The sequence below is a fragment of the Actinomadura keratinilytica genome, assembly GCF_039539665.1.
Classification (GTDB): domain Bacteria; phylum Actinomycetota; class Actinomycetes; order Streptosporangiales; family Streptosporangiaceae; genus Spirillospora; species Spirillospora keratinilytica.
In genome coordinates this window covers 57,438-107,596 of record NZ_BAABDO010000011.1, presented here as the reverse complement: position 1 = coordinate 107,596, position 50,159 = coordinate 57,438, and the positions used below count along the sequence as shown (strand labels likewise).

The window sequence follows — 50,159 nt, the reverse complement described above, 5'->3', positions numbered from 1 at the left end:
GACGGCCGCGCCGCCCGCCGCGCCCGAGCCGTCGCGTCCGCGCCGCGGCCGGTCCGCCCCGGCGGACCCGGCGCCCGAACGGTCCGGCCCGCCGTGGTCGGCGGACGACGCGCCCAAGGGGCCGATGCCGCCGCTTCCCCAGAACGGCCGCGGCGAGCTGAACGGCTCGCGCAACGGACGGCCGGTCGGCGGACGCGGCGGCGGCCGCCGCCCGGCGCGGCCCGGTCGGCACGGCACCCAAGGTTCGGACACCGGCCGCCCGCCGCCGCGTGACGCGTCCCCGGCCGGCGGCCGCATGTCGCGCAACGGGGCGTCCGCGCCGTCGGCGTCGTCCTCGCGGAGAAAGCCCGGCGACGGCGACCCGAGCCGCACCGCCGAGGACAAGTTCTCCCTGGACGACCTGGCCAAGGACGCCAGGCCGCGCAAGAACGAGTCCACCCTCATGCGCTACGACCTCGACAGGTGAGCGGGGGCCCCGAAGGCCGGATCGCGCGCAAGCTCGGGCGGCTGCTGTCGTCCGCGGGCGGCGCGGTCACGGTCCAGTTCGTCACCGCGGGCGGCAGCCTGGTCGTGCAGGCGCTGGCCGCCCGCGGCCTGGGCGCCGACGGCTACGGCGCGTACGCGCTGTTCGTCGCCGTCCTCGTCATGATCACCGCGGTGCAGACGGCGTGGGTGGGCGACACCCTGACCGTCTTCGACCGGTTCGACCCGCGGGTGCGCGGCGCGCTGCTGCTGTCGGTCGCGGGCACCGTGACCGCGGGCGCGCTCGTCGGCGCGGTGATCTCGCTGGTGATGGACCTGGCGGGCGCGGCGGGCACGGCGCTGTTCGCGCTGCTGGTCGCGCTGTGGCTGCTGAACGAGACCGGCCGGCGGATCTTCACCGCGCGGATGGAGTTCTGGCGCCTGGCGCTGAACGACTGCAGCTACCTGCTGGTCACGCTGGGCGTGCTGGGCGGCTGGCAGACGCTGGCGGGCGAGGCGACGCTGGAGCTGCTGCTCGGCGCGATGTGCGTGGGCTGCGCCGCCTCGATCCTGCTGGCCTGGCTGCGGCTGCCGCGCGAGGAGTACGCCCGGGCGCCGCTGCGCGGCACCGCGTTCGGCGAGATCGCCGCGTTCGCGTGGTGGCGGTCGATCCAGGCGGGCATCCGGCCGAGCGCGCTGCTGGCCGCCCGGCTGATGATCGCCGGGTTCGCGTCCACGGCCGCGCTGGCGTCGGTGGAGGCGGCCCGGCTGCTGCTGGCCCCGGCGCTGACGTTCGTCAACGGCGCGGGCTGGTTCCTGCTGGGCGACTTCGCCAAGGCCGAACGCGAGGGACGCCCCATGCGGGCCCGGCAGGCGGTACGGGCGTGCACGCTGATGGCGGGCATCGCGCTGGTGATGAGCCTGGCCGGGATCGCGCTGGCGGGCTGGCTGGGGCCGGTGGTGACCGGCGGCTCGTTCGACGTCGACGGCCGGGCCGCGGTCGGCTGGGGCGTGTACGCGGTGTGCTTCGCCTGCACGCTGCCGCTGGCGAGCCTGGCCACCGCCCGCAAGCGGTCCCGGACGGTGTTCGCCATCCGCAGCGTGGAGAGCACGGTCGGGCTGCTGGTCCTTGCGGTCCTGCTGGCCGTGGACGAGCGGGCGGCGTCGATCGCCCCGTTCTGCCTCGGCGCCGGGGGACTGGTGTCGGCCGCGCTGCTGTGGCGGATGCTGCGCCGGGGCGACCCGCCGGCCGGCGCCGCACCGGCCGGGCCGCCCGCGTCCGGCGAGCCCGCCGCGGACCTCAGCAGAACCTGATGGACACCGGATGAACGCCATGAAACCAATAGGCAGAACTGCGACAACGGTCGGGCGAAGGGCTGCTAGCGTACGGCTGTTCTCCCAGGACGGACGTACACGTAGGCCCGCATACAGGGGCAAGGGGGCTGCATGCGCGAGGTGATCGGCTTCACGCCGGGGGTCTTCGACCTCTTCCACGTCGGTCACCTGGACGTCCTGCGACGTTCGGCCCGGCTGTGCGACCGGCTCGTCGTCGGCGTGTGGTCCGACGAGCTGGCCGAACGGGTGCACGGCACGCGGCCGGTGGTGCCGCAGCTGGAGCGCATGGAGATCGTCGGCAACGTGCGCGGCGTCCACGACGTCGTGCCGCTGGAGCGGGCGGCGCTGCGGCCCGCCCTCGACGCGGTCGGCTTCGGCGTGGTGTTCGCCGGCGCGGACGCGTCCCCGGACGACGCCGGCGGCGCCGCCGCGGCGGCCGAACGCGAGCTGGCGGGCACGGGCGTGCGCGTGGTGTCGTTCCCCGACGTGGCCGAGACCCGCAGCCCGGTCCTGCGCGAACGCATCCGCATGTCCCGCGCCGGCGGTGCCGGCGCCGCACCGAGGACGTCGGTCGCGTGAGCGCGCCGACCGCTTCGGACGCCGCCGCGCCCGCCGGTTTCCGCGCGGCGCTGACCCGGCTGGGGTCCGCGCAGAAGAGCGCCAAGGGCGCCCCCGCCTACTCCCGGTTCGTCAACCGCAAGCTGGGCCGCGTGCTGGCCGCCGCCTCGTACGTGGCCGGCCTGACGCCCAACCAGGTCACCGCGATCAGCGCCTGCTTCACCTTCACCGGCATCGCGCTGATCGCGCTGGTCGATCCGGCGCCGTGGCTGGGCGCGGCGGTGTGCCTGGCGCTGGTGGTCGGCTACGCCTTCGACTCCGCCGACGGCCAGCTGGCCCGGCTGCGCGGCGGCGGCTCGGCGTCCGGCGAGTACCTGGACCACATGGTGGACGCGGCGAAGATCTCCGCGCTGCACTCGGCGGTGCTGGTGTCCTGGTACCGGTTCTACGACCTGGACCGCGACGCCTACCTGCTGGTCCCGCTCGGGTTCACCATCGTGGCCGCGGTGATGTTCTTCGGGATGATCCTCAAGGACCTGCTGGCGCGGGCCCGCCGCACCGGCCCGGCGCCCGCCCCGGCGGCGCCGTCGACGCTGCGGTCGCTGCTGGTGATCCCCACCGACTACGGGGTGCTGTGCGTGGCGTTCCTGCTGCTCGGCTTCACCGACGTGTTCCTGCCCGTCTACACCCTGCTGTTCGCCGGGAACGCGCTGTTCCTGCTGGCCGCCTCCGTCAAGTGGTTCCGCGAGGTCGGCGGCCTGGACGCCCCGGCGGCCGGCGCGCGGCCGGCCGAGACGGGGGTGCGCCGGTGAGCCGCCGCACGGGCGTGGTCGGGTACGTGCCGGGCGCCTACGACATGTTCCACATCGGGCACCTCAACATCCTCAAGCGGGCCCGGGCCGAGTGCGACCACCTCATCGCGGGCGTGGTCACCGACGAGGTGCTGGAGCAGGTCAAGGGGCGGGCGCCGATCGTCCCGCACGCCGAGCGGATGGAGATCGTCGGCTCGATGGGCTGCGTCGACGAGGTCGTCACCGACGTCTCCGCCGACAAGGTGGTGATGTGGGAGCGCCTGGGGTTCGACGTGCTGTTCAAGGGCGACGACTGGAAGGGCACCCCCAAGGGCGACCGCCTCGAAGCCGACCTCGGCGCGCGCGGGGTGCGGGTGGTCTACTTCCCGTACACGGTGCACACCTCCAGCACCGCGCTGCGGGCCCTCATCACCGGCTCCCGCTGAGCGGCGCCGGGCCGGGCGCCCGGCGCCGGGCGGCGGCTAGCTCCTGCCCGCAGGGGTCCGCGAGACCTCCGGCTCGTCCTGCCGGGGCGCCCGCGCGAGTCTGCCGGTGATCTCCAGGGCGGGCAGGCCGTGGCGGCGGCGCAGCAGCGCCCAGGCCGCGGTGCCCGCCACGGCCAGCCCGACGAGCGTCCAGGCGAGCACCTCGGTGCCCATGCCGAACATCTTCAGCGCGGACGCGACGAGCACGAACGCCAGCGCGCGGCGGATCAGGCCGCCCGGGGCGCGCGAGGAGATCCGCGACCCCAGGTAGACGCCGGGGACGGAGCCGACCAGCAGCGCCGCGGTGACCTCCATGTGGAAGTCGCCGAACAGCAGGTGGCCGAGGGCGGCGGCGAACACCAGCGGCACCGCCTGCAGCAGGTCGGTGCCGACGAGCTGGTTGGCCTTGAGCGTCGGGTACAGCGCCAGCAGCGCCACGATGATCAGCGAGCCGGAGCCGACCGAGGTGATGCCGACCACCAGTCCGCCGACCGCGCCGACCAGCAGGGTCGGCACCGGCCGGATCCTGATGGCGGGCGCGTCGGCGGCGGCGGGCGAGCCGGGGGCGGCGGTGCGGCGCTCGCCGGGCCCGCGCCGCGCGGCCCGGTCGGCCAGCGCCAGGTAGCCGCGCGCGATCAATCCGGCGGCCGCCAGCAGCAGCGCCGCGCCCATGGCCTTCTGGATGACGTCCTGCACGGCGGCGCCGTCGCCGAGGGCCCGGGCCACCAGCACGCCGCAGAACGCGCAGGGCACCGAGCCAGCGCACAGCCACGCCACCAGGCGCAGGTTGATGGTGCCCTGGCGGTAGTGGACGGCGCTGCCGACCGGCTTCATCACCGCCGCGGCGACCAGGTCGCTGGACACCGCCGCCAGCGGGCTCACGCCGAAGAACGTCACGAGCATCGGCGTCATGAGCGCGCCGCCGCCCATGCCGGTCAGCCCGACGACGATGGCGACCAGGAAGGAGCCGAACGCCATCGTCCAATCGAAGTCCATGAGCATGACCTACCGGGTATATCGGGAAAACCGAAAAACAAGACTAAACGCCCGGCAGGCATGATCGGCAGCCAGGGGTCCCGTACCGGACAGGACATGAAAAAGTGGCCGCTGCGTCGGGTGGGCTAGGCGGGGCGCACCCAGCCGCCCTTCTCCAGCAGGTCCAGCACGCGGGCGACGGCCTCGTCGGGCTCCAGCCCGGTGGTGTCGAGCCGCAGGTCGGCGCCGCCGTCGACGGCCGGGTCCGGCTCCTCGTACGGGTCGGAGACGCCGGTGAACTCGGGGATGAGCCCGGCCCGCGCCTTGGCGTACAGGCCCTTGCGGTCGCGCCGCTCGCACTCCTCCAGCGGCGTGGCCACGTGCACCAGCACGAAGTCGCCGACCGCCGACACCATGCGGCGCACCTCGGCGCGGGTGGCGGCGTACGGGGCGATCGGCGCGCAGATCGCCACCCCGCCGTGCCGGGTGATCTCGGCCGCCACGAACCCGATGCGGCGGATGTTGAGGTCCCGGTCGGCGCGGGAGAACGTCAGCCCGGCCGACAGCAGCCGCCGCACCACGTCGCCGTCCAGCAGGCTGACGGTGCGGCCGCCGCGTTCGACCAGCGCGTCGGCCAGCCCGCGCGCCACCGTCGACTTGCCCGACCCCGACAGCCCGGTGAAGAACACCGTCAGGCCGCGCTCGTGCTTGGGCGGCCGCGCCACGGCCAGCTCCGCGGCGACCGCGGGCGGGGTGAACCAGTCGGGGATCGGCTCGCCCCGGTCGAGCAGCTCGCCGAGCCGCTCGCGGGTCAGCTCCGCCTGGACGTGGTCGGGCTCGATGCGGGCGACGGGACGCCACACCTCCACGTCGGCGTCGTAGGCCCACGGCTCGGGCACCACCACCGGGATCGGGGCGCCGTCGGCGGTCTTCTCGGCGGTGTCGGCCTGCTGCTCGTCGGCCAGCAGGTGGGTGGCGCCGTAGGCGGCGGCGACGTGCGCGCGCAGCAGCAGGTCGCGTTCGCCGCCGGGGTCGTCGATGTCGCGCGGCGGCAGCGGCACCGGGACGACCTGCGCGCCGTCCGGCAGGTCGCGGCGCACCGCCAGCAGGGCCCGCACCAGCGCCTCGTCGTGTTCGCCGCCCAGCAGCGGCAGCACCAGCACCCGCGCGCCGAGCCGCTCGGCCACCTGCCGCACCTGGCCCAGCTGCTTGCGGTGCAGCGGCTCGCGGGTGGCGACGGCCAGCAGCGGGCCGTCCGGGCGCTCCAGCTCGTCGGGACGGCGGCGCAGGCGGTGGAACGGTCCGTGCGCGGGGGCGCGCAGCGGTTCCAGGCCGCCGGCCAGCCGCCAGCCGCCGCTGGTGGGGTCCCGCCAGGACTCGGCGACGCTCAGCACGGCCAGCGGCACGCCCTCGGGGTCCTGCAGGACGACCTTCTCGTGACCGGTCAGCTCCTCGGGCACCGCGAGGGTGACCGGCACGGGCCACGGCGTGCCGTCGGCCAGCCGGCCGCCGGCGATCACCATGGCGGTGTCGAACGAGCCGAGGAACCCCTTGAGCGGGGGGTAGGCCCCGGCCAGCAGCAGTTCCAGATCGGCCAGCTCGACCGTGCCCGGCGTGTGTGCGGGCAGGTCGCGCAGCGTGTCGGGAAGGCCCGTCTCGGCGGTCACCGCGGTCTCCGATCCTGCCCGGGCGGGGAACCGGGCCGACGCAGGTCAGTAGGGGGATTCCGCAGAAAATTTACCTACCGTCCACCGGTGTGCGCATCTCGGCCCGCCGCGGCGGGGCGGGGCGGCCGCCGGACGGGGCGCGCGCTCAGATGACCCGTGCGAAACGGTTCTCGGGCTTGCGGATGACCAGCGTCACCTCGCTGTGCTCGGCGGTCAGCCGCCCGCGCGACAACGACGCCACCAGCTGGCACAGCCCGCCGACGAGGCCGGAACCGGCCCCCAGCGCGTCCAGCGAGGCGCGCGAGGTGTACTCCTCGGCGATCACCAGCCCGCGCATGACGCAGTACCAGCGCATGCCCTGCCGGGAAGCGACCTTCTCGTACACGGCGGGCGGCGGCACGCCGATGCGGGCGGCGCGCTCGCCGCCGGGCCGCCGGCGGGCGCGGCGCCCTTCGCGCCCCTCCGCGGTGCCGTCCGCGCCGTCCCGGGAGGCGGCGGCCGCCGGGAAGACCGCCTCCCGGGGGCCCCCGGCCTGCGGCGCGGAGCGCATCGCGCCCGGCGACGCCTCCGGCCGCAGCAGCAGCTCGACCCGGCCGCGCCGGGCCAGGTGGCGCCACAGCGGGTCGCGCAGCCAGCGGGGCAGCCTGCGGTCCAGGAAGCCGAACGCGGTGTTGCGGTCGCGCAGCCGCACCAGCAGCAGCCCGCCGGGCTTGAGCGCGGCGACGAACCGGTCGAGCACCAGCTCGGCGTGCGGCACCCGCTCGATGAGGAACGAGGCGTGCACCACGTCGTAGGCGCGCGGCGGCATGGGCACGGTGCGCAGGTCGCCCAGGTGCCATTCGTCCAGGTCGGTGCGGTCGGCGGTGTGCGCCCGCAGCGCCGGGGCGTCCATGTCGACACCGGTGACCCGACGCTCGCAGTCGCCCAGGTCCAGGCCCCGCCCCCAGCCGCATCCGGCCTCCAGGATGTGGACGGGCCGCAGCGGCCGGTCATGGGCGTACTGCCGGACGCGTTCTGAGAACAGATCACCGTCGTTGAGCGGCGGCGTACGCAGATCGGTCACAATCTCGCAGCGTAATCGCACGACTGCGCACTGTCCGCTATTTGCGGCTTCTTGGCATGCCGCATGCGGCCAGGCGACCAACCCCGCGGGCGATCCGCGCGTCAAAACGCGGGGCGCGCCGCCGTCAGTGCTCATGGCCGTCGGCCAGGTCCAGGTCGCGCGGGGTGAGCAGCCACGCCAGCGCGGCGCCGAGGAGCAGCAGGGCGCCGCCCGCCACGCCGGCCCACTCCAGCGACGAGGTGAACGCCTCCCGCGCCCGTTCGGCCAGCCGCGCCCCGGCCTCGCCGAAGGACGCGAAGACCTCCAGCGCGCCGCCCAGCGACTCGCGCGCGGTGGCGGCGGCCGATCCGGTCAGCCCGGCGTCGGCGAGCCGCTCCGGGGGCAGGCCGGCCCGATAGACGGCGGCGGCCACGCTGCCCAGCACGGCCACGCCGAGCGCGCCGCCCAGCTCGTAGGTGGTCTCCTCCATGGCGGCGGCGCTGCCGGAGCGCTCCGGCGGGGCGCCCGCCATGATCACGGCGGATGCCACGGCCAGCGAGCCCAGTCCCGCGCCGACCAGCGTCAGCGCGGCGGCGACGGTGCCGTACCCGAGCGGCTCGGGGGCGGCGGGCAGCACCAGGAACCCCAGCCCGGTGACGGCCAGGCCGCCGGCCAGCACGGTGCGCGCGCCGATCCGGGCGGCCAGCGCGGGGGCCAGCGGCGACAGCACGGCCGTGGCGATCGCGCTGGGCAGCAGCCGCACCCCCGTCTCCAGCGGCGGGTAGCCCCGCACCAGCTGCATCCACTGCGCCAGCAGCAGCATCGCCGCGGACACCGCGATGCTCGCGCTCAGCGCGGCCACCAGCCCGGCGCAGAAGGCCGGCCGCCGCAGCAGCCGCACGTCCAGCATCGGGTCGGGGCGGCGCAGGCAGCGCACCGCGAACCAGCCGAGCGCGGCGGCGGCGAGCGCGGCGGCGGCGAGCGCGCCGGGGTCGGCCGGGCCGTCCCTGCCGAAGTGCTTGATCGCGTAGACGAGGGCGACCATGCCGACGATCGACAGCAGCGTGCCCGGAAGGTCCCAGCTCCCCGCGCCGGCGGCCCCGCCGGAGGCGGCCGGGCGCCGGTTGCGCGACTCGGGCAGCAGCCAGCGGCCCAGCACCAGCGCCGCCGCCATGATCGGGACGTTCACCAGGAACGCCGACCGCCAGCTGAAGTGCTCCAGCAGCACGCCGCCCAGGATCGGGCCGAGCGCCGAGCCCAGGCCCGCCATCGTGGCCCAGATGCCCAGGGCGGTGGCGCGCTCGCGCGGGTCGGTGAACAGGTGCCGGATCATCGACAGGGTGGCCGGCATGATCATCGCGCCGCCCACGCCCAGCACGGCCCGCACGGCGATGACCGCGCCGGGGGTCGCGGCGGCCGGCACCGCCAGCGAGGCCAGCCCGAAGGTGGCGAATCCCGCCAGCAGCACCCGCCGGCGGCCCCACCGGTCGCCGAGCGCGGCGGCGGTGACCAGCAGTCCGGCCACCACCAGCGAATAGACGTCGACGATCCACAGCAGGCTGACCGCGTCCGGCCGCAAATCGGCCGACAGCGCGGGCAGCGCCACGTTGAGGACCGTCATGTCCATCACGACGATCAGCAGGCTGGCCGACAGCACCGCCAAGCCCGCCCAGCGGCGCGGGTGCGGACGCGTGCGGGCCGGGTCGGCCGGCTTCGCGGTGTGGGTCATGCCCGCCCCCGCGCGTCCGCGGCGGCGCGCCGGTCGAGCGCGTGCAGCGCGAGATCCCGGCCGGTGCGGTGGCGGCGCACGGGGGCGAAGGTGACGCCGATCACCCCGGTGAGCTGGGCCGACGAGGCGGCCGGGCGGCCATTGCGATGGCGGATCCCCGCAGTGGGAATTTCCTCGGTGTCCATGTAGTGAATTACGCTCGTCTCTACTGTGACAATTTCGTTGCAGCCTATACAGATTTCTTGGACTGCGCGAATTTCGTCGCGACCTATGCGAATTCCGTGGCCTGGAGAAAATTCGTCGCGGCCTATCCGAGTGCGGCGCGGCCGGATGATCGCGCGGGGGCCCGTACGGGACGGTATGCGGGCGCGTAGGCTGGTACCGCACACCGGGGTCCGGCGGATTCCGGGGCTTCGGGCTGCCCCGCGACGGGGCGTCCGCCGGCGGCGCGGCCGGGCGGGCGCCGGGCACGGCGGGCGGAGGTCTTTCGAACGGCGGGGCGGGGGCCGCCCTCGCAAGGAGCACCGACGAGCGGGCGAACATGACGCTTTCTGGACTTGTTGACCTGGCCTGCGGCGACCCTCGGCTGGCCGCCGCGCTGAAGAACGCGCGCGCCGACCGGGACGTGGTCGCGCCCCCGGCCACGTGGCCGATCCTTGCCGCCGCCCTGGCGCGCCGCGGCGGCGGGGGCGTGGTGCTGGCCGTCACCGCCACCGGACGCGAGGCCGAGGACCTGGCGTCCGCGCTGACCAGCCTGCTCGACCCCGACCGGGTCGCGCACTTCCCGGCGTGGGAGACGCTGCCGCACGAGAAGCTGTCGCCGCGCTCGGACACCGTCGGCAGGCGCCTGGCCGTCCTGCGCCGCCTGACCCACCCGGATGCCGGCGACGGGGCCGGCGGGCCGCTGGACGTCGTCGTGACGCCGGTGCGGGCGGTGCTGCAGCCGATCGTGTCCGGCCTCGGCGACCTGGAGCCGGTGCGGCTGCGCGCCGGCGACGACGCCGAGCCGAACGACGTCGTCCGCCGCCTGGCCGACGCCGGATACCACCGCGTCGACCTGGTGGAAAAGCGCGGCGAGATGGCCGTGCGCGGCGGCATCCTCGACGTGTTCCCGCCCACCGAGGAGCACCCGCTGCGCGTGGAGTTCTGGGGCGACACCGTCGAGGAGATCCGCTACTTCAAGGCCGCCGACCAGCGGTCCCTCGAAGCGGCCCAGGACGGCCTGTGGGCGCCGCCGTGCCGCGAGCTGCCGCTGACCGAGCGGGTCCGGGAACGGGCCAAACGGCTGGCCGAGGAGCACCCGGCGCTGGAGGACATCCTCACCCGCATCGCCGACGGCGACACCGTGGAGGGCATGGAGGCGTTCTCGCCCGTCCTCGCCGACCGGATGGAGCTGCTCACCGACCTGCTCCCCGAGGGCTCGCGCCTGCTGGTGTGCGAGCCGGAGCGCATCCGCGGCCGCGCCGCCGAACTGGTGCGCACCAGCCAGGAGTTCCTGGAGGCGAGCTGGGTCACGGCCGCCGCCGGGGGAGAGGCCCCCATCGACCTGGGCGCCGCCGCGTTCCGCTCCCTGGAGGAGGTGCAGCGGCACACCACCGAGCTGGGGCTGGCCCGCTGGACGGTCACCGCCCTCAACCCCGAGGGCGACGCGCTCCACCTGGGGGTGCACGCCGCCGAGGCGTACCGGGGCGACACCGCCCGCGTCATGGGCGACCTCAAGCGCTGGACGGGCGACAGCTGGCGCGTCGTCGTCGTCACCCCCGGCCACGGCCCGGCCGAACGCCTCGTCCAGCTCATCGGCGAGGAGGGCCTGGGCGCCACCCTCACCGACCTGGCCGAACCCCCGGCCCCCGCGGTGGTCAGCGTCTCCACCGGCCTGCTGGAGCACGGCTTCACCTGGGACGAGATCAAGCTGGCGGTCGTCACCGAGGCCGACCTGTCGGGGCAGAAGTCGTCCACCAAGGACATGCGGCGCATGCCGTCGCGGCGGCGCGGCGGCATCGACCCGCTGCAGCTGCGCGCGGGCGACTACGTCGTCCACGAGCAGCACGGCGTCGGCCGCTACGTGGAGATGGTCAGCCGCACCGTGCAGGGCGCCACCCGCGAGTACCTGATCCTGGAGTACGCCAAGGGCGACAAGCTGTTCGTCCCCACCGACCAGCTCGACGAGCTGACCCGGTACGTGGGCGGCGAGTCGCCGTCGCTGCACCGGCTGGGCGGCGCCGACTGGCAGAAGGCCAAGTCGCGGGCGCGCAAGGCGGTCCGGCAGATCGCCGGCGAGCTGATCCGGCTGTACTCGGCGCGCATGGCCAGCCCCGGGCACGCCTTCGGGCCCGACACCCCCTGGCAGCGCGAGCTGGAGGACGCCTTCCCGTACGTGGAGACGCCCGACCAGCTCGCCGCCATCGAGGAGGTCAAGGCCGACATGGAGCGGCCCGTCCCGATGGACCGGCTGATCTGCGGCGACGTCGGCTACGGCAAGACCGAGATCGCGGTGCGCGCCGCGTTCAAGGCCGTGCAGGACGGCAAGCAGGTCGCGGTGCTGGTGCCGACCACCCTGCTCGTCCAGCAGCACCTGTCGACGTTCACCGAGCGGTTCGGCCCCTTCCCGGTCGTGGTCAAGGCGATCAGCCGGTTCCAGAGCAGCGGCGAGGTCGAGGAGACGCTGCGCGGTTTGGCCGACGGCACGGTGGACGTCGTCGTCGGCACCCACCGCCTGCTGTCGGGGCAGACCCGGTTCAAGGACCTCGGCCTGGTGATCATCGACGAGGAGCAGCGGTTCGGCGTCGAGCACAAGGAGGAGCTCAAGCGGCTGCGCACCCAGGTGGACGTGCTGGCCATGTCCGCCACCCCGATCCCGCGCACCCTGGAGATGGGCATCACCGGCATCCGCGAGATGTCCACCATCCTCACCCCGCCCGAGGAGCGGCACCCGGTGCTGACGTTCGTCGGCCCCTACGAGGACAAGCAGATCGCCGCCGCCATCCGCCGCGAGCTGATGCGCGACGGCCAGGTGTTCTTCGTCCACAACCGGGTGCGGTCGATCAACCGGGTCGCCGCGAACCTGGCGCAGCTGGTGCCCGAGGCGCGCATCGCGGTCGCGCACGGCCAGATGAACGAGCACGAGCTCGAACGCGTCATGGTCGACTTCTGGGAGAAGAACTTCGACGTCCTGGTGGCCACCACGATCGTGGAGTCCGGCCTGGACGTGCCCAACGCCAACACCCTGATCGTCGACCGCGCCGACATGTACGGCCTGTCGCAGCTGCACCAGCTGCGCGGCCGCGTCGGCCGGGGCCGCGAACGCGCCTACGCCTACTTCCTCTACCCGCCCGAGGCGCCGCTGACCGAGACCGCGCACGAGCGCCTGGCCACCCTCGCCCAGCACACCGAGGCCGGGGCGGGCATGTACGTGGCGATGAAGGACCTGGAGATCCGCGGCGCCGGCAACATCCTGGGCGCCGAGCAGTCCGGGCACGTCGCGGGCGTCGGGTTCGACCTGTACGTGCGGATGGTCGGCGAGGCGGTGCGCGAGCTGAAGGAGGGCGGCGCCGCCGAGGAGGTCACCGAGACCAAGGTCGAGCTGCCGGTGAACGCGCACCTGCCGCACGAGTACGTCCCGGGCGAGCGGCTGCGGCTGGACGCCTACCGGCGCATCGCCGCGATCACCTCCGACGAGGAGGTCGCCCAGGTGCACGAGGAGCTGCGCGACCGGTTCGGGCCGCCGCCCGAGCCGGTGCTCAACCTGCTGGCGGTGGCGCGGTTCCGGGCGCGGGCGCGCCGGGCCGGGCTGACCGAGGTCGCGCTGCAGGGCAACCACGTCAAGTTCGCGCCGGTCGAACTGCCCGACTCCATGCAGGTGCGGCTGCAGCGGCTCTACCCCAAGAGCGTGCTCAAGCCCGCCCTGCGCACGCTGCTGGTGCCCACGCCCAAGACCAAACCCCTGGGCGGCCGCCCGCTGCGCGACCAGGAGCTGCTGAAATGGGCCACGGACCTGGTCGAGGCCCTGTTGCCGGAGCGCGCCCGGTCCTAGGCTGACCAAGATCGGACACCGCAGAGGAACGCGTAGAGGAACGAGGTCTCCGTGCTCGGTACAACCGTGAGGGCGGCGAGGCTGGTCGGGTCGGCGGCGCTGGCGGCGGTGGCCGCCGGCGTGCTGGCGGGCTGCGGCGGTACGCCGCCCAAGGCGGGTGCGGCCGCGCTGGTGGGTGACGAGCGCATCACCACGGCCACCCTCGACGGCGCCGTGCGCGACTGGCAGGCGCAGTTCCGCGCCGACCCGGTCGCCAACCAGATGCGCGCCTACCCCGGCGACACCGACCAGCAGCTGGCCGCCGAGGCGCTGTCGGAGTCGGACATGCGCGGCGCGCTGAACATGCTGGTCAAGATCCGGGTCGCCGACGAGGTCGCGCGCCGCAACGGCCTGTCGATCAGCGAGGGCACCGTCGACCGCACCGTCGCCGCGCTGGACCGCCAGGGCGGCGCCCGCTCGGTCACGCTCGCCTACGGCCTGCCCGCCCGCTACACCCGCGATCTCGCCCGCTACCTGACCGTCCAGGACCAGCTCGCCCTGCGGCTCGGCGCCGACCCGGCCGACCCGCGCGGCGCGCGCACCACCACCGCGATGCAGGGCGTCGTCGACCGGTTCGTCCGCACCGCCGCCGACATGGACATCAAGATCAACCCCCGGTTCGGCTCGTTCGACCCGCGGCAGGTCGCCATCCAGCCGGTGCGGCAGCGCCTGTCGGCCACCGAGTCGGGGACGGCGTGACATGGGCCTGATCCTGCTGGCCACCACGCACCGCGTCGCCCCCGGCCTGCTGACGTGGAAGGCGTGGGAGGCGCTGCGTTCGGCCGACCGCGTGCTCGCCCCCGCCGGGCATCCGCTGCTGCCCTACCTGCGGGAGGCGGGCGTGCGGCCCGAGGAGGCGCCCGCACCCGACCCGGCCGTCCTGGTCGCCGCCGCCCGCGCCGCCGCGGTGGTGTGGGTGGCCGCACCCGAGGGCGACGAGGGCCTCATGCGCGAGATCGGGCGGCTCGTCGTCGACGACCCGCTCGAGGTGGAGGTGCTGCACGGCTCCTACGACCTGCCCGGCGCGCGGCTGCTCGACCTGGTCGCGGTGATGGACCGGCTGCGCCGCGAATGCCCCTGGGACGCCAAGCAGACCCACGCCTCGCTCGTCCCCTACCTGCTGGAGGAGGCCTACGAGGTCGCCGACACCGTCGAGGACGGCGACCTGGGCGCGCTGCGCGAGGAGCTCGGCGACGTGCTGATGCAGGTGGTGTTCCACTCGGTGGTGGCCGCCGAGCGCACCGACGACACCCGCTTCACCATCGACGACGTGGCGGGCGCGATCGTCGACAAGCTGGTGCGCCGCCACCCGCACGTGTTCGGCGACGTCACCGTGTCCGGCGCCGAGGAGGTCAACGCCAACTGGGAGCAGATCAAGGCCGCCGAGCGGGCCGCCAAGAGCGGCGGCGAGGCGTCGGTGCTGGACGGCGTGGCCATGGGCCAGCCCGCGCTGACCCTGGCCGCGCAGCTGCAGCGCCGCGCCGACCGCGCGGGCGCCCCGCCCGAGCTGTTCGACCCGCCCGCCGGGGAGGAGACCGCCCTGGGCGCGCGCCTGTTCCAGGTGGTGCGCGAGAGCCGCGAGCAGGGCCGTGATGCCGAGGCGGAGTTGCGCGCCGTGTGCCGGGTATTCCGTGACCGTGTCAGGACATGGGAGCGGACGCGGCCGACCGGATGACCGCGGGCGGCCCCCGCCCGCACCGTCGGACCCCGCACCGTCGCAGGACGGCCGCCGGGGGGTGGTGGGCCGCGATAGCCCCGTTTACTCTTGGCCCGTGCTGGGAGGGTCACGCGGGGGCTCCGCCGCGAGCGTGCGCGCCGCGCGCATGCGCGCCGTCCGGCACCTGGGCGGCCTCGGCGCCCTGGCGGGCGTCCTGGTCGCGCTGATGCTGCTGCCCGCCGCGTGCGGCGCGGGGATCGGCGCCCGCGACGCCGCCCGCTGGTTCCAGGAGGAACCGGACGACCTGGACGTGTCGGACGTGCCGCAGCGGTCCCGCATCCTGGCCGCCGACGGCTCGCTGATCGCCACGTTCTTCTACCAGAACCGGGTGGACGTGCGGCTGGACCAGATCGCCCCGATCGCCCGCCGCGCCGTGCTGGCCATCGAGGACAGCCGGTTCTACGAGCACGGCGCCCTGGACTCCCAGGGCACGCTGCGGGCGCTGGCCAGCAACCTGACGTCCGGGCAGGTCACCCAGGGCGGCTCGGGCATCACCCAGCAGTACGTCAAGAACCTGCTGATCGCCCAGGCCGACACCGTCGAGGAGCAGCGCGCCGCCCAGGAGATCAGCGCCGCCCGCAAGATCCGCGAACTGCGGTACGCGGTGGCGCTGGAGAAGCGGTTCTCCAAGGACGAGATCCTGCGCCGCTACCTCAACATCGCCTACTTCGGCGACGGCGCCTACGGCATCGAGGCGGCGTCCCGGCACTACTTCGGCAAACCCGCGGCCGAACTGCAGCTGGCCGAGGCGGCGCTGCTGGCCGGGGTGATCCGCTACCCGCACGCCTACGACCCGATCCACCACCCCAAGGCCGCCCGCAAGCGGCGCAACGTCGTGCTGCGCCGCATGGCCGAGCTGAACTGGATCGACCGGGCCGCCGCCGAGGCCGCCGCGCGCAAACCCCTCGGCCTGCGCGTCAAGCGCACCCGCAGCGGCTGCGTGGTCAGCAAGGCCCCGTTCTTCTGCGACTACGTGCAGCGCGAGATCCTCACCAACCCGGTGTTCGGCAAGACGGCCAAGGCCCGCGAACGGCTGCTCAAACGCGGCGGCCTGACCATCCGCACCACCCTGGACCCGCAGACGCAGCGGGCCGCCCAGCGCGCCGTCGACCGGCACGTCCCCCCGAAGAACTCGGCCGGCAAGGCCGCCGCCGAGGCGCTCGTCGAACCCGGCACCGGCGAGATCAAGGGCATGGCCGTCGACCGCGAGCTCGGCTCGAACCGCGAGCGCGGCAAGACCTGGATCAACTTCGCCGCCGACGCCAGCCACGGCTCCAGCATCGGCATGCAGGCCGGATCGACGTTCAAGGTGTTCACGCTGGCCGCCGCGCTGGACGAGGACATGCCGTTCGGCACCCGCCTGATGGCGCCGCGCGCCTACGTCCCGACCGGGTACCGCGACTGCAAGGGCCGCCGCGTCGGCGACACCAAGCCGCTGCGCAACGCCGCCGACGGCGAGGGCGGCCGCGAGTTCAGCCTGGTCACCGGCACCCACCACTCGGTCAACACGTTCTTTCTGGCGCTGCAGCGCAAGGTCGGGCTGTGCGACACGGTGAAGATGGCCGAGAAGCTCGGCATGCGGCAGGCCAATGGCAAGCCGCTGGAGCAGTACCCCTCGTTCACCCTCGGCTTCAACCCGGTGTCGCCGGTGCGGCTGGCCGCCGCCTACGCCGCGTTCGGCGCCCGCGGCCGCTACTGCAAGCCGATCGCCATCAAGCAGATCACCGACGCGCAGGGCCGGGAGCTGCGGGTGCCGGGCGCCGACTGCAAGCAGGTGCTGGACAAGGGCGTCGCCGACGCGGTCAACCACGTGCTGCGCGGCGTGCTGACCAAGGGCACCGCACGCGGGCAGGGCATCGGCCGCCCCGCCGCGGGCAAGACCGGCACCGTCGACGACTTCTCCGCCGCCTGGTTCGCCGGCTACACGCCCGACCTGGCCGCGGCGGTGTGGGTGGGCGACCCGCGCGGCGGCTACAAGCACCCGATGCGGAACCTGTGCATGGACGGCCGCTGCTACGGCGCGGTGTACGGGGCGACGATCCCCGCGCCGATCTGGCACGACACCATGGCCGGCGCGCTGGCCGGGCGCCCCGCCACCCCGTTCGTGCGGCCCCCGGCCCGCTTCTTCCGCCGCGGCAGCGGCGAGATCGACCGGGCCCCCGACGTGCGCGGCATGCCGCTGGGCGCCGCGCTCTCCCGGCTCCGCGAGGCCGGCTTCCGGGCGCGCGTGGGGGCGCCCGTGCGGTCCGACCGCTACCCGGCGGGGACGGTGGCGAGCATGTCCACCGCCGCCGACGGCACCGTCATCCTGCACGTCAGCCGCGGCGGGGAGCGCCCGCGCCCCGACCCGACGCCGACCCCCGACGACCCCGCGCCGCCTCCCGAGGCCGGGCCGCCGCCCCCCGAGGCGGGCCCGCCGCTCCCCGGCCCCGGACGGGGCGTTGAGAACCCACCCGGAACAACCCCCTGACCTGGGCGGTTGTACCGCGCGGCGGTAGTGCCGAGGCGGGACGCGGGGTGAGGAAGCGGACGTGAGCGAGATCTCGATCGCCGCACGGGCGGTGCCGCCGGGGCTGCGCGCGTTCCTGCGCACGGAGGTGGGCGGGACCAGCGTGCTGCTGGCCGCGACGGTCGCCGGGCTGCTGTGGGCCAACTCCCCGTTCGGCGACAGCTACGAGACGTTCTGGCACACCGAGCTGGCGGTGCGGATCGGCGACCACACCGTCGCCCTCGATCTGCGGCACCTGGTCAACGACGGGCTGATGGCGCTGTTCTTCTTCGTCATCGGGCTGGAGATCAGCCGCGAGGTCCGCATCGGCCAGCTGCGCGACCGCCGCCTGATCGCCGTGCCCGCGGTGGCCGCGCTCGGCGGGATGGCGGTCCCCGCGCTGGTCTACACGGCGGTCAACGCCGGCGGCCCCGGTGCGGGCGGCTGGGGCATCCCGCTGGCCAGCGACACCGCGTTCGTGCTCGGCCTGCTGGCGGTGATCGGCACCCGCTGCCCCGAGCCGCTGCGCGCCTTCCTGCTCACCCTGGCCGTGGTCGACGACGTCGGCGCGATCCTGGTCGTCGCGGTCTTCTACACCGAGTCGCTGTCGGTCACCGCGCTGGCGGCCGCCGTGCTGCTCACCGGGCTGATCGTCGCGGCCCGCTGGCTGCGGTTCTGGCGCGCCCCCGCCTACCTGCTGCTCGGCCTGGGGGTGTGGGCCGCCATGCTGGAGAGCGGCGTGCACCCCACCCTCGCGGGCATCCTGCTCGGCGCCCTGGTCGTGGTGTACGCGCCCAGCGGGCACAAGGTGCTGCGCGCGAACGAGATGCTGCGGGAGCTGGCGCGCGCCCCGAGCCCCGAACTGGCCGTCGAGGCGGGCCGCACCGTCCAGCGCACCGTCTCGGTGAACGAGCGGCTGCAGCTGCTGCTGCATCCGTGGACCAGCTACGTCATCGTGCCGATCTTCGCGCTGGCCAACGCGGGCGTCCGCCTGGACGGCGGCACCCTGCGCGCCGCCGCCACCTCGCCGGTCACCCTCGGCGTGGCGGCCGGCCTGGTGGCCGGCAAGTTCGCCGGGATCGCCCTCGGCACCTGGCTGCCGCTGCGGTGGAACTGGGGGGTCCTGCCCGGCAGCCTGGTGTGGGGGCAGGTGCTCGGCGGCGCGGCGGTGTCCGGCATCGGTTTCACGGTCTCGCTGTTCATCACCGACCTGGCGTTCGCCGACGACCCGGCGCTGCAGAGCCAGGCCAAGATCGGCATCCTGACCGGGTCGCTGCTGGCGGCCGGGCTCGGCTGGCTGGTCTTCCGCATGGCCTGGGACCGCGGCGCCGTCTGCGCGCCGCCGTCCCGGGAGGACGAGATCCCCGTGGAGGCCGAGCCGCTGCCGCCGGTCACCGACGCCGACCACGTCCGCGGCCCGATGGACGCGCCGGTCACCCTGGTCGAGTACGGCGACTACGAGTGCCCGTACTGCGGTCGCGCCCACCCCGTCCTGGAGGAGCTGCGGGAACGCTTCGGCGACCGGCTGCGGGTCGTGTTCCGCCATTTCCCGCTGTCGGAGCTGCACCCGCGGGCGATGGCCGCCGCCCTGGCCGCCGAGTCCGCCGCCGACCACGGCAGGTTCTGGGACATGCACGACACCCTGTTCCGCAACCAGCTCGCCCTGTCCGACTCCGACCTGGCCTCCTATGCCGAGTCCATGGGCGTCTCCCTGTGGAGCGATGTCGAACGGCACCGGGAGCGCGTCATGTCCGACATGGAGGGCGGGGAACGCAGCGGCGTGGGCGGCACCCCCACGTTCTTCATCAACGGCGAACCCTACGAGGGCGCCCATGACGTGCCCTCGATGTCCGCCGCCATCGAAGCCGCGCTGAGAGAGCAGACCGGCGACCGCGGTTGATTCCGGGCGCCCGCCTCGGGGTGGTCCTGGTGCGGCTGTGGCCGAGCGTGCGGGTGGGGTTTGAGTAACGCCGGCGCAAGGGGGTTGTGTCCGATCCCCTCTTGAACACCATTGGCAACTCCATGATTACTTTAGGTAGTCCGATGTGGGTCGGACGCGACATCCATCCACCTGAGAGGTGTGCCATGCGTTTCCCCCTCACGGCGCGACGCGGCCTGCCGGCCGCCGCCCTGCTCGCCCTCGCCGCCCCCCTGATGGCGCCCACCGGCGCCGACGCCGCGTCCGCGGGCCGGCTGCATCCCTCCGAACGGGGAAGGATCCTGACGCTTCATGACAAGTGTCTGGACGTCCGCGGCGGTGACTCCGCCGACGGCACCCCGATCATCCAGTACCGGTGCCACGACGGCGCCAACCAGACGTTCCGGCTGGTGGCCACCGAGCGCAACCGCTACCAGATCCGCACCCTGCACAACAAGTGCCTGGACGTCAGCGGCAGGAGCAGCGCGGACGGCGCCGCGATCATCCAGTACCGGTGCCGCGGCACGGCCAACCAGACGTTCCGGCTGCTGCCGGTCGGCTCCGGCCGGTACGAGGTGCGCACCCTGCACCGCAAGTGCCTGGACGTGCCCGGCCTGAGCGCCTCCGACGGCACCCCGATCGTGCAGTACCGCTGCAACGGCGGGGCCAACCAGCGGTTCAGCTTCGAGCGCGTCTAGCCTCCGCGCCGCCGTGCATCCGGGCGCCGCACACCCGGGCGGCGCCCGTCCGGACGGCGTGCACCCGCCGTCGCCCGACCGGCGGGGCGGGGTCGCGTGCCCCCGCCCCGCCGGCCCGGGTCGGTCGTCGCGGCCGGTCGTCGAGGCCGGCTGGCGCGGTCAGTCGTTGTCCATGCCCCAGCGGGTGCGCAGGGCGCGGTCGGCGACGCCGAACAGCTGGTCGATGACGATCCCGATGATCAGAATGACGATCATGTAGGAGATCATGTCCGCGGTGTTGTTCAGCTCGCGGGCCTGCGACAGCAGCACGCCCAGCGAGGTGGTGTCGCCGATGATCACCAGCAGCTCGCCCGCCATCAGGCTGCGCCAGGCGAACGCCCAGCCCTGCTTGAGCCCGGCCACGAACGACGGCAGCGAGGCCGGCAGGATCAGATGCCGGTACAGCAGCAGCCCGCGCAGGCCGAGCACCTTGCCGGCGCGCAGCAGGATCGGCGGGGTGTAGTCGACGCCGGCGATCAGCCCGTTGGCGATGGACGGCGAGGCGCCCAGCACCACCACGAACAGGATCGCGCTCTCGCTGAGCTGGAACAGCAGGATGGCCAGCGGGAACCAGGAGATCGACGGCATCGTCTGCAGCCCGGTGATCATCGATCCGAACGCGCGGCGCAGGATGCGGAACTGCGACACCAGCGCGCCGATCAGCACGCCGATCACGATGGACAGCGCGAACCCGATCACCGCCCGCCGCATGGTCAGCGCGACGGCCTCCCAGAACCGGCCGCTGGTGATCTGGTCCCAGAACACCGGCAGGGTGTCGGCGGGGCCGGGCAGCACCCACGGGTCCTTCCACCCGCTCCACACCACCGCCTGCCAGAACGCCAGCGCGATCGCCACGGCGGTGATCATCGGCCAGGCCGCCGACCACAGCCGCGACAGCGGGCCGCGCCGGGCGCCGGCGGCCAGCTCCAGCGCGTCCAGCCCGGTGATCTGCCGCCGCAGCGCCGGGTCGTCGGCCGGATCGGGCACGTTCTTGCGGGTCTCAACCGCCATGACGGCCGACCTCCTCACGCAGCCGGTCGGTGATCTTGCCGGCCAGCGCCGCCACGGGGGCGGCGTCGATGCGGCGGGGGCGTTCGATGTCGACCGGGAACTCCTCCACGACCTTGCCGGGGCGGCTGCTGAGCAGCACCACCCGGTCGCCGAGCCGCACGGCCTCGCGCACGTTGTGGGTGACGAACAGCACGGTCAGCCCGCGTTCGCGCCAGATCCGCTCGATCTCGTCGTGCAGCAGGTCGCGGGTCATCGCGTCCAGGGCGCCGAACGGCTCGTCCATCAGCAGCAGCGTGCCCTGCCCGCCGTCGCCGTCGGCCACCGTCAGGGCGAGCGCGCGGGCCAGCGCGACCCGCTGGCGCATGCCGCCCGACAGCTGGTGCGGGCGCTTCTTCTCGAACCCGCTCAGGTGCACCGAGGCCAGCAGCGCCGAGGCCCGCTCGCGCCGCTCCGCCCGCGGCACCCCGCGCATCTTCAGGGCCAGCTCGATGTTGGCGCTGACGGTCAGCCACGGGAACAGCGCCGGCTCCTGGAACATCAGCGCGACCCGCGCGCCGCCGGTGTCGATGCTGCCCGAGGTCGGCTGCTCCAGGTCGGCGACCAGGTTGAGCAGGGTGCTCTTGCCGCAGCCGGACGCGCCCAGCAGGCACACGAACTCGCCGGGCGCCACGTCCAGGGAGACGCCGTCGAGCGCGAGCAGGGCCGCGTCACCGGTTCCGAACGCTTTGGACACGCCACTCAGCCGGACCGCCGCGGGCGCGGGGGTCCGGCTGGGCGCGGCCGTGACGGCCTCTGTCATCTGTCGCTGACCTGTGCCTTTCCGCTCGCCTTGAGCACCTCGTTGAGCGGCCCGAGGTCGTAGATTCCGTCCAGGTTCACCGGCTCCAGCAGGCCGACCTCCTCGGCATGCCGGGCGCCCTGGACCAGCGAGGAGGCGACCGGGTCCACGGTGAAGGTGATCTCCTTGAAGGAGGCGTCGAGGATCTCCTGCTTGAGCGGCTTCCCGCTGAGCTTGGCGAGCTGCTCGTTGACGGCCTTCTTGGCCTCTTCGGGGTTGCTGTTGATCAGGTCGGTGGTCTCGACCACGGCCTGCAGCAGCTTCTTGACCTGCTCGGGGTGCTCCTTGGCGTAGTCCTGCCGGACGATCAGGTTGGTCACCACGAACTTGCCGCCGGGCCACAGCGACGCCTCGTTCAGCAGCCGCTTGCCCTTGCTCTCCAGGATCAGCCGGGAGGCGTGCGGCTCGGGCACCCAGGCGCCGTCGATGGTGCCCTGCGCGAAGGTCTGCAGGGTCTGCGAGTTCTCCTGCGGGACGACCTTGACATCGCCGCTGCCGTCCTTGTTGGCGGTCAGGCCCTGGCTCTTGAGGTAGTGGCGCAGCGCCACATCCTGGGTGTTGCCGAGCTGCGGCGTGGCGATCTTCTTGCCGCGCAGGTCCTGGATGGACTTGATCTCCGGCTTGACCACCAGCGACGCCCCGCCGGAGGCGGCACCCGAGATGACCTTGATGGCCTTGCCCTGCGACCTGGCCCAGGCGTTGATGGTCGGGTTCGGACCGATGAAGGTGGCGTCCACCGCGCCGGAGAACACCGCCTCGACCGCGGACGGGCCGGCGTTGAAGGTGGAGGTGCGCGGCGCGGTGCCCAGGTGCTTGGCGAAGATGCCGCGCTGCACGCCGACCAGGGCGGTGGCGTGGGTGATGTTGGGGAAGTATCCGAGCCGCAGCGGTTCCTGCGCCCCGCCGGAGCCGCCGCTGTCGTCGTCGCCACCACAGGCGCCGAGCGTCCCGGCGCCGAGCAGCACGGCCAGCGCGGCCGCGGCGAGCCGACGGGGCAGCCCCCGGAGTGACGAACGATGTGTGCGACGCATGTCCAAGATCCCTACTAAATAAGTGGGTTTGACCTGGACAGTAGATAAGCTGGGTAATGCTTTCGTCAAGTCTCGGGCGCGGGACGCGTGCGTCACACTCGGCCTTTCCCGGCCACCCCCGTGTCCGTTGGAGGATGAACAGAGGGCATCGATAGGCTCAGGGGGCAAGTCGACCGCACCGTAGATCAGGGGAGATGCCCGTGTCGTCGATCGAGGCCGTCCTCGCCCGGGAGATCCTGGACTCTCGCGGCAACCCGACCGTCGAGGTCGAGGTGCTGCTCGCCGACGGGACCGAGGCGCGTGCCGCGGTGCCCAGCGGCGCGTCCACCGGCCAGTTCGAGGCCGTCGAGCTGCGCGACGGCGGTGAGCGCTACGGCGGCAAAGGCGTCCGGAACGCGGTCAAGGCCGTCAACGAGACCATCGACGAGAAGCTCGTCGGCCTCCCCGCCGCCGACCAGCGGCTCATCGACCAGCTGCTGATCGACCTGGACGGCACGCCCGGCAAGTCCAAGCTGGGCGCCAACGCCGTCCTCGGCGTCAGCCTGGCGGTGGCCAAGGCCGCCGCCGAGTCGGCCGGGCTGCCGCTGTTCCGCTACGTCGGCGGGCCCAACGCGCACCTGCTGCCGGTGCCGATGATGAACATCCTCAACGGCGGCGCGCACGCCGACACCAACGTCGACGTGCAGGAGTTCATGATCGCCCCGATCGGCGCCGGCACCTTCGCCGAGGCGCTGCGCTGGGGCGCCGAGACCTACCACGCCCTCAAGGCCGTGCTCAAGGGCCGCGGCCTGGCCACCGGCCTGGGCGACGAGGGCGGCTTCGCCCCCGACCTGCCCAGCAACCGCGAGGCGCTGGACCTGATCATGGAGGCGATCGGCCGGGCCGGGTTCACCCCGGGCCGCGACATCGCGCTCGCCCTGGACGTGGCCGCCACCGAGTTCCACGCCGACGGCGTCTACGCCTTCGAGGGCGGCAAGCGGTCGGCCGACGAGATGGCCGCCTACTACGGCGAGCTGCTGGCGTCCTACCCGCTGGTGTCCATCGAGGACCCGCTCGGCGAGGAGGACTGGGACGGCTGGAAGGCCCTCACCGAATCCGTCGGCGACAAGGTGCAGCTGGTCGGCGACGACCTGTTCGTCACCAACCCCGAGCGGCTGGCCCGCGGCATCGAGGCCCGCACCGCCAACGCGCTGCTGGTCAAGGTCAACCAGATCGGCACCCTCACCGAGACCCTGGACGCGGTGTCGCTCGCCCAGACCAGCGGCTACCGCTGCATGATGAGCCACCGCTCCGGCGAGACCGAGGACACCACCATCGCCGACCTGGCCGTGGCGACCAACTGCGGCCAGATCAAGACCGGCGCGCCCGCCCGCAGCGACCGCGTCGCCAAGTACAACCAGCTGCTGCGCATCGAGGAGCTGCTCGACGACGCCGCGCGCTACGCCGGCGCCGCCGCCTTCCCGCGCTTCTCCTGGGAGGGCTGAGCGCGGACGGGAGGCTGCGGTGGCCCGCCGGCGGGACGACGAGGGCGGCGAGGAGCGCGCGCGCCCCGGCCGCAGGGGCGGCACGGCACTGACCGGCCGTGCCGCCATCCTGGCGGTCGTCATGTGCGCCATCGCGCTCAGCCTGGCCTACCCGGTGCGCGAGTACGTCGCGCAGCGCCAGGAGATCGCCCAGCTCAAGCAGCAGGAGCGGGTCGCCCGCCGCGAGGTGGCCCAGCTCGAAGAGCGCAAGCGGCAGCTCGGCGACAAGGCGTACATTGAGCGCGAGGCCAAGCGGCGCCTGCACTACTGCATGCCGGGGGAGCGCTGCTACATCGTCCTGGACGGTGGCGGCGGCGAGCGGCAGCAGTCCAAGCCCGCCGACGCCGCGCGCAAGGAGCCGTGGTACGTCACGCTGTGGCGGTCGGTCGAGGAGGCCGACCGCCCGCGCTGAGCCCGGGGGGCGGGCCGGGCGTGACGCCCTCGGCGAGGGGAGACGCTGGGGGGGGACTCGGTGGGGGAGAAGGAGATCGACGAACGCGACCGGGCCGCGGTGGCGGCCCAGCTGCGGCGCGAGCCGCGCGGCCTGCGCCGGGTGGCCTACCGCTGCCCCTGCGGCCTGCCCGCCGTGATCGAGACGGCGCCGCGCCTGCCGGACGGCACGCCGTTCCCCACGCTGTTCTACCTGACCTGCCCGAAGGCGGCCTCGGCCATCGGCACCCTGGAGGGCAGCGGGGTCATGCGGACCATGCAGGCGCGGCTGGCCGACGAGCCGGGGCTGCGCGCCGAGTACGCCGCCGCCCACGACGACTACCTGCGGCGCCGCGACGAGGCGGCGCGCGACGAGGGCATCGAGCCCCTCCCGCCCGGCACGCAGAGCGCGGGCGGCATGCCCGAACGGGTCAAATGCCTGCACGCCCTGGTCGCGCACGAGCTGGCCGTCCCGGGCGCCAACCCGTTCGGCCGCGAGGCCCTGGCGGCGCTGCCCGAATGGTGGCGCGCCGGCCCCTGCGTGACCTGCGCGGCGCCCGGCAAGCCGCGCGAGCGGGCCGCGAACCGGGCCGCCGGTGCGGTGCCCGAGCCGGCCGAACAGGACGACATGGAAGGCAGTGATCAGTGACACGCGTCGCCGCCATCGACTGCGGGACCAACTCGGTCCGCCTGCTGATCGCCGACGTCGTGCCCGGCGGGCCGTCCGGCGAGGGCACCCTGACCGACGTGGAGCGCCTCATGCGGATCGTGCGCCTCGGCGAGGGCGTCGACCGCACCGGCCGCCTGGCGCCCGAGGCCCTGGCGCGCACGTTCGAGGCGATGCGCGGCTACCAGGAGCTCATCGAGCGGCACGGCGCCGAGAAGGTGCGCGTGGTGGCCACCAGCGCGACCCGCGACGCGGCCAACCGCGACGAGTTCACCGCCGGCGTCGTCGACATCTTCGGCGTGGTCCCGGAGGTGGTCACCGGCGACGAGGAGGCCGCGCTGTCGTTCACCGGCGCCACCCGCGAGCTGGCGGCGCTGCGCCCCGCCCGGCCCTACCTGGTGGTCGACATCGGCGGCGGGTCCACCGAGTTCGTCCTGGGCGGCTCGACCGTGCAGGCGGCCCGGTCGGTCGACATCGGCTGCGTGCGGATGACCGAGCGGCACCTGCGCGACGGCGACCCGCCCTCGCCCGAGCAGATCAGCGCGGCCGCCGCCGACATCGACGCCGCCCTGGACGCGGTGCGCCAGAGCGTCCCGGTGGACGAGGCGCGCACCCTGGTCGGGCTGGCGGGCTCGGTCACCACGGTCGCCGGCATCGCGCTCGACCTGCCGGAGTACGACTCGTCCCGCATCCACGGGTCGCGCATCACCGCCGCGCAGGTGCACGAGGTGACCCGCGGCCTGCTGCACGCCACCCGCGCCGAACGCGCGGCCATCGGCGTCATGCACCCCGGCCGGGTCGATGTGATCGGCGCGGGCGCGCTCATCCTGGACCGGATCATGCGCGAGTACGGCTTCGGCGCCGTCGTGGTCAGCGAGCACGACATCCTCGACGGCATCGCCTGGTCCCTCGCCTAGCTCCGGGCGGGCGGCTGGTAGCGGGCGGGCCGCAGGGCGGCGAGCAGCTCGGGGATCAGCACGGCGTTCGGGTTCTGCCGGGGCACGTAGAGGGTGGGCGTACCGCCGTCGGACCGCTGGATCCACACCCGGCCGCCGTCGGTCACCGCGCCGGAGATCTCCGCCCAGCCCAGCGACACGCGGGTGCCGCGCACCCCGCCCGGATGCACGGTCAGGCCCTCGGCGACGTCCACCGGGTGGCCCGCGTGCACCCGTCCGGCCAGCTCGGCCACCAGGCGGAGCTCGGCGCGGCGGCGGCACCGCTCGACCAGCCGCGTCCAGATCGCCTCGGTCTCCCGCTCGGGGAACAGCGTGGAGTCGAGCACCACCTCGACGCGCGGCCCGCCGCGGAACGGGTGCCGCCCGGCCTGGAAGGCCCAGGCGACGGCGGGCGCCGCCCCCGGCCCGGCGGGAACGTCGGCCGTCCAGTGGGCCACCCACTCCACCTGGGACCAGGCCAGCACGTCGGAGCCGTAGGCGAGCACATCGTCGTCGGCGTGCAGCAGGACGCCGCGCACGTTCACGTCCAAGGGAGCGGAGGGGGCCGCCCACCCGCTCGGGAAGGCCCCGTAGGGGCGCGCCGGCCCCGGCGTCTCGGGATCGACGTGGCGGGTCCAGTTCTGCCCGTCCCACCAGCGCAGGCTCGCGGTGCCATAGGGGTCGGGATACCAGCCTGGTTGCGACAAGGCATGCCTCCGCGTCTCACGGCCGCGCCGGACACCGCCTCCCCGACCGGCGTGTCGCATCGTACCGAGACCGGCCGCCCCGGCGGCGTATCGGGGCGGCGTGCCCCGCATGGCAGGATCGTGCCATGACCAGCCCGCACACCCCGGGCGGAGATTCATCCCCCCGAGCCCGATTCGTCCCTCCGGGAACGGGATGGCCGGAGGATCCCGCCGCCCCCGGCACCCCCGTCGCGCACACCGCGCAGGAGGTCGCCGAACTGGCGGCCACGGCGCCCGACCTCGCCGAACTGTGCGCCCGCCAGTCGGTGTGCCGCGCCTGCGACCGGCTCGTCGAGTGGCGCGAACGCGTCGCGGTCGAACGGCGCCGCGCGTTCGCCGACCAGGAGTACTGGGGACGGCCGGTGCCGGGATGGGGCGACCCGCGGCCGCGCCTGCTCATCGTCGGCCTGGCCCCGGCCGCGCACGGCGGCAACCGCACCGGGCGGATCTTCACCGGCGACCGGTCCGGCGACTGGCTGTTCGCGTCCCTGCACCGCGTCGGCCTGGCCGCGCTGCCCACCAGCGTCCACGCGGGCGACGGGCAGCGGCTGCAGGGTGCGCGGGTGGCCGCAACCGTGCGCTGCGCCCCGCCCGGCAACCGGCCCACCCCCGCCGAACGCGCCGCCTGCCTGCCGTGGCTGGCGCGCGAGGTCGCCGAGACGGCGCCCACCGTCCGCTGCATCGTCGCGCTCGGCGGATACGCCTGGCAGGGCGTGTGGCCCGCGCTCGCGCAGGCCGGCTACGGGCTGCCCCGCCCGCGTCCGCCGTTCGGGCACGGCGCGCGGGTCGAACTCGGCCCGCCGGGAGGCGAGGGACCGGCCGTCACGCTGCTCGGCTGCTACCACCCCAGCCAGCAGAACACCTTCACCGGCCGGGTCACCGCGGAGATGCTGGACGCGGTGTTCACCGAGGCCCGGTCGCTGGCCGGGCTCTGACCACCGGGCTCCGACCACCGGCTCCGACCATTGGGCCCCGAACTCCCGCCGGCGCCGAACCCGCGAGAACGCGCATCGGGCAGAGTCGCCCCCGTTGGACTCTGCCCGATGCCGCGCGAACCGCCCGTGTGGGCGTTACATCCGTGTAGATGCTCGAATGGGGCCCGAGGTTCGGACTGTCGCGACTGCCGTTCCGGATCGCGTGATCTGAACAGATCCGTGGGTACCGCTGCCGTATGTCTGCTCTGTCTATCCCGGACGGTGCCAAGCGGATCGTCATCGTCGGCGGCGGCTACGTCGGCATGTACACCGCGCTGCGGCTGCAACGCAGGTTGCGGGCACGGCTGCGGCGGCACGAGGTCGTCATCACGGTGATCAACCCGCACTCCTACATGACCTACCAGCCGTTCCTGCCGGAGGCCGCCGCCGGGAACCTGGAACCGCGGCACGTGGTCGCGCCGCTGCGCAAGATCCTGCGGCGGTGCCGGATCGTGACCGGCAACGTCACCGAGATCTCCCATGCCCGGCGGTGCGTGACGGTCAGCCCGGTCGGCGCGGAGACCGTCCCGGACGGCGTGCTCGAACTGCCCTACGACTACCTCGTGGTGGCCGCCGGATCGATCTCCCGCACCCTGCCCATCCCCGGGCTGGCCGAATGCGGCGTCGGCTTCAAGACGGTCGAGGAAGCGATCTTCCTGCGCAACCACGTGCTGCGCCAGCTGGACATCGCCGCGTCCGTGCGCGACCCGAGGGCCCGCCAGCGCGCGCTGACCTTCGTGTTCGTCGGCGGCGGCTTCGCGGGCGTGGAGGCGCTCGGCGAACTGGAGGACATGGCCAGCGACGCCTGCCGCTGGTACCACGGGCTGGACCCCCGGGAGATGCGCTGGATCCTCGTCGAGGCCACCGACCGCATCCTGCCCGAGGTCGGCCCCGAGATGGGCCGCTGGACGATCGAGGCGCTGCGCCGCCGCGGCATCGAGGTCCGGCTGAAGACGCTGCTGAAGTCCGCCGAGGACCACCACATCGTGCTCAGCGACGGCGAGGAGTTCGACGCCGGGACCCTGGTGTGGACGGCGGGCGTCAAACCGCACCCGGTCGTGCGCGACAGCGACCTGCCCGTCGACGAAAAAGGCCGACTGAAGGCCACCGCCGAACTCACCGTCGAGGGCGTGCCGCACGTCTACACCGCGGGCGACAACGCCGCCGTCCCCGACCTGACCTCGGTGGGCGACTACACCGCGCCCAACGCCCAGCACGCGGTGCGGCAGGCCAAGCGGCTGGCCGACAACATCGTCGCCGACCTGCGCGGGGCGCCGCGCAAGCCGTACATTCACCGGTACGTCGGCTCGGTGGCCGGGCTCGGCCTGCACAAGGGCGTGGCGAACGTCTACGGCATCAAGCTCAAGGGCCGCCTCGCCTGGTTCCTGCACCGGACCTACCATCTGTCTCGAATGCCGACGGTGAACCGTAAAATTCGGATCACCGGCGACTGGACGCTCGCGGCGTTCTTCCGGCGGGAGATCGTCTCGCTCGGCGCGCTGCAGGCTCCGCGCAAGGAGTTCGAGCTGGCGGCCGGTCGACGGCACACCGGGTGAGCGCGGTCCCGCCGGACCGGGCCAGGTCCGCGTCCGGCGATGAGGCACCGTGGGGGGCACTCGGTGACGCGGACGGCACCGGGAGGGGAGGCGCGCCGGGCATGCGCGGTGGACGGTGAGGAACGACGGGGTCGCCGCACGGCTGGCACCGCTGCTGACGCGGATCATGCTGGGGGCGGACGAGGACGGGCAGGCCGCGAACGACCTGCCGATACGGGTACGGGCCTGGGACGGCAGCACCATCGGACCCGCCGGAGCGCCCACCTTCGTCATCCGGCACCGCCGGGCGCTGCGCCGCCTGCTGTGGAAACCCGGCGAGATGGGCCTGGTGCGCGCCTACGTCGCCGGTGAACTGGACATCGAGGGCGACGTGTTCGCCGCGCTCGGCGCCGTGCAGCGGGTCATGCGCAGCGGCGACGAGCCCATCCGGCTCAGCAGCGACGACAAGCGCGAGATCGTGCGCACCGCCGTCACCCTCGGCGCGGTCGGCCCCGAGCCCAAGCCGCCGCCGGAGGAGTTCCCCACCGGCGGCCGCGGCGACGTGGGCGGGCCGCTGCGCGAGTCCGGGGCGTTCTTCGCCCGGCTGCTCGGCCCGAGCATGGCGCACGGCACCGGCCTGTGGGACGAGGCCGTCGACCTGGAGGACGCCCAGCGGGCCGCCCTCGGCCAGGTCGCCGAACGGCTCGGCCTGTTCCCCGGCGCGCGCGTGCTGGACCTCAACTGCGGCTGGGGCGCGCTGACCGTCCCCCTCGCCCGCGACCACGGCGCCCGCGTGGTGGCGCTGGCGCGCTCCCGCGCCCAGGTGGACCACGTCCGCGAACAGGCCGGGGAGGCGGGCGTCACCGACCGCGTCGAGGTGGGCCTGCGCGACGCCGACCTCACCGGCGCGGGCGACGGCCCGTACGACGCCATCGTCGGCCTGGCGGGTCTGGAGACGCTCGACCGCGCCTTCCCCCGGCTGTACGAGCTGCTGGCCCCGGGCGGGCGCCTGCTGGTCCAGCAGGCGGTGCGCCGCCCCGGCCGCCACCGCATCCGCCGCACCTTCACCACCAGCTACATGTTCCCCGAGGACGGGGAGCTGCGGCCGCTCGCCGAGCTGGTCGGCGCGCTGGAGGAGGCGGGCCTTGAGGTGCGCGGCGTCGGCGCGCTGCGCGAGCACCACGCCCGCACGCTGCGGGCCTGGGCGGCGAACCTGCAGCGCCGCTGGGACGAGTGCGCCGAACTGGCCGGCCCCGGCCGGGTCCGGGTGTGGCTGCTCTACCTCGCCGCGTCCGCGCTGGCCTGCGAGAGCGGCCGCGTCGGCGTCCACGAGATCTACGCCATCCGCCGCGACCGCGACGGCCGCGCCGGCACCACCCTGGTGGAGGGACGAGCGGTGATGAGCGGTTGAGCCGTACCTTTTCCTGGTTTGACAGCTTCTGTCCGCAAAACCGGCGGTTTTGTGATCACCCTTGCTGACCAGCGCGTTCCCGCCCGTACCTGGAGGTTTCGGATACGTCTCCGTCCGCTCCGCCCGCGCTTGACGCCAAATGTCGCCCCGCTCGAATATCACCCGCAGAGCATTCGAAGATCCTGGGTATGATGACGCCGCCCCTGTAGCCCAATGGCAGAGGCAGGCTCCCTAAAAGAGCTTATGTGTCGGTTCGAATCCGACCGGGGGCACGAGGCAGGAGACATGTGCTCGCCGAGCCTTGCTCGGCTTCGCCGTGGCCCGCGGTGTTTTCCAGGGGGGCGACCCCCTGAACCCCCGTTGGGGCCGGGGGTGCGTGTGCGGCGCGGTGGCGGATGGCCGTATGAGCGGGGGCCGTGGGGCGGGCGGCTGCGTACGTGGTCCCGGTCCGGCCAGGGGCGGCACGAGTGGTGCCCTGCTCGACGGCGGCAAGACCATGTGGAATGCGGTGTGAAGGGCGGCCAGGTGACACGGGACCGATACCAAGCCGTCATATCCCTGGGGAACATGGGGAATGCCTGTCACGTCTAGACTGATCGAAGAGGTCAGCCACTGTGGAGGCTAGTGATGGAGAGCAGGAACCCGGCCTTCCGGGGCAATGCCTTCGGGCGGCAGATGGGAGGTGGCGGCTACGGCGCGCCACCGCCCCAGCAGGTGTATGACGTGTACAACGCGCCCGGCTACGCGCCGCCCGCACCCGCGGCCACCCGGCCGATGACCATCGACGACGTCGTCGTCCGCGGGTTCCTCACGCTGCTGACGCTGGTGGTCGGGGCCGCGCTGTCGTGGACGCTGGTGCCCGCCGAGCTGGCCATGCCGGTGCTGGCCGTGGCGGTCATCGCCGAGGTGGGCATCTGGGCCTTCATCACCTTCGGGCAGAAGGCCAACGCGCCGCTGGTGCTGGCGTTCGCCGCGGTGTACGGCGTCGCGGTCGGCATCATCAGCCACGCCTACAACGACGTCTACCACGGCGTGGTGTTCCAGGCGGTGATCGGCACCGCGCTGGCGTTCGGGGCGATGCTCGCCGTCCACTCGCTGCGCATCGTCCGCGTCACCCCCAAGTTCGCCCGGTTCGTCTTCGCGGCGGGCCTGGCGCTGGTCGGGCTGATGCTGGTCAACCTGGTCGTCCAGCTGTTCGGCGCCGACGACGGCATCGGCATCCGCGACCCGAGCAACCCGCTGGCCTACGTGTTCAGCGTGGCCGCCATCCTGCTCGGCTGCCTGTTCCTGCTGCTGGACTTCGACTCCATCGAGCAGGGAGTGCGGGCCGGGGCGCCCGAGAAGCTCGCCTGGTACTGCGCGTTCGGGCTGGTGCTCAGCCTCGTGTGGATCTACCTGGAGCTGCTGCGGTTCCTGTCCTACTTCTCAGGCCGCGACTGACCGCGAGAAACGCCCCGTACTTCAGACGAGGATCCGCCCCCGCACCGGCGCGAGCCGGTGCGGGGGCGGACCCGTTACGGGGCGGACTCTGCGTCACGGACCGTGACGCCCGGCGCCACGGTGTGCGGGGGCATTGCTTGGACGGGTCCGTCCCGTCACGCCCGGTCGCCGATATCGGCGGCGCCGACGAAACGAACGTCGTGAGACGCCCGGGCGGCTATGCGGTTGTGTCGGTCCGTCGCGACGACGCGCGGAGTGCGACCTCCCCGGGGAGGTCCTGCAGCGGATTGCGGGGTCCGGTCGGCTCGGCCGGTCGAGTCCTTGCAGCCGGACGGGATTTCTCGGAGGGCGTCCCCTAAAGGGACATGCCGGTCACGGGCGAAGGCGCGGGTGAGCGGAACTCACGGGCGCACGGCCTTGCCCGCGATCAGTAGTGCCGGGCGCGGCGGGTGCGCTCGTGTTCGCGGACGAGGGCGGCGGCGTATCCGTGCGAGATGCCGTGCTCCTCGACGAGCCAGTTGCAGCGTTCCTCGCAGCGCAGGAACGACGGGCCGTTCTCGATGGTGGTGAACCACTCGGGTAGGTCACGACCGGTGACCGCGGGGATGCGGGCGAGCAGCTTGCTGTGCGTCTCCGGCGAGTGGTTCAGGGACAATTGGCACCTCCAGGTCGGCGGGGCTCTTCCTTGGACTGTGCAACACCGCGCCGGAAGTGACAACCCCCTAACGGGGACCTATCGCTGGCGTAACGTAGATCATTTGTAACGTACCGGGCGCGACGCCCGCCGCTGTGCTCGCGGGCGGGCGTCGCGCACCAGCAGATCGTGCAGGGCCGACCGAGGGCGGGCTCAGGACAGCCGCTCGACCACCATCGCCATGCCCTGGCCGCCGCCGACGCACATGGTCTCCAGCCCGAACTGCTTGTCGTGGAAGCGCAGGCTGTTGATCAGGGTGGAGGTGATCCGGGCGCCGGTCATGCCGAACGGGTGGCCGACCGCGATGGCGCCGCCGTTGACGTTGAGCTTGTCCATGTCGACGCCCAGCTCCTCGGCGGACGGCAGCACCTGGGCGGCGAACGCCTCGTTGATCTCGACCAGGTCGATGTCGTCGATGGTCATGCCGGCCCGCGCCAGCGCCCGGCGGGACGCCTCGACCGGGCCCAGCCCCATGATCTCCGGGGACAGCGCGGACACGCCGGTGGACACGATCCGCGCCAGCGGGGTGATGCCCAGTTCGGCGGCCTTGGCGTCGCTCATGATGACCACGGCCGCGGCGCCGTCGTTGAGCGGGCAGCAGTTGCCGGGGGTGACCGTCCCGTCGGGGCGGAAGGACGGCTGCAGCGCCGCGACCTTCTCGTAGGTGGTGCCCGGGCGGGGGCCGTCGTCCTTGTCCACGACGGTGCCGTCCGGGAGGGTGACGGGGGTGATGTCGGACGCCCAGAAGCCGTTGGCGATGGCCTTCTCGGCGAGGTTCTGGGAGCGGACGCCGAACTCGTCCTGCGCCTTCCGCGAGACGCCGCGCAGCTGGGCGACGTTCTCGGCGGTCTGGCCCATGGCGATGTAGATGTCGGGGATCCGGCCGTCCTCGCGCGGGTCGCGCCAGGGTTCGGCCTGGCCCTCCGAGCGCTTGGCGGTGCGCTCCATCGCCTCGGCGAACACCGGGTTCTGGGTGTCGGGCAGGCCGTCGCTGCTGCCCTTGGCGAACCGGGACACCATCTCCACGCCCGCCGAGATGACCACGTCGGCCTCGCCCGCCTTGATCGCGTGGAAGGCCATCCGGGTGGTCTGCAGGGACGAGGAGCAGTACCGGGTGATGGTGGCGCCGGGCACCTGGTCCCAGCCGAGCAGCACGGCGACGACGCGGGCCATGTTGTAGCCCTGCTCGCCCCCGGGCAGGCCGCAGCCGAGCAGCAGGTCGTCGACCTGGCCCGGGTCCAGCTGCGGCACCTTGGCCATGGCCGCCTTGATCATCTCGGCGGTGAGGTCGTCGGGGCGCAGGTCCTTCAGCGACCCCTTGAAGGCGCGTCCGATCGGGGAGCGCGCGGTGGCGACGATGACTGCCTCGGGCATGACGGATCTCCTCGTGTCAGCGGCCGATGCCGGTTGTTACCCGCCGGTCACTTCCGAAATCTAACAGGCGGATCTCCGTCTTCCCAGGCCGCGCCCCGGCGGAGACCGCCGGGGCGCCGGGGCTAGGCCGCTCCGTGCCGGACCGTCTCGGGGTCCTCGGGCTCCCCGGCGGCCTCGCCGACCTCGCGGCGCCGCAGCAGGGTGGCCCAGCGGCCCCGGGGACCGCGCTCGCGGCCCGCGACCCGGGTGCCGGCGACCTCGGTGCCGGGCTCCTCGGCGGCCTCGGCGGCGGCCAGGTAGACGGGCAGGATGCCCTCGCCGCGCCGCACGTCCGGCGGCTCCTCGACCTCGGGCTCCAGCCCGAGGGCCGCGGCCATCGACGGCAGCACGGCGGCGGCCGCCGCGGCGTAGCCCCGGGCGGACGGGTGGTAGCGGTCGGCGCTGAACATCTCCCGCGGGTCGGCCTCGAACTCGCGGCCGAGCAGGTCGCCCAGCGACACCGTCCGCCCGCCGCGCTCGACCACCGCGATGGTCTGCGCGGCGGCGAGCTGGCGGCTGGCGCGGCGGGCGATCCACCGCAGCGGCTGCATCACCGGCTGCACCGTGCCGAGGTCGGGGCAGGTGCCGACGACCACCCGGCAGCCCGCGCCGTGCAGCCGCTCCACGGCCGCGGCCAGGTGGCGCACCGATTCGGCGGCCGGCACCCGGGCGGTGACGTCGTTGGCGCCGATCATGATGACGGCGATGTCGGGGTGGGCGGCCAGGGCCTTGTCCACCTGGCCGGGCAGCGCCTCGGAGCGGGCGCCCGACAGCGCCACGTTGGTCAGCCGCACCGGATGTCCCGCGATCGCCGACAGGCCCGCGGCCAGCAGCGCGCCGGGCGTCTCGTCGGGCTCGTGCACGCCCAGCCCGGCCGCGGTGGAGTCGCCGAGCATCACGAACGACAGCGGAGCGGCCGACGCCTCCCCGTCCCCGGCGCCGATCCCGTACACGCCGTCGGCGACCGGCGGGTCCCCGTTGGGCGTGGCCTGGATGATCCGGCGGGCCAGCTTGGCCTCGACGACGAGGAGACCGAAGGTCAGGCCCCCGAGGGCGGTGAGGCCACCGCCTCCGTAGGCGGCGGCGGTAGCGATGCGGCGTGCCGTCAACGCTCTCAGCATCGTCCGTTGACCCTCCGTATCCGGCGGGCACGGCACCGTCACCGGAACGTGCCCGCCGCCGTCTCACTGGGCTACCGTCAGGACTTGGAATCTATCCGAACCCGCATCCCTCCCCGACCAGGCACACGCTGGTTGAACAGGGATGTAACAAACTGATTCGACAAGGAAGTCGCGGTGCAGGTACACGATTCGCTGGTCGAGCTGATGGGCGACACCCCGCTCGTCCGGCTGCGCAAAGTCACCGCCGGGCTGCGCCCACAGGTGCTCGCCAAGGTGGAGTACTTCAATCCCGGCGGCTCGGTCAAGGACCGCATCGCGGTCCGCATGATCGACGCCGCCGAGCGGTCCGGCCTGCTCCGGCCGGGCGGCACGATCGTCGAGCCGACCTCCGGCAACACCGGGGTGGGGCTGGCCATCGTCGCGCAGGAGCGCGGCTACCGCTGCGTCTTCGTGTGCCCGGACAAGGTCGCCAAGGACAAGCTGGACGTGCTGCGCGCGTACGGCGCCGAGGTCGTGGTGTGCCCGACCGCGGTGCCGCCCGACCACCCCGAGTCGTACTACTCGGTCTCCGACCGGCTGGCCGCCGAGATCCCCGGGGCCTGGAAGCCGAACCAGTACGTCAACCCGGACAACCCGCGCTCGCACTACGAGACCACCGGCCCGGAGATCTGGCGGCAGACCGACGGGCGGATCACCCACTTCGTGGCGGGCATCGGCACCGGCGGCACGATCAGCGGCGCGGGACGCTACCTGAAGGAGGCGTCCGGCGGGCGGGTCAAGGTGATCGGCGCCGACCCCGAGGGCTCGGTGTACTCGGGGGGCAGCGGCCGTCCGTACCTGGTGGAGGGCGTCGGCGAGGACATCTGGCCGGAGACCTACGACCGGACGATCTGCGACGAGGTCATCGCGATCTCCGACAAGGAGTCGTTCACCATGACCCGGCGGCTGGCCCGCGAGGAGGCGCTGCTGGTCGGCGGGTCGTGCGGGATGGCGGTGGCGGCCGCGCTGCGGGTCGCCGCGGACCTCGAGGAGGACGCCGCCGTGGACGCGGTGATCGTGGTGCTGCTGCCGGACGGCGGCCGCGGCTACCTTTCAAAGATTTTCAACGACGACTGGATGGCGGACTACGGCTTCCTTACCCCGGCCACCGAGGAGGCCCGGGTGGGCGAGGTGCTCACCCGCAAGAGCGGGCAGCTGCCGGAGTTCGTGCACGTCCACCCGCACGAGACCGTGGAGACCGCGGTCTCGATCATGCGCGAGTACGAGGTGTCGCAGCTTCCGGTGATGAAGGAGGAGCCGCCGGTCATGGCGGCCGAGGTGGTCGGCTCGGTGGCCGAGCGCGACCTGCTGGACCTGCTGGTGCGCGACCGCGGCTCGCTGGGCGACGCCATCGGCGAGCACATGTCGGCGCCGCTGCCGACGATCGGGTCCGGCGAGCCGGTGAGCAAGGCCGTGGCGGTCCTGGAGAAGGCGGGCGCGCTGGTCGTGCTCGTCGACGGCAAGCCCAAGGGCCTGCTCACCCGCCAGGACCTGCTCGCCTTCCTCGCCGGCGGGTAGCCGCCCGGTCGGCGGGCGGGCCGCCTTCCCCCGGACGCGGCGAAGCGCCGGAACCCCGCGCGAGGGGCTCCGGCGCTTCGGTTTCTTCCCCGGGTGTTGGGCCGCGGGCCGCCGGCGTGTGGGCGGCGAGGTCGGCCGGCGTTCCGCGGCCCAACGTCTCTATCGGTCGCGGGGGCGCCGCCCCCGCCGGGCCGGGACCCGCTAGGTGCGGGCCCCCGTGCGGGCGAACTCCTCCTCCAGCGGGCCGGCCTTGCCGGGCGAGGCGGGCCGGTCGCCGTGCCCGGGCCACCAGGCCCGGTGGCCGAGCAGCGCGGTGACGCCCGGCACCAGGAAGATCGACATCACGAAGGCCGACAGCGCGATGCCGATGGCGATCGAGAAGCCCATCTGCCGCAGCATCGAGACCTCGGCCACCAGCATCACCGCGAAGGTGCCGGCCAGGATGAGGCCCGCCGCGGCGACCGTGGGGCCGCCGTGCTCCACCGCCAGCGCGGCGGCGCGCCGCGGCTCGTGCCCCTCCTTGGCCTCCTCGCGCAGCCGCGCGGTCATCAGGATGTTGTAGTCGGTCCCGATGGCCAGCACGAACAGGTACAGCATGATCGGCAGGTGGAAGACCTCGCCGGGCTCGCCCATCAGCCCCTGGAACAGGTACACCGCGGAGCCCAGGGTGGCGGCGAAGCCGAGCAGCACCGCCGGGACCAGGTACAGCGGGGCGACCACCGACCGCAGCAGGAGCAGCAGGATCAGTGCGATCAGCACGCCCGCCACCGGCAGGATGACCGACAGGTCGCGGTTGACCACCTTGTTGATGTCGCCGTAGATGGCGGTCTCACCGCCGACCAGCATCTTCGTGCCCGGCGGGGTGATCTTGTGGGCCGCGGGCCGCAGCTCGTCCTTGACCAGGTTGATCGACTCGTTGGACACCGGGTTGTCCTTGAGCAGCAGGTCCACCTGGACGACCCGGCCGCCCGGCGCGGACTGGGCGGGCTGCACGCCGCCCACCCCCGGCAGCGACCCGGCCTGCTGCCGGAACGACTCGATCGCGGACTTGGGGATCGGCTGCCCGTTCTCCGACTGCAGGTAGACCTGGACGGGCTTGGTCAGGCCGGCCGGGAAGGCGCTCTGCATGTCCTTCATGGCCTGCGCGGACTCGGTGTTGTCCGGGAAGCTGGACTGGAAGTCGTAGTCGGCCTTGAACCCGGTCGCCCCGACCGCCAGGACGACCAGCAGCCCCCCGGAGACCAGCGCGACCAGCGCCGGGCGCCGCCCGACCATCCGGCCGAGGCCGGTGGCGACCCGCGCCGTCGGCTGCTGCTTCCACGACTTGGACGGCCAGAACACCGCCGGGCCCAGCAGCGACACGATCGCCGGGAACACCGTCAGCGACGTGATGCCCATGACCAGCACGCCGATGGCCAGCGACGGGCCCCAGGCGGAGAAGATGCCGAACGAGGCGAGCATCAGCACCAGGAAGGTCACCGCGATGGCGGCCGCGGCCGAGGTGATGACCTCGCCGACCCGCTCCATCGCCACGATCATCGCGGTCTTCTTGTCGTCGCCGGCGCGCAGCCGCTCCCGGTAGCGGAACAGGACGAACAGGTAGTAGTCGGCGCCGATGCCGAACAGCACGATCGTCATGATGATCTGCAGGCTGTCGTCGCCGGTGAAGTCCAGCAGCTTGGACGCGACGCCGATCAGACCGGTGGCCATGGCCTCGGTCAGCATGATCACGATGATCGGCAGGATCGCCGCGACCGGCGCCCGGAAGATCAGCAGGATCAGCCCGATGATCAGCACGAAGGTGCCGACGGACACCAGGACGAACGAGGTGTTGAAGGAGTCCTCGTTGTCGGTGAACGTGGCGACGTCACCGCCGACGTTGGCCGTCAGCCCGGACCCCAGCAGGCCCGGCAGGTCCTTGCGGATGTCCTTGACCGCCTCGCCCTGGTCGGTCTGCGCGTCCATCGAGGTGCCCTTCATGGGCACGCTGATCAGCTGGATCCTCTTGTCGGGCGACACCGCCTGCGGGCCGGTGGCGAACGCCTGCACCGTCGGGTACTTCTTGGCCGTCAGCGCCTGCGCGGCCTGCCCGATCTTGGCGCTGTCGGCCGCGGTGAGCTGCCCGCCGTCGGACCGCTTCACCACGATCAGGGTGGTGGCGTCGGCCTGCTGCGGGAAGGACTTCTGCGCCAGCTCGGCGGCCTGGACGGCCTCGTAGGAGGACGGCAGGAACTCGCTCTGGTCGGACTCGGTCTTCAGCGAGGGTGACAGGAAGACGATGGCGACCCAGGCCACCGCCCATGTCAGGAGCGTCAGCCACGGGTGTCTGACCACCACGCGGGCCAGGCGTGCGAACATGCGGTTTCCTTCGATGGGGGGAAGCGGTACGCGCGCGCGACCCCCGGGGGGATCGCGCGCTCGGTTCGGGCCGCTCGGCGTGCGGGGGCGCCGGAACGGGAGTGAACAGTCGTCTCGGGTTACGCGTTCAACGGTAGGGATCGACCAGGCGAAAGTGGTCAACCCGGGAGCCGAAATGGCGGCTGATACCTATGGGGGACCGCCTCCTCCCGAAGGAGTGCCGGGGGGCGGATAGCCTCGTGCTCATGGACGACGAGGTTCACCGGGCATTCGAGACGCTGGCCATCCACGCCGGGCAGGAGCCCGACCCGGCCACGGGGGCGGTCGTACCCCCGATCTACCAGGTCTCGACCTACAAGCAGGACGGCATCGGGGGGCTGCGCGGCGGCTACGAGTACTCCCGTTCGGCCAATCCGACGCGTACCGCGCTGGAAGTATGCCTGGCCGAACTGGAGGGGGGAGCGCGGGGGCTGGCGTTCGCCTCCGGGCTGGCCGCCGAGGACACCCTCCTGCGCACGGTGTGCGCGCCGGGCGACCACGCCGTCATCCCCGGTGACGCCTACGGCGGCACCTACCGGCTGTTCGCCAAGGTGTTCGAGCGGTGGGGGCTGGCGTACGACCCGGTGCCGCTCGGCGACGTGGCCGCGGTGCGCGCCGCCGTGCGCCCCGAAACGAGGCTCATCTGGGTGGAGACGCCGACCAACCCGCTGCTCGGCGTGGCCGACATCGCCGCGCTGGCCGCCGTCGCGCACGAGGCGGGCGCCCTGCTGGTGGTCGACAACACCTTCGCCTCGCCCTACCTGCAGCGGCCGCTGGCGCTGGGCGCCGACGTGGTCGTCCACTCGACCACCAAGTACCTGGGCGGCCACTCCGACGTGGTCGGCGGCGCGCTGGTGGCGGCCGACGCCGACCTGGGGGAGCGCCTGGCGTTCCACCAGAACTCCATGGGCGCGGTGGCCGGGCCGTTCGACGCCTGGCTGACCCTGCGCGGCATCAAGACGCTCGCGGTGCGGATGGACCGGCACTGCGCCAACGCCGCCGCCGTGGTGGACATGCTCACCGCGCACCCGGCCGTCGAGCAGGTGCTCTACCCCGGGCTGCCCGACCACCCGGGCCACGAGACCGCGGCCAAGCAGATGCGCGGCTTCGGCGGCATGGTGTCCTTCCGGATGGGGTCGGAGGAGGCCGCCGTGCGGGTGTGCGAGCGGACGGAGCTGTTCACCCTCGGCGAGTCCCTGGGCGGGGTGGAGTCGCTGATCGAGCACCCGGCGCGGATGACCCACGCCTCGGCCGCCGGGTCGCCGCTGGAGGTCCCGGCCGACCTGGTGCGGCTGTCGGTCGGCATCGAGGACGCCGGCGACCTGCTGGCCGATCTGCGTCGGGCGCTCGGCTGACCTCGGCGGCCGCGGCGGCGGCGCCGATGGCCCGGCGCGGGCCGGGGCCGCTCTATATGATGTGCGCACCAAGATCTCTTCAGGAAAGGGTCCGGGGTGCGCAAGGTATTGGTGAGCGGAGCGGCGTTCGCCGCCACCTGCATCGCGGCCGTCACCGCGACCGGCGGGGCCGCCCAGGCCACCGTGCCGACCCCACCGTCCGGCGGGCAGGCCACGTCCGAGGCGACCGTCTCGCCGTCGCCGACGTCGGCGACGCCGGAGCCGGAGGCGTCGGCGGAGCCGTCCGGTCCGGAGGGGGCGTCGACGCCGTCGCAGACCCCCGGTTCGCCCGGCACGTCCGCCCCGGACACCGACAGCGACTCGGTGACGACGGCGCGGGCGGTGATGGTGACGCCCGCGCCGCCCCGCACGGTCACCTACGCCTACGGGACCGCGCCGCGCCAGCGCCTCGACGCGTACTGGCGCCCGTCCGCGGCGCAGGGCTCGACGGCGCAGGGCGCGCGGCAGACGGGCAAGCGTCCGGGCGTGCTGCTGCTGCACGGCGGTTACTGGCTCGGCGGCGACAAGAGCAGCTGGAAGTACTTCGCGCGCCGCCTGACCAACGAGGGCTTCGCGGTCTTCGCCGCCAACTACCGGCTGGCGGGCACCGCCGCCTGGCCCGCCCAGCGCGACGACGCCGAGGCCGCGCTCGACTACGTCAAGCGCAACGCCGCCCGCTGGAACGTCGACCCGGACCGCATCGCGGTGATCGGCTCGTCGGCCGGCGGGCTGCTGGCCACCCAGCTCGGCGCCTACGGCCAGGGCGCCCAGCGCGTCCGCGGGGTGGTCGCGCTGTCGCCGGTCAACACCCCGTACCTGGCGTACCAGACCGGCGCCGAGACGACCGCCACCCCCGGCCAGCGCAAGCTGCGCCGCGCCGTGGTCACGCTGCTGGGCTGCCGTCCCGTGACCGGCAACTCCACCTGCTGGACGAAGGTCGACGACGCCACCGCGGCCACGCACGCCTCGTCGGGCGACGCCCCGATGCTGATCATGCACGGCACCACCGAGTTCGTCCCGCGCACGCAGAGCACCGGCCTGGCCGGGGCGCTCAACCGCGCCGGAGTGCCCGCCACGGTGGTCGCGGTGCCGGGCAGCATGCACGGGCCCGCCCTGATGCAGGACCCGAGCGTCTACCCGCGGATCCTGTCCTTCCTCAAGGCCCGCACCCGCTGACGCGGGGCCGCTCGTTCGTCGCCGCTGAACCCCCCGCCGCGACCGGCGTGGGGGTTCGGCGCGCTAGGAGTTCCAGATCATCAGGACGAGGATCACCAGCCAGAGCAGGGCCACCACGCCGGAGATCGCGGCGATGCGGCCGCGTTCCACCTGCGCGACGTCCTCGAACGTCGCGGTGGCCACCGCCCCGGCGGGCTTCTGCCCGCCCTCGGCCGGAGCGGGCCGCTCCCCGGCGGGCCCGGATTCCGGCCGCTCCGCCTCGACCGGCCGCCGCGCCTCGGCCGCCGCCACCTCCAGCGCGTGCGCGGCCTTGCGCTGGTCGCGTTCCACGAGCAGCAGCAGGACCAGCGCCACCAGGAACAGGGTCATCGACGCCGTCAGCCACATCTGGTCGAACCGCCCCTTGGCCAGGAACAGCCCGAACAGGAAGATCCCCAGGGTGCTCAGCCCGTAGATCCGCGTGATCCGGGTGAGGTAGCGCAGCACCACCACGTCGCCCTTGCGGATGTAGCGCGGGCTGGCCATCGTGGCGGCCGTCAGCGGCCCCAGCGTGAAGATCGCGAACCCGATGTGCAGGAACAGCAGCAGCCGGTCGGTGGTCGACATACCACCGACCCTAGCGACCGGGTGACCGCGGCGGACGGCGGGTGGGGCGCGGCCCGCCCGCTCCCTTGACGGGGATTTTGGGGGCGGCCCCCCGAACGGTGACGCTCGCTCAGCGGCGGCCGCGGCGCACCCGCAGGTAGTCGCTGACGACGTACTCGCCGAGCCGTTCGGCGTCGGGGGCGAACACCCGGCCGCCGTTGCGCCGGGCCACCTCCTCCACGAACGACACCAGGCGGCGGTCCTCGGCCAGCATGAACACGTTGAGGCAGGCGCCGCGCCGGGTCATCTTGTCGACCTCGGCCAGCGTCAGCACGAGGGTCTCGGGGGACGGCGGGTAGTCGAACAGGGACCGGCCGTCGGGGCGCAGGTGCGCGGTGGGCTCCCCGTCGGTGACCACCAGCACGATCGGCTCGAAGTCGGGGTGCCGGTCCAGATGCCGGCCGGCGATCATCAGCGCGTGGTGCAGGTTGGTGCCCTGCACCATGTCCCAGTCCAGCCCGGCCATCTCGGTGGGATGCAGCACCCGGGCGTAGTTGGAGAACCCGATGATCTGGATGGCGTCCTGCGGGTACTTGCTGGTCACCAGGGTGTGCAGGGCCAGGGTGGTCTGCTTGGCCGCCGCCCAGGTGCCGCGCAGCACCATCGAGTACGACAGGTCCACCAGCAGGCACACGGCCGCGGCGGTGCGGCGCTCGGTCTCCTGCACCTCGAAGTCGTCGACGTCCAGCCGGACGCCGTGCGGGCGCAGGCCGCCGCCCTCGGCGGGGCCCTCCATGGCGTTGCGGCGGATCGCGTTGCCCACCGTGCGGACGACGTCGAGGGGCTGCTCGTCGCCGAACCGCCAGGGCCGGCTGGAACCGGTCAGCTCCCCGGCCTGCCCGGCGTCGCGCTGGTCGTGGTCGCCCTGCCGGCCGGAGGTGAGCCGGGCGAACACCCGGCGCAGCGCCGTCTCGCCGAGCCGCCGCACCGCCTTGGGCGTCAGCTCCAGGCCGCCGCGGCGGCGCTGCAGGTAGCCCTGGCGCTCCAGCTCGGCCTCGATGCGGCGCAGCTGCGCCAGGTCGTCGACGGCCTGGCGGCCCAGCGCGCGGCGGACCGCCTCCTCGTCGATGTCGTCCAGCCGCGCGCCCGGGTAGTCCTGGGCGAGCGCGGCCTCCAGTTCGGCCAGGTCGGCCAGCTCGGCGAGCGCGGTGGTGGCGTCGCCCATGCCGAGCGGGTCCTGCCCGGTCATCTGCTCCTGCCCGCCCCAGGCCAGGTCGGGACGGCGGGCGCGCAGCGCGTCGGTCAGCCGGGCCATCTCCATGGCCAGGCCCGCGTCCTGCATGACCTGGTCCATCAGCCCGGCCAGCTCGGCGCGCTGCTCGGGCGTCAGCGAGTCCAGCAGGCGCTCCGTGGCGGCCGCGCGGCGGGCCAGCGAGTCGACCAGCTCCTCCAGGTTCTGCGGGTTCTCCGGGAAGAAGTCCCCGTACTCGCGCATGAACCGGTCGAAGTCGGCCTGGGTGTGCTCGCCGCGGGCGTCCCGGTCGAGCATGTCGTTCAGCGCGGCCATCATGTCCTTGACCCGCTGCATCACCCGCGGGTCCTGGCTGCTGAGGGCCTGCTTCATGCCCTGGAAGCGGGCGTCCAGCACCTCGCGCCGCAGCAGGTCCTTGAGCTGCTCGTAGGTGGCGCGGGCCGCGTCCGACCGCCAGTCGTAGTCGGCCAGCCGCCGCACCGCCTGGGAGGTGTCGGACGGCAGCGCGTCCAGCTCGGCCTCGCGCAGCCGGGCCTCGTCGCTGGGGTCGGGGAACAGCTCGGCCCGCTCCTGCCCGATCGCGGTGTCCAGCAGCGCGCGCACCTGCTCCAGCGTCCCGTCCAGGCGGCCGCGCTCGCGCAGTTCGCGGCGGCGCCGCCGCACCTCGCGCAGCAGGTCGTCCAGCCCGCGGCGGCCCTGCGCGCCGGGCAGGCCGCGGCGCAGCAGCTCGCGCAGCGCCTCCTCGGGGCGGGTCCCCTCCAGCACCGAGTCGCCCATCGCGTCCAGCGCGGCCCGCACGTCGTACGGCGGGGCCAGCGGGTCGGGCCCGCCCTGATACGGCCCGTACCGGTAACGGCTCATCGAACCCCCAGGTTCTTGGGGACGGTCAGGTGCGACCCGGAAGGGTCCGGGTGCGGTGTCAGGTGCGGTACGTGGCGGTGCCGTCGCCGCGGCCGGTCGCGGTGTCCTTCGACAGCCGGCGGGTCAGGAACAGCCCCTCCATGGCGAACTCCAGCGCCGCCGCGGCCTGCCCCGGCGACTCCCCGGTCATGTCCAGCCGTTCCATGATCTTGGCCAGGCCGGGTACCGGGCCGATGCGGCGCAGCAGCTCGGTGGCGGGCACCAGCTCGCCGGACTCCACGCTCTCGCCGGCGTCGAACTTGTCCAGCAGCCCGGACAGGTCGGCCCCGCCGAGGGTGCGGCGGTAGGTCTCGGCGATCGCCCGGCGCAGCAGGTGCTCCAGCACCTCCTGCTCGCGGCCCTCCTCGCTGACCTCGAACTCCACCTTGCCCATCAGCGCCGGGACCACGGCGGGCAGGTCGCAGACCCGGGCCACCGCGTGCTCCTCGCCGGTCAGCGCGGCGCGCCGCACCGCCCCCGCGGCCACGGTCTCGGCGCCCGCCAGCGCGAACCGCGCCGACACGCCGGACCGGGCGTCCACCGCGGTCGACTCGCGCACCAGGCGGGTGAAGCGGGCCACCACCTCCAGCAGGTGGGCCGGCACCTCGGCGGGCAGGTCGGCCGCGCTCGCCGGGCCGTCGCCGGCGAAGAAGTCGAACTCGGCCTCCTGGCGGATGAGGTCCAGCTCGTCGTCCAGTTCCAGCGGGTAGTGGGTGCGGATCTCGGCGCCGAACCGGTCCTTCAGCGGGGTGATGATGCGGCCGCGGTTGGTGTAGTCCTCGGGGTTGGCGCTGGCCACCAGCAGCACGTCCAGCGGCAGCCGCAGCGCGTAGCCGCGGACCTGCACGTCGCGCTCCTCCAGCACGTTCAGCAGCGCCACCTGGATGCGCTCGGCCAGGTCGGGCAGCTCGTTGATGCAGAACACGCCCCGGTTGGTGCGCGGCACCAGGCCGAAGTGGACGGTCTCGGGGTCGCCCAGCGTGCGGCCCTCGGCCACCTTGATCGGGTCGACGTCGCCGATGAGGTCGCCGACGCCGGTGTCGGGGGTGGCCAGCTTCTCGCCGTACCGCTCGTCGCGGTGCTTCCAGGCGACCGGCAGGTCGTCGCCCAGCTCGTCGGCCAGGCGGCGGCAGCGCACGCAGACCGGCGCGTACGGGTGGTCGTTGATCTCGCACCCGGCGACCACCGGGGTCCACTCGTCCAGCAGGCCCGCGATGGTGCGGATCAGCCGCGTCTTGCCCTGCCCGCGCTCGCCCAGCAGGACCATGTCGTGTCCGGCGAGCAGGGCCCGCTCCACGTGCGGCAGCACGGTGTCGTCGAACCCCACGATGCCCGGGAAGCGCGGCTCGCCCGATTTCAGGCGGACGAGCAGGTTGTGGCGGATCTCGGCCTTCACCGACCGGTGGACGTGGCCGCTCGCCCGCAGCCCGCCCCGCGTGGTCTCTGGAGGTGTGGATGGACGCACGCGATCGACACTACGTCGCGGACGCTGCCGGTCGCACCCCCGCACGCGGGGTTTGGGCCCGCGGGCGGGCACGGGGGAGACTGGGACGGTGAACGCACGACGGTGCGGGAACCCCCAAGTATGAGAACGCGGGACGCCGCGGACGAGGGAGGGGGCGCCGATGACGCGATTCGGTGACGGACTGGCCCTGGGCCCCGATCTTTCGGCCGCCGCCGAGTCGGCGGTCGAGCAGGCGATCGCCCCGCTGACCGGCAGTCCGGATCTTCTGTGCCTGTTCGTGTCCGGGCCGGACCCGAGCGAGGTGGCGGAGGCGGCGCACCGGGCGATGCGCGGCGCCGGCGCCCGCGTCGTCGTCGGCTGCAACGCCTCCGGGGTGATCGGCGGCGGCCGCGGGGTGGAGGACGAGCGGGCGGCCAGCGCGTGGGCGGCCGAGCTGCCCGGGGCGCGGCTGGAGCCGTTCCGGCTGGAGACCCTCAAGGCCGACGACCGGCTCGTCGTGGTCGGCATGCCCGAGACCCGCGACGACGACGTGGTGGGCCTGCTGCTGACCGACCCCTACACCTTCCCGGTGGACGCGTTCGTGGAGCGCTCGGGCGAGGCGCTGCCCGGCCTGCCGCTGGTCGGCGGCATGGCCGACGGCGGCGGACGCGGCGCCACCCGGCTGTTCCTCAACGGCCGGGTGCACGACTCGGGCGCGGTCGGGGTGGTGCTCGGCGGTCCGGTGGCCGCGGCGACCGTGGTCAGCCAGGGCGCCCGGCCGATCGGCCCCGACATGGTGGTCACCCGGGCCGACGACAACCTGGTGTACGAGCTGGCGGGCACCCCGGCGCTGGACAAGCTGGAGCAGATCGTGCTGGGCCTGCCCGAGGAGGAGCAGGAGCTGGCCGGGCGCGGCCTGCTGATCGGCCTGGCCATGGACGAGTACGCCGACGAGCACGAGTACGGAGACTTCCTGGTGCGCGGGGTGGTGGGCGCCGACACCGACAGCGGCGCCATCGCCATCGGCGACGTGGTGGAGGTCGGCCGCACCGTGCGGTTCCAGGTGCGCGACGCCGGGGCCGCCGACCAGGACCTGGCCGACCTGCTGGAGCGCTTCGACCTGAACCCGGTGGAGGGGGCGCTGCTGTTCTCCTGCAACGGGCGCGGCCGGGCCATGTTCCCCGACTCCGACCACGACGCCAAGATGCTGACCCGGGCGTTCGGGCCCGCGGGCGTCGGCGGCTTCTTCGCCGCCGGGGAGATCGGCCCGGTCGCCGGGCGCAACCACGTGCACGGGTTCACCGCGTCGATCCTGGCGTTCGGCCCGGCCGGTGCCGGTGACTGAGCCGGTGACCGGGCCGGTGCCCGGGCCGACGGCCGGGCCGGTGGTGCTGGCCGTCGACATCGGCGGCACGAAGACCGCCGCGGCGGTGGTGGACGGCGACGGCCGGATCGTCGCGCAGGGCCGCACGCCCACGCTCGCCCAGGAGAACCCCGAGGTGCTGTGGAAGGCGCTGACGGACCTGCTGGACGAGGTGCACGCCGCCGCGGGCGGCACGTCCCCGGCCGGGGTCGGCGTGGGCTGCAGCGGCCCGATGACCTGGCCGGACGCCGAGGTCTCGCCGCTGAACATCCCGGCCTGGCGGGGGTTCCCGCTGCGCCGGCGGCTGCGCGAGCGCTACCCGGGCCTGCCGGTGCGGGTGCACAACGACGCGGTGTGCGTCGCCGTCGGCGAGCACTGGCGGGGCGCCGGGCGCGGCCACGGCAACGTCCTGGGCATGGTGGTGTCCACCGGCGTCGGCGGCGGGCTGGTGCTCGGCGGCCGCCTGGTGGACGGGGCGTCCGGCAACGCCGGGCACGTCGGGCACATCGTCGTCGAACCCGGCGGCCCGCCGTGCCCGTGCGGGGGACGCGGCTGCCTGGAGGCCGTGGCCAGCGGACCGTCCCTGGTCCGCTGGGCCCGCGGCGAGGGCTGGCGCCCGGACGAGCCCGCCGCCACCGGCGCCGACCTGGCCGCCGACGCCCGCGCCGGGAACCGCGTCGCCCTGGCGGCCGTGCGGCGCGCGGGCCGCGCGGTGGGCGTCGCACTGGCGTCCGCCGCCCACCTGTGCGACCTGGACGCGGCCGTCATCGGCGGCGGGGTGTCGCAGATCGGCGCCCCGCTGTTCGACGCGGTGCGCGAGGCGCTGGACGTCCACGCCCGGATGGACTTCGCGCGGCGCCTGCGGGTCGTGCCCACCGCCCTCGGCCAGACCTCCGGCCTGATCGGCGCCGCCGCCCTCGTACTGGCCGGCGACCGGTACTGGACGGCCGGCTGACCCTTCCCGGCCGGCCCTTCCCGGCCGACCCTTTCGGACCGCGGGGTCCGCGCCCTCTCGGCGGCGGCGCGGGACGGTTCGCGTGGGAGGATCGGGAGCATGGCCCTCGTCTCCGTCGACGACGTCCGCGCGGCGCGCGAACTGCTGCGCGAGGTGATCGAGCCGACGCCGCTCGTCCGCTCCCGGGTGCTGTCGGAGCTGATCGGCGGCCCCGTCTACCTCAAGTGCGAGAACCTGCAGCGCACCGGCTCGTTCAAGATCCGCGGCGCGTATGTGCGGATCGCCCGGCTCAGCGACGCCGAGCGGGCCCGCGGGGTCGTGGCGGCCAGCGCGGGCAACCACGCCCAGGGCGTGGCGCTGGCGGCGAGCATGCTCGGCGCCAAGGCCACGGTGTACATGCCGGAGGGCGCGCCGCTGCCCAAGGTCGCCGCGACCCGCGGTTACGGCGCCGACGTGGTGTTCCCCGGCCCCACCGTGGACGACTGCCTGGCCGCCGCGCAGCGGCACGCCGAGGAGCACGGCGCGGTGCTCATCCACCCCTTCGACCACCCGGACGTGGTGGCCGGGCAGGGCACGATCGGGCTGGAGATCCTCGACCGGCTGCCGGACGTGCGCACCGTCGTCGGGGCCGTCGGCGGGGGCGGGCTGATGTCGGGCGTGGCCGTGGCGCTCAAGGGCGCGGTCGCCGAGACCGGCGGCCCGGACATCAAGGTCGTCGGCGCGCAGGCCAAGCGGGCGGCGGCGTTCCCCGCGTCGCTGGCGGCGGGCCGGCCCGTCCGGGTGGAGGTGCAGCCCACCATGGCCGACGGCATCTCCGTCGGCCGCCCCGGCGACCTCACCTACGACCTGGTGACCGAGCTGCTGGACGCGGTCGTCACCGTCACCGAGGAGTCGATCTCCCAGGCGCTGCTGCTGTGCCTCGAACGCGCCAAGCAGGTGGTGGAGCCGGCGGGCGCCGCGGGCGTGGCGGCGCTGCTGGAGCACTCCTACGCCGTGCGGACCCCGGTGGTGGTGCTGCTGTCGGGCGGCAACATCGACCCGCTGCTGCTGTCGAAGGTGCTGCGGCACGGCCTGGCCGGGGCGGGCCGCTACCTGGTCGTGCGGTGCCGCCTCCACGACCGTCCCGGCGCCCTGGTCACGCTGCTCGGCGAGCTGGCCGAGCTGGGCGTCAACGTGCTGGACGTCATGCACGAACGGGTCGCGGCCCGGCTGCACGTCGAGGAGGCCGAGGTGCTCATGCACCTGGAGACGCGCGGCGCCGACCACTGCGAGGAGGTGCTGACCCGGCTGCGGGACAAGGGGTACACCCTCGTCCAGACGTGAGCCGGGCCCGGGGCGGCGCGCCCCGGGCCCGGCACCGCGTCAGCGGCGGGTCACAGGGCGGGCTTGCCG

Annotated in this window: 41 protein-coding genes, 1 tRNA gene and 1 pseudogene (1 of these 43 only partly in view); 26 read left to right on the top strand and 17 right to left on the bottom strand. The window is 73.9% G+C overall.

What is annotated here, in order from left to right:
- The 5 genes and pseudogenes from ABD879_RS06375 to ABD879_RS06355 all read left to right on the top strand — a co-directional run.
- A pseudogene (locus tag ABD879_RS06375) lies at positions 1-466 on the top strand (hypothetical protein); the annotation flags it as partial.
- Positions 463-1,776 carry a lipopolysaccharide biosynthesis protein gene (locus tag ABD879_RS06370; protein ID WP_345018373.1) on the top strand — a complete coding sequence of 438 codons (1,314 nt, stop codon included), beginning with the start codon at positions 463-465 and terminating at the stop codon, positions 1,774-1,776. The pseudogene ABD879_RS06375 and the gene ABD879_RS06370, both read left to right, overlap by 4 nt.
- Before the next feature lie 132 nt (positions 1,777-1,908).
- The gene (locus ABD879_RS06365) at positions 1,909-2,376 is read left to right on the top strand and encodes an adenylyltransferase/cytidyltransferase family protein (protein ID WP_345018371.1); all 468 of its coding nucleotides are present in this window, start codon (positions 1,909-1,911) and stop codon (positions 2,374-2,376) included.
- Positions 2,373-3,167 carry a CDP-alcohol phosphatidyltransferase family protein gene (locus ABD879_RS06360; RefSeq protein ID WP_345018370.1) on the top strand — a complete coding sequence of 265 codons (795 nt, stop codon included), beginning with the start codon at positions 2,373-2,375 and terminating at the stop codon, positions 3,165-3,167. The genes ABD879_RS06365 and ABD879_RS06360 overlap by 4 nt, the downstream gene beginning before the upstream one ends.
- A complete protein-coding gene (locus tag ABD879_RS06355; RefSeq protein WP_285492070.1) occupies positions 3,164-3,592 on the top strand; it encodes an FAD synthase family protein in 429 nt (142 codons plus the stop codon). Before ABD879_RS06360 ends, ABD879_RS06355 begins: the two co-directional genes overlap by 4 nt.
- Positions 3,593-3,628: 36 nt before the next feature.
- Here ABD879_RS06355 and ABD879_RS06350 read toward each other — a convergent pair whose 3' ends face one another.
- The 5 genes from ABD879_RS06350 to ABD879_RS06330 all read right to left on the bottom strand — a co-directional run bounded on the left by ABD879_RS06350 (position 3,629) and on the right by ABD879_RS06330 (position 9,229).
- Complete coding sequence (locus tag ABD879_RS06350) at positions 3,629-4,627, bottom strand: sulfite exporter TauE/SafE family protein (RefSeq protein WP_378271849.1); 999 nt, start codon at positions 4,625-4,627, stop codon at positions 3,629-3,631.
- A gap of 125 nt (positions 4,628-4,752) precedes the next feature.
- On the bottom strand, positions 4,753-6,273 hold the full coding sequence (gene cysC, locus ABD879_RS06345; RefSeq protein WP_345018367.1) for an adenylyl-sulfate kinase: 1,521 nt from the start codon (positions 6,271-6,273) through the stop codon (positions 4,753-4,755).
- A 145-nt stretch (positions 6,274-6,418) separates the two neighbouring features.
- Entirely contained in the window at positions 6,419-7,336 is a 918-nt protein-coding gene (locus tag ABD879_RS06340; RefSeq protein WP_345018364.1) for a class I SAM-dependent methyltransferase, read from the bottom strand.
- A gap of 124 nt (positions 7,337-7,460) precedes the next feature.
- A complete protein-coding gene (locus tag ABD879_RS06335) occupies positions 7,461-9,044 on the bottom strand; it encodes an MFS transporter (protein WP_345018360.1) in 1,584 nt (527 codons plus the stop codon).
- Complete coding sequence (locus tag ABD879_RS06330; protein ID WP_345018358.1) at positions 9,041-9,229, bottom strand: hypothetical protein; 189 nt, start codon at positions 9,227-9,229, stop codon at positions 9,041-9,043. The genes ABD879_RS06335 and ABD879_RS06330 overlap by 4 nt, the downstream gene beginning before the upstream one ends.
- A 356-nt stretch (positions 9,230-9,585) precedes the next feature.
- Between ABD879_RS06330 and mfd the strand changes: the two genes are divergently transcribed.
- The 6 genes from mfd to ABD879_RS06300 all read left to right on the top strand — a co-directional run bounded on the left by mfd (position 9,586) and on the right by ABD879_RS06300 (position 19,937).
- Positions 9,586-13,077: a transcription-repair coupling factor gene (gene mfd, locus ABD879_RS06325; protein WP_345018355.1), complete on the top strand. Its 3,492-nt coding sequence runs from the start codon at positions 9,586-9,588 to the stop codon at positions 13,075-13,077.
- A gap of 66 nt (positions 13,078-13,143) precedes the next feature.
- On the top strand, positions 13,144-13,815 hold the full coding sequence (locus ABD879_RS06320) for a SurA N-terminal domain-containing protein (RefSeq protein ID WP_345018352.1): 672 nt from the start codon (positions 13,144-13,146) through the stop codon (positions 13,813-13,815).
- Position 13,816: 1 nt separating this feature from the next.
- Positions 13,817-14,791, top strand: a complete 975-nt coding sequence (locus ABD879_RS06315; RefSeq protein WP_345018349.1) for a nucleoside triphosphate pyrophosphohydrolase — start codon at positions 13,817-13,819, stop codon at positions 14,789-14,791.
- Positions 14,792-14,888: 97 nt separating this feature from the next.
- On the top strand, positions 14,889-17,303 hold the full coding sequence (locus tag ABD879_RS06310) for a penicillin-binding protein (RefSeq protein ID WP_345018346.1): 2,415 nt from the start codon (positions 14,889-14,891) through the stop codon (positions 17,301-17,303).
- A 61-nt stretch (positions 17,304-17,364) separates the two neighbouring features.
- Positions 17,365-19,221 (top strand): Na+/H+ antiporter NhaA, encoded by a 1,857-nt coding sequence (gene nhaA / locus ABD879_RS06305; protein WP_345018343.1) that lies wholly within the window; start codon positions 17,365-17,367, stop codon positions 19,219-19,221.
- Positions 19,222-19,406: 185 nt separating this feature from the next.
- The gene (locus ABD879_RS06300; protein ID WP_345018341.1) at positions 19,407-19,937 is read left to right on the top strand and encodes an RICIN domain-containing protein; all 531 of its coding nucleotides are present in this window, start codon (positions 19,407-19,409) and stop codon (positions 19,935-19,937) included.
- Positions 19,938-20,096: 159 nt separating this feature from the next.
- Here the strand turns inward: ABD879_RS06300 and ABD879_RS06295 are convergent, their stop codons facing one another.
- The 3 genes from ABD879_RS06295 to ABD879_RS06285 are packed head-to-tail and all read right to left on the bottom strand — an operon-like array spanning position 20,097 to position 22,856.
- Entirely contained in the window at positions 20,097-20,987 is an 891-nt protein-coding gene (locus ABD879_RS06295; RefSeq protein ID WP_345018339.1) for an ABC transporter permease, read from the bottom strand.
- The gene (locus ABD879_RS06290; RefSeq protein WP_345018338.1) at positions 20,977-21,786 is read right to left on the bottom strand and encodes an ABC transporter ATP-binding protein; all 810 of its coding nucleotides are present in this window, start codon (positions 21,784-21,786) and stop codon (positions 20,977-20,979) included. The genes ABD879_RS06295 and ABD879_RS06290 overlap by 11 nt, the downstream gene beginning before the upstream one ends.
- On the bottom strand, positions 21,783-22,856 hold the full coding sequence (locus tag ABD879_RS06285; RefSeq protein WP_345018336.1) for an ABC transporter substrate-binding protein: 1,074 nt from the start codon (positions 22,854-22,856) through the stop codon (positions 21,783-21,785). The genes ABD879_RS06290 and ABD879_RS06285 overlap by 4 nt, the downstream gene beginning before the upstream one ends.
- A gap of 200 nt (positions 22,857-23,056) precedes the next feature.
- Between ABD879_RS06285 and eno the strand changes: the two genes are divergently transcribed.
- From eno to ABD879_RS06265, 4 genes are read left to right on the top strand one after another with little or no spacing between them, the layout of a single operon-like run.
- Positions 23,057-24,340 (top strand): phosphopyruvate hydratase, encoded by a 1,284-nt coding sequence (gene eno / locus ABD879_RS06280; protein ID WP_345018334.1) that lies wholly within the window; start codon positions 23,057-23,059, stop codon positions 24,338-24,340.
- A gap of 19 nt (positions 24,341-24,359) precedes the next feature.
- Positions 24,360-24,791, top strand: coding sequence for an FtsB family cell division protein (locus ABD879_RS06275; protein ID WP_345018332.1), 432 nt, complete (start codon positions 24,360-24,362; stop codon positions 24,789-24,791).
- 60 nt (positions 24,792-24,851) lie between these two features.
- Entirely contained in the window at positions 24,852-25,457 is a 606-nt protein-coding gene (locus ABD879_RS06270; protein WP_345018330.1) for a DUF501 domain-containing protein, read from the top strand.
- Positions 25,454-26,392: a Ppx/GppA phosphatase family protein gene (locus ABD879_RS06265; RefSeq protein WP_345018328.1), complete on the top strand. Its 939-nt coding sequence runs from the start codon at positions 25,454-25,456 to the stop codon at positions 26,390-26,392. The genes ABD879_RS06270 and ABD879_RS06265 overlap by 4 nt, the downstream gene beginning before the upstream one ends.
- Here the strand turns inward: ABD879_RS06265 and ABD879_RS06260 are convergent.
- Positions 26,389-27,117: a DUF2510 domain-containing protein gene (locus tag ABD879_RS06260; RefSeq protein WP_345018326.1), complete on the bottom strand. Its 729-nt coding sequence runs from the start codon at positions 27,115-27,117 to the stop codon at positions 26,389-26,391. The two genes, ABD879_RS06265 and ABD879_RS06260, sit on opposite strands and share 4 nt — an antisense overlap.
- Positions 27,118-27,242: 125 nt before the next feature.
- Between ABD879_RS06260 and ABD879_RS06255 the strand changes: the two genes are divergently transcribed.
- The 5 genes from ABD879_RS06255 (at position 27,243) to ABD879_RS06235 (ending at position 32,516) form a co-directional block, all read left to right on the top strand.
- Complete coding sequence (locus ABD879_RS06255) at positions 27,243-28,091, top strand: uracil-DNA glycosylase (RefSeq protein ID WP_345018324.1); 849 nt, start codon at positions 27,243-27,245, stop codon at positions 28,089-28,091.
- A 236-nt stretch (positions 28,092-28,327) separates the two neighbouring features.
- Positions 28,328-29,686 (top strand): NAD(P)/FAD-dependent oxidoreductase, encoded by a 1,359-nt coding sequence (locus ABD879_RS06250; RefSeq protein ID WP_345018322.1) that lies wholly within the window; start codon positions 28,328-28,330, stop codon positions 29,684-29,686.
- 115 nt (positions 29,687-29,801) lie between these two features.
- Positions 29,802-31,076 (top strand): class I SAM-dependent methyltransferase, encoded by a 1,275-nt coding sequence (locus ABD879_RS06245; protein WP_345018320.1) that lies wholly within the window; start codon positions 29,802-29,804, stop codon positions 31,074-31,076.
- Between the two features lie 199 nt (positions 31,077-31,275).
- A tRNA-Leu gene (locus ABD879_RS06240) sits at positions 31,276-31,348 on the top strand.
- Positions 31,349-31,703: 355 nt separating this feature from the next.
- Positions 31,704-32,516 carry a Bax inhibitor-1/YccA family protein gene (locus tag ABD879_RS06235; RefSeq protein WP_345018318.1) on the top strand — a complete coding sequence of 271 codons (813 nt, stop codon included), beginning with the start codon at positions 31,704-31,706 and terminating at the stop codon, positions 32,514-32,516.
- Positions 32,517-32,943: 427 nt separating this feature from the next.
- On the opposite strand, the gene ABD879_RS06230 is transcribed toward ABD879_RS06235, so the two are convergent.
- From ABD879_RS06230 to ABD879_RS06220, 3 genes are all read right to left on the bottom strand, one after another.
- Complete coding sequence (locus ABD879_RS06230) at positions 32,944-33,171, bottom strand: DUF4287 domain-containing protein (RefSeq protein WP_345018317.1); 228 nt, start codon at positions 33,169-33,171, stop codon at positions 32,944-32,946.
- 192 nt (positions 33,172-33,363) lie between these two features.
- Positions 33,364-34,584 (bottom strand): acetyl-CoA C-acetyltransferase, encoded by a 1,221-nt coding sequence (locus ABD879_RS06225; protein ID WP_345018316.1) that lies wholly within the window; start codon positions 34,582-34,584, stop codon positions 33,364-33,366.
- Between the two features lie 122 nt (positions 34,585-34,706).
- Entirely contained in the window at positions 34,707-35,744 is a 1,038-nt protein-coding gene (locus tag ABD879_RS06220) for an SGNH/GDSL hydrolase family protein (protein ID WP_345018314.1), read from the bottom strand.
- Positions 35,745-35,918: 174 nt separating this feature from the next.
- Here ABD879_RS06220 and ABD879_RS06215 point away from each other — a divergent pair, with 174 nt between their 5' ends.
- Complete coding sequence (locus ABD879_RS06215) at positions 35,919-37,301, top strand: cystathionine beta-synthase (RefSeq protein WP_345018312.1); 1,383 nt, start codon at positions 35,919-35,921, stop codon at positions 37,299-37,301.
- 201 nt (positions 37,302-37,502) lie between these two features.
- Here ABD879_RS06215 and ABD879_RS06210 read toward each other — a convergent pair whose 3' ends face one another.
- Positions 37,503-39,659: an MMPL family transporter gene (locus ABD879_RS06210; protein ID WP_345018310.1), complete on the bottom strand. Its 2,157-nt coding sequence runs from the start codon at positions 39,657-39,659 to the stop codon at positions 37,503-37,505.
- A 245-nt stretch (positions 39,660-39,904) separates the two neighbouring features.
- Between ABD879_RS06210 and ABD879_RS06205 the strand changes: the two genes are divergently transcribed.
- The gene (locus ABD879_RS06205) at positions 39,905-41,053 is read left to right on the top strand and encodes a cystathionine gamma-synthase (protein WP_345018308.1); all 1,149 of its coding nucleotides are present in this window, start codon (positions 39,905-39,907) and stop codon (positions 41,051-41,053) included.
- A gap of 96 nt (positions 41,054-41,149) precedes the next feature.
- Positions 41,150-42,268 carry an alpha/beta hydrolase gene (locus ABD879_RS06200; RefSeq protein ID WP_345018306.1) on the top strand — a complete coding sequence of 373 codons (1,119 nt, stop codon included), beginning with the start codon at positions 41,150-41,152 and terminating at the stop codon, positions 42,266-42,268.
- Positions 42,269-42,331: 63 nt separating this feature from the next.
- Here ABD879_RS06200 and ABD879_RS06195 read toward each other — a convergent pair whose 3' ends face one another.
- The 3 genes from ABD879_RS06195 to ABD879_RS06185 form a co-directional block, all read right to left on the bottom strand.
- On the bottom strand, positions 42,332-42,874 hold the full coding sequence (locus tag ABD879_RS06195) for a hypothetical protein (RefSeq protein WP_345018304.1): 543 nt from the start codon (positions 42,872-42,874) through the stop codon (positions 42,332-42,334).
- Between the two features lie 109 nt (positions 42,875-42,983).
- The gene (locus tag ABD879_RS06190; protein WP_345018302.1) at positions 42,984-44,966 is read right to left on the bottom strand and encodes a hypothetical protein; all 1,983 of its coding nucleotides are present in this window, start codon (positions 44,964-44,966) and stop codon (positions 42,984-42,986) included.
- A gap of 58 nt (positions 44,967-45,024) precedes the next feature.
- Complete coding sequence (locus ABD879_RS06185; RefSeq protein WP_345018300.1) at positions 45,025-46,470, bottom strand: sigma 54-interacting transcriptional regulator; 1,446 nt, start codon at positions 46,468-46,470, stop codon at positions 45,025-45,027.
- Positions 46,471-46,630: 160 nt separating this feature from the next.
- Here ABD879_RS06185 and ABD879_RS06180 point away from each other — a divergent pair, with 160 nt between their 5' ends.
- From ABD879_RS06180 to ilvA, 3 genes are all read left to right on the top strand, one after another.
- The gene (locus ABD879_RS06180) at positions 46,631-47,794 is read left to right on the top strand and encodes an FIST signal transduction protein (RefSeq protein ID WP_345018297.1); all 1,164 of its coding nucleotides are present in this window, start codon (positions 46,631-46,633) and stop codon (positions 47,792-47,794) included.
- Positions 47,787-48,767: an ROK family protein gene (locus ABD879_RS06175; RefSeq protein WP_345018295.1), complete on the top strand. Its 981-nt coding sequence runs from the start codon at positions 47,787-47,789 to the stop codon at positions 48,765-48,767. The genes ABD879_RS06180 and ABD879_RS06175 overlap by 8 nt, the downstream gene beginning before the upstream one ends.
- Before the next feature lie 99 nt (positions 48,768-48,866).
- On the top strand, positions 48,867-50,090 hold the full coding sequence (gene ilvA / locus ABD879_RS06170) for a threonine ammonia-lyase (protein ID WP_345018292.1): 1,224 nt from the start codon (positions 48,867-48,869) through the stop codon (positions 50,088-50,090).
- 50 nt (positions 50,091-50,140) lie between these two features.
- On the opposite strand, the gene ABD879_RS06165 is transcribed toward ilvA, so the two are convergent.
- Positions 50,141-50,159: the 3' end of a M1 family metallopeptidase gene (locus ABD879_RS06165; RefSeq protein WP_345018290.1), read on the bottom strand. Its footprint extends 1,406 nt past the window's final position; only the last 19 of its 1,425 coding nucleotides appear in the window; the start codon falls outside the window, past its right edge; its stop codon occupies positions 50,141-50,143.

Coding starts and splice junctions, on each gene's coding strand:
- ABD879_RS06365 (WP_345018371.1), top strand. CDS start 1,909: ATGCGCGAGGTGATCGGCTTCACGCCGGGGGTCTTCGACCTCTTCCAC.
- ABD879_RS06350 (WP_378271849.1), bottom strand. CDS start 4,627: ATGGACTTCGATTGGACGATGGCGTTCGGCTCCTTCCTGGTCGCCATC.
- ABD879_RS06335 (WP_345018360.1), bottom strand. CDS start 9,044: ATGACCCACACCGCGAAGCCGGCCGACCCGGCCCGCACGCGTCCGCAC.
- ABD879_RS06330 (WP_345018358.1), bottom strand. CDS start 9,229: ATGGACACCGAGGAAATTCCCACTGCGGGGATCCGCCATCGCAATGGC.
- mfd (WP_345018355.1), top strand. CDS start 9,586: ATGACGCTTTCTGGACTTGTTGACCTGGCCTGCGGCGACCCTCGGCTG.
- ABD879_RS06315 (WP_345018349.1), top strand. CDS start 13,817: ATGGGCCTGATCCTGCTGGCCACCACGCACCGCGTCGCCCCCGGCCTG.
- ABD879_RS06300 (WP_345018341.1), top strand. CDS start 19,407: ATGCGTTTCCCCCTCACGGCGCGACGCGGCCTGCCGGCCGCCGCCCTG.
- ABD879_RS06295 (WP_345018339.1), bottom strand. CDS start 20,987: ATGGCGGTTGAGACCCGCAAGAACGTGCCCGATCCGGCCGACGACCCG.
- ABD879_RS06290 (WP_345018338.1), bottom strand. CDS start 21,786: ATGACAGAGGCCGTCACGGCCGCGCCCAGCCGGACCCCCGCGCCCGCG.
- ABD879_RS06285 (WP_345018336.1), bottom strand. CDS start 22,856: ATGCGTCGCACACATCGTTCGTCACTCCGGGGGCTGCCCCGTCGGCTC.
- ABD879_RS06255 (WP_345018324.1), top strand. CDS start 27,243: ATGACCAGCCCGCACACCCCGGGCGGAGATTCATCCCCCCGAGCCCGA.
- ABD879_RS06250 (WP_345018322.1), top strand. CDS start 28,328: ATGTCTGCTCTGTCTATCCCGGACGGTGCCAAGCGGATCGTCATCGTC.
- ABD879_RS06235 (WP_345018318.1), top strand. CDS start 31,704: ATGGAGAGCAGGAACCCGGCCTTCCGGGGCAATGCCTTCGGGCGGCAG.
- ABD879_RS06225 (WP_345018316.1), bottom strand. CDS start 34,584: ATGCCCGAGGCAGTCATCGTCGCCACCGCGCGCTCCCCGATCGGACGC.
- ABD879_RS06220 (WP_345018314.1), bottom strand. CDS start 35,744: ATGCTGAGAGCGTTGACGGCACGCCGCATCGCTACCGCCGCCGCCTAC.
- ABD879_RS06210 (WP_345018310.1), bottom strand. CDS start 39,659: ATGTTCGCACGCCTGGCCCGCGTGGTGGTCAGACACCCGTGGCTGACG.
- ABD879_RS06205 (WP_345018308.1), top strand. CDS start 39,905: ATGGACGACGAGGTTCACCGGGCATTCGAGACGCTGGCCATCCACGCC.
- ABD879_RS06195 (WP_345018304.1), bottom strand. CDS start 42,874: ATGTCGACCACCGACCGGCTGCTGCTGTTCCTGCACATCGGGTTCGCG.
- ABD879_RS06190 (WP_345018302.1), bottom strand. CDS start 44,966: ATGAGCCGTTACCGGTACGGGCCGTATCAGGGCGGGCCCGACCCGCTG.
- ABD879_RS06180 (WP_345018297.1), top strand. CDS start 46,631: ATGACGCGATTCGGTGACGGACTGGCCCTGGGCCCCGATCTTTCGGCC.
- ilvA (WP_345018292.1), top strand. CDS start 48,867: ATGGCCCTCGTCTCCGTCGACGACGTCCGCGCGGCGCGCGAACTGCTG.